The 57,671-nt window shown below is 70.2% G+C and carries 50 protein-coding genes and 4 tRNA genes (2 of these 54 running past the window's edge); 34 read left to right on the forward strand and 20 right to left on the reverse strand.

Translation table 11 applies throughout. From position 1 onward, the window contains the following. Nucleotides 1–291: the 5' portion of a hypothetical protein gene (locus RUR_RS11075; RefSeq protein ID WP_283134881.1), read on the reverse strand. It extends 681 nt beyond the left edge of the window; the window shows 291 of its 972 coding nt (coding positions 1–291); the start codon lies at nt 289–291; its stop codon lies beyond the left edge, outside the window. Nucleotides 292–817: 526 nt separating this feature from the next. Between RUR_RS11075 and RUR_RS11080 the strand changes: the two genes are divergently transcribed. Together RUR_RS11080 and RUR_RS11085 are read left to right on the forward strand one after the other, a co-directional pair. After that, nucleotides 818–891: transfer RNA gene (locus RUR_RS11080), tRNA-Ile, on the forward strand. Nucleotides 892–1,096: 205 nt separating this feature from the next. Then, entirely contained in the window at nt 1,097–2,776 is a 1,680-nt protein-coding gene (locus tag RUR_RS11085) for a sialidase family protein (RefSeq protein ID WP_283134882.1), read from the forward strand. Here the strand turns inward: RUR_RS11085 and RUR_RS11090 are convergent, their stop codons facing one another. From RUR_RS11090 to RUR_RS11150, 13 genes are read right to left on the reverse strand one after another with little or no spacing between them, the layout of a single operon-like run. Next, nucleotides 2,777–3,865 carry an alanine racemase gene (locus RUR_RS11090; RefSeq protein ID WP_283134883.1) on the reverse strand — a complete coding sequence of 363 codons (1,089 nt, stop codon included), beginning with the start codon at nt 3,863–3,865 and terminating at the stop codon, nt 2,777–2,779. Next, nucleotides 3,862–4,689: an amidohydrolase family protein gene (locus tag RUR_RS11095; RefSeq protein WP_283134884.1), complete on the reverse strand. Its 828-nt coding sequence runs from the start codon at nt 4,687–4,689 to the stop codon at nt 3,862–3,864. Before RUR_RS11095 ends, RUR_RS11090 begins: the two co-directional genes overlap by 4 nt. Beyond that, entirely contained in the window at nt 4,689–5,534 is an 846-nt protein-coding gene (locus tag RUR_RS11100) for an IclR family transcriptional regulator (RefSeq protein WP_283134885.1), read from the reverse strand. Before RUR_RS11100 ends, RUR_RS11095 begins: the two co-directional genes overlap by 1 nt. Beyond that, on the reverse strand, nt 5,531–7,060 hold the full coding sequence (locus RUR_RS11105; RefSeq protein WP_283134886.1) for an N-acyl-D-amino-acid deacylase family protein: 1,530 nt from the start codon (nt 7,058–7,060) through the stop codon (nt 5,531–5,533). Before RUR_RS11105 ends, RUR_RS11100 begins: the two co-directional genes overlap by 4 nt. Beyond that, nucleotides 7,053–7,502 carry a RidA family protein gene (locus RUR_RS11110; protein ID WP_283134887.1) on the reverse strand — a complete coding sequence of 150 codons (450 nt, stop codon included), beginning with the start codon at nt 7,500–7,502 and terminating at the stop codon, nt 7,053–7,055. The genes RUR_RS11105 and RUR_RS11110 overlap by 8 nt, the downstream gene beginning before the upstream one ends. Next, the gene (locus tag RUR_RS11115; RefSeq protein WP_283134888.1) at nt 7,462–8,478 is read right to left on the reverse strand and encodes an ABC transporter ATP-binding protein; all 1,017 of its coding nucleotides are present in this window, start codon (nt 8,476–8,478) and stop codon (nt 7,462–7,464) included. The genes RUR_RS11110 and RUR_RS11115 overlap by 41 nt, the downstream gene beginning before the upstream one ends. Next, entirely contained in the window at nt 8,475–9,458 is a 984-nt protein-coding gene (locus tag RUR_RS11120) for an ABC transporter ATP-binding protein (RefSeq protein WP_283134889.1), read from the reverse strand. Before RUR_RS11120 ends, RUR_RS11115 begins: the two co-directional genes overlap by 4 nt. After that, complete coding sequence (opp4C, locus tag RUR_RS11125; protein ID WP_283134890.1) at nt 9,458–10,336, reverse strand: oligopeptide ABC transporter permease; 879 nt, start codon at nt 10,334–10,336, stop codon at nt 9,458–9,460. The genes RUR_RS11120 and opp4C overlap by 1 nt, the downstream gene beginning before the upstream one ends. Further along, nucleotides 10,333–11,292, reverse strand: coding sequence for an ABC transporter permease (locus RUR_RS11130; RefSeq protein WP_283134891.1), 960 nt, complete (start codon nt 11,290–11,292; stop codon nt 10,333–10,335). The genes opp4C and RUR_RS11130 overlap by 4 nt, the downstream gene beginning before the upstream one ends. Nucleotides 11,293–11,320: 28 nt before the next feature. Then, nucleotides 11,321–12,886: an ABC transporter substrate-binding protein gene (locus RUR_RS11135; protein ID WP_283134892.1), complete on the reverse strand. Its 1,566-nt coding sequence runs from the start codon at nt 12,884–12,886 to the stop codon at nt 11,321–11,323. Then, nucleotides 12,883–13,743 carry a fumarylacetoacetate hydrolase family protein gene (locus tag RUR_RS11140; protein ID WP_283134893.1) on the reverse strand — a complete coding sequence of 287 codons (861 nt, stop codon included), beginning with the start codon at nt 13,741–13,743 and terminating at the stop codon, nt 12,883–12,885. Before RUR_RS11140 ends, RUR_RS11135 begins: the two co-directional genes overlap by 4 nt. Beyond that, nucleotides 13,740–14,675, reverse strand: coding sequence for a Gfo/Idh/MocA family protein (locus RUR_RS11145; RefSeq protein WP_283134894.1), 936 nt, complete (start codon nt 14,673–14,675; stop codon nt 13,740–13,742). Before RUR_RS11145 ends, RUR_RS11140 begins: the two co-directional genes overlap by 4 nt. Further along, a complete protein-coding gene (locus RUR_RS11150; protein ID WP_283134895.1) occupies nt 14,672–15,688 on the reverse strand; it encodes a Gfo/Idh/MocA family protein in 1,017 nt (338 codons plus the stop codon). Before RUR_RS11150 ends, RUR_RS11145 begins: the two co-directional genes overlap by 4 nt. Before the next feature lie 128 nt (nt 15,689–15,816). Here RUR_RS11150 and RUR_RS11155 point away from each other — a divergent pair, with 128 nt between their 5' ends. Continuing rightward, nucleotides 15,817–17,118: an aspartate aminotransferase family protein gene (locus RUR_RS11155; protein WP_283134972.1), complete on the forward strand. Its 1,302-nt coding sequence runs from the start codon at nt 15,817–15,819 to the stop codon at nt 17,116–17,118. 17 nt (nt 17,119–17,135) lie between these two features. Here RUR_RS11155 and RUR_RS11160 read toward each other — a convergent pair whose 3' ends face one another. Then, entirely contained in the window at nt 17,136–17,537 is a 402-nt protein-coding gene (locus RUR_RS11160) for a hypothetical protein (RefSeq protein ID WP_283134896.1), read from the reverse strand. Between the two features lie 164 nt (nt 17,538–17,701). Here RUR_RS11160 and RUR_RS11165 point away from each other — a divergent pair, with 164 nt between their 5' ends. Further along, on the forward strand, nt 17,702–18,046 hold the full coding sequence (locus RUR_RS11165; RefSeq protein ID WP_283134897.1) for an ADP-ribosylation/crystallin J1: 345 nt from the start codon (nt 17,702–17,704) through the stop codon (nt 18,044–18,046). Between the two features lie 158 nt (nt 18,047–18,204). Here RUR_RS11165 and RUR_RS11170 read toward each other — a convergent pair whose 3' ends face one another. Then, the gene (locus tag RUR_RS11170; RefSeq protein ID WP_283134898.1) at nt 18,205–18,606 is read right to left on the reverse strand and encodes a hypothetical protein; all 402 of its coding nucleotides are present in this window, start codon (nt 18,604–18,606) and stop codon (nt 18,205–18,207) included. A gap of 324 nt (nt 18,607–18,930) precedes the next feature. Here RUR_RS11170 and RUR_RS11175 point away from each other — a divergent pair, with 324 nt between their 5' ends. From RUR_RS11175 to RUR_RS11185, 3 genes are read left to right on the forward strand one after another with little or no spacing between them, the layout of a single operon-like run. Continuing rightward, on the forward strand, nt 18,931–19,167 hold the full coding sequence (locus RUR_RS11175) for a ferredoxin (protein WP_283134899.1): 237 nt from the start codon (nt 18,931–18,933) through the stop codon (nt 19,165–19,167). Beyond that, nucleotides 19,157–20,551, forward strand: a complete 1,395-nt coding sequence (locus RUR_RS11180) for an NAD(P)/FAD-dependent oxidoreductase (protein WP_283134900.1) — start codon at nt 19,157–19,159, stop codon at nt 20,549–20,551. The genes RUR_RS11175 and RUR_RS11180 overlap by 11 nt, the downstream gene beginning before the upstream one ends. A gap of 17 nt (nt 20,552–20,568) precedes the next feature. Continuing rightward, nucleotides 20,569–21,801 (forward strand): cytochrome P450, encoded by a 1,233-nt coding sequence (locus RUR_RS11185; RefSeq protein ID WP_283134901.1) that lies wholly within the window; start codon nt 20,569–20,571, stop codon nt 21,799–21,801. A gap of 69 nt (nt 21,802–21,870) precedes the next feature. Here RUR_RS11185 and RUR_RS11190 read toward each other — a convergent pair whose 3' ends face one another. Then, entirely contained in the window at nt 21,871–23,013 is a 1,143-nt protein-coding gene (locus RUR_RS11190; protein ID WP_283134902.1) for an FAD-dependent monooxygenase, read from the reverse strand. 73 nt (nt 23,014–23,086) lie between these two features. On the opposite strand from RUR_RS11190, the gene RUR_RS11195 reads away from it, so the two are divergent. The 7 genes from RUR_RS11195 to RUR_RS11225 all read left to right on the forward strand — a co-directional run bounded on the left by RUR_RS11195 (nt 23,087) and on the right by RUR_RS11225 (nt 29,119). After that, complete coding sequence (locus tag RUR_RS11195; protein ID WP_283134903.1) at nt 23,087–23,680, forward strand: TetR/AcrR family transcriptional regulator; 594 nt, start codon at nt 23,087–23,089, stop codon at nt 23,678–23,680. Nucleotides 23,681–23,768: 88 nt separating this feature from the next. Beyond that, nucleotides 23,769–24,536, forward strand: a complete 768-nt coding sequence (locus tag RUR_RS11200) for a hypothetical protein (RefSeq protein WP_283134904.1) — start codon at nt 23,769–23,771, stop codon at nt 24,534–24,536. Then, nucleotides 24,533–25,645 carry a hypothetical protein gene (locus tag RUR_RS11205; protein ID WP_283134905.1) on the forward strand — a complete coding sequence of 371 codons (1,113 nt, stop codon included), beginning with the start codon at nt 24,533–24,535 and terminating at the stop codon, nt 25,643–25,645. Before RUR_RS11200 ends, RUR_RS11205 begins: the two co-directional genes overlap by 4 nt. Nucleotides 25,646–25,676: 31 nt before the next feature. Beyond that, nucleotides 25,677–27,119, forward strand: a complete 1,443-nt coding sequence (locus tag RUR_RS11210; protein WP_283134906.1) for a hypothetical protein — start codon at nt 25,677–25,679, stop codon at nt 27,117–27,119. Beyond that, a complete protein-coding gene (locus tag RUR_RS11215; RefSeq protein WP_283134907.1) occupies nt 27,116–28,417 on the forward strand; it encodes an AAA domain-containing protein in 1,302 nt (433 codons plus the stop codon). Before RUR_RS11210 ends, RUR_RS11215 begins: the two co-directional genes overlap by 4 nt. 58 nt (nt 28,418–28,475) lie before the next feature. Continuing rightward, nucleotides 28,476–28,730 (forward strand): type II toxin-antitoxin system Phd/YefM family antitoxin, encoded by a 255-nt coding sequence (locus tag RUR_RS11220; protein WP_283134908.1) that lies wholly within the window; start codon nt 28,476–28,478, stop codon nt 28,728–28,730. Beyond that, nucleotides 28,724–29,119: a type II toxin-antitoxin system VapC family toxin gene (locus tag RUR_RS11225; protein ID WP_283134909.1), complete on the forward strand. Its 396-nt coding sequence runs from the start codon at nt 28,724–28,726 to the stop codon at nt 29,117–29,119. Before RUR_RS11220 ends, RUR_RS11225 begins: the two co-directional genes overlap by 7 nt. Nucleotides 29,120–29,123: 4 nt before the next feature. Here RUR_RS11225 and RUR_RS11230 read toward each other — a convergent pair whose 3' ends face one another. Then, nucleotides 29,124–29,741 carry a response regulator gene (locus RUR_RS11230; RefSeq protein WP_283134910.1) on the reverse strand — a complete coding sequence of 206 codons (618 nt, stop codon included), beginning with the start codon at nt 29,739–29,741 and terminating at the stop codon, nt 29,124–29,126. A 257-nt stretch (nt 29,742–29,998) separates the two neighbouring features. On the opposite strand from RUR_RS11230, the gene RUR_RS11235 reads away from it, so the two are divergent. From RUR_RS11235 to RUR_RS11280, 10 genes are all read left to right on the forward strand, one after another. Continuing rightward, nucleotides 29,999–30,184 (forward strand): DUF6229 family protein, encoded by a 186-nt coding sequence (locus RUR_RS11235; protein WP_283134911.1) that lies wholly within the window; start codon nt 29,999–30,001, stop codon nt 30,182–30,184. A 102-nt stretch (nt 30,185–30,286) separates the two neighbouring features. Then, nucleotides 30,287–30,469 (forward strand): DUF6229 family protein, encoded by a 183-nt coding sequence (locus tag RUR_RS11240; protein ID WP_283134912.1) that lies wholly within the window; start codon nt 30,287–30,289, stop codon nt 30,467–30,469. A gap of 65 nt (nt 30,470–30,534) precedes the next feature. Continuing rightward, a complete protein-coding gene (locus RUR_RS11245; protein ID WP_283134913.1) occupies nt 30,535–30,717 on the forward strand; it encodes a DUF6229 family protein in 183 nt (60 codons plus the stop codon). 135 nt (nt 30,718–30,852) lie between these two features. Then, nucleotides 30,853–31,038, forward strand: coding sequence for a DUF6229 family protein (locus tag RUR_RS11250; RefSeq protein ID WP_283134914.1), 186 nt, complete (start codon nt 30,853–30,855; stop codon nt 31,036–31,038). A gap of 49 nt (nt 31,039–31,087) precedes the next feature. Further along, nucleotides 31,088–31,270 carry a DUF6229 family protein gene (locus RUR_RS11255; protein ID WP_283134915.1) on the forward strand — a complete coding sequence of 61 codons (183 nt, stop codon included), beginning with the start codon at nt 31,088–31,090 and terminating at the stop codon, nt 31,268–31,270. 70 nt (nt 31,271–31,340) lie between these two features. Then, nucleotides 31,341–31,526 (forward strand): DUF6229 family protein, encoded by a 186-nt coding sequence (locus RUR_RS11260; RefSeq protein ID WP_283134916.1) that lies wholly within the window; start codon nt 31,341–31,343, stop codon nt 31,524–31,526. Between the two features lie 34 nt (nt 31,527–31,560). Then, the gene (locus tag RUR_RS11265) at nt 31,561–31,743 is read left to right on the forward strand and encodes a DUF6229 family protein (protein ID WP_283134917.1); all 183 of its coding nucleotides are present in this window, start codon (nt 31,561–31,563) and stop codon (nt 31,741–31,743) included. Between the two features lie 101 nt (nt 31,744–31,844). Continuing rightward, nucleotides 31,845–34,715, forward strand: a complete 2,871-nt coding sequence (locus RUR_RS11270; RefSeq protein ID WP_283134918.1) for a type 2 lanthipeptide synthetase LanM family protein — start codon at nt 31,845–31,847, stop codon at nt 34,713–34,715. Beyond that, nucleotides 34,661–36,775: an ABC transporter ATP-binding protein gene (locus RUR_RS11275; protein ID WP_283134919.1), complete on the forward strand. Its 2,115-nt coding sequence runs from the start codon at nt 34,661–34,663 to the stop codon at nt 36,773–36,775. The genes RUR_RS11270 and RUR_RS11275 overlap by 55 nt, the downstream gene beginning before the upstream one ends. Beyond that, nucleotides 36,718–38,145 (forward strand): FAD-binding oxidoreductase, encoded by a 1,428-nt coding sequence (locus RUR_RS11280; protein WP_283134920.1) that lies wholly within the window; start codon nt 36,718–36,720, stop codon nt 38,143–38,145. Before RUR_RS11275 ends, RUR_RS11280 begins: the two co-directional genes overlap by 58 nt. Before the next feature lie 53 nt (nt 38,146–38,198). On the opposite strand, the gene RUR_RS11285 is transcribed toward RUR_RS11280, so the two are convergent. Further along, nucleotides 38,199–38,735: a hypothetical protein gene (locus RUR_RS11285; RefSeq protein ID WP_283134921.1), complete on the reverse strand. Its 537-nt coding sequence runs from the start codon at nt 38,733–38,735 to the stop codon at nt 38,199–38,201. A gap of 677 nt (nt 38,736–39,412) precedes the next feature. On the opposite strand from RUR_RS11285, the gene RUR_RS11290 reads away from it, so the two are divergent. The 9 genes from RUR_RS11290 (at nt 39,413) to RUR_RS11330 (ending at nt 55,980) form a co-directional block, all read left to right on the forward strand. Further along, nucleotides 39,413–50,767, forward strand: a complete 11,355-nt coding sequence (locus tag RUR_RS11290; protein ID WP_283134922.1) for an RHS repeat-associated core domain-containing protein — start codon at nt 39,413–39,415, stop codon at nt 50,765–50,767. Nucleotides 50,768–50,776: 9 nt separating this feature from the next. After that, the gene (locus RUR_RS11295; protein ID WP_283134923.1) at nt 50,777–51,079 is read left to right on the forward strand and encodes a hypothetical protein; all 303 of its coding nucleotides are present in this window, start codon (nt 50,777–50,779) and stop codon (nt 51,077–51,079) included. A gap of 448 nt (nt 51,080–51,527) precedes the next feature. Further along, complete coding sequence (locus RUR_RS11300; protein WP_283134924.1) at nt 51,528–52,139, forward strand: DUF5819 family protein; 612 nt, start codon at nt 51,528–51,530, stop codon at nt 52,137–52,139. Continuing rightward, nucleotides 52,136–53,299: an HTTM domain-containing protein gene (locus tag RUR_RS11305; RefSeq protein ID WP_283134925.1), complete on the forward strand. Its 1,164-nt coding sequence runs from the start codon at nt 52,136–52,138 to the stop codon at nt 53,297–53,299. The genes RUR_RS11300 and RUR_RS11305 overlap by 4 nt, the downstream gene beginning before the upstream one ends. Before the next feature lie 50 nt (nt 53,300–53,349). Further along, nucleotides 53,350–53,422 (forward strand) — tRNA-Cys (locus RUR_RS11310). A 14-nt stretch (nt 53,423–53,436) separates the two neighbouring features. After that, nucleotides 53,437–53,509, forward strand: a tRNA-Asp gene (locus RUR_RS11315). Nucleotides 53,510–53,521: 12 nt separating this feature from the next. Continuing rightward, nucleotides 53,522–53,594 (forward strand) — tRNA-Ala (locus RUR_RS11320). 14 nt (nt 53,595–53,608) lie between these two features. Continuing rightward, a complete protein-coding gene (locus RUR_RS11325) occupies nt 53,609–54,895 on the forward strand; it encodes an SDR family oxidoreductase (protein ID WP_283134926.1) in 1,287 nt (428 codons plus the stop codon). Next, nucleotides 54,889–55,980, forward strand: coding sequence for a leucine-rich repeat domain-containing protein (locus RUR_RS11330; protein WP_283134927.1), 1,092 nt, complete (start codon nt 54,889–54,891; stop codon nt 55,978–55,980). The genes RUR_RS11325 and RUR_RS11330 overlap by 7 nt, the downstream gene beginning before the upstream one ends. A gap of 391 nt (nt 55,981–56,371) precedes the next feature. Here the strand turns inward: RUR_RS11330 and RUR_RS11335 are convergent, their stop codons facing one another. Continuing rightward, complete coding sequence (locus tag RUR_RS11335; RefSeq protein WP_283134928.1) at nt 56,372–57,040, reverse strand: PASTA domain-containing protein; 669 nt, start codon at nt 57,038–57,040, stop codon at nt 56,372–56,374. Between the two features lie 459 nt (nt 57,041–57,499). Between RUR_RS11335 and RUR_RS11340 the strand changes: the two genes are divergently transcribed. Then, nucleotides 57,500–57,671 carry the 5' portion of an ATP-binding protein gene (locus RUR_RS11340; RefSeq protein ID WP_283134929.1) on the forward strand. It continues 311 nt past the right edge of the window, so 172 of the gene's 483 nt are visible here — the first part of the coding sequence; it begins with the start codon at nt 57,500–57,502; the stop codon falls past the right edge of the window.

The raw sequence follows: 57,671 nt of genomic DNA on the forward strand, positions 1-57,671 counted from the left end.
CAGCACGATGATCGCCACTTCGAGCACGATGACCACGGTGAAGGAGGTGCCGAGCCACCAGCACAGACGCCGGGCCCGGCGCTGCATCGAGAAGAGCCAGGCCCAGGTGAAGGCGTAGAGCCCGAAGGAGATCGCGAACTTCAGCGGTTTCGCCCAGACGGACTGGCCGTCGATCGTGCGACCGTCGACCACGAGGCCGATCAGGGTCGCCACGGTGAGCACCGCCATCGTGCCGGTGAGGAGCATGAGCGGGCGATGCCACTGCCAAGCCCGCGAGATCGTTCCATGCATCAGGGGTCCCGAGATCAGGAGGAGTGAGGGGTGATCCCGCGGTACGGCCAAGGCGCGTCCACCCGGCCGCGGTCGCGGGTACGGCTTCAGCGTGCTCGCTCGCCCGGGTGCCGCACATCGGGCGACTCCCGTAGGTTCCCCGTAGCACTTTGGTCGCACCCAAGGGCGGTGTGGGTTTCGCCCCGGGGATCCCCCTGGCTCCCCTAGGGGATGAGCGGGGCCGAAACACGATGCCGTGACGGACTCGGTCTCCGGGGAAACCCCCAGTTCAGCTCACCTGGTTCGGATGGCCGGGCCCTTGGGGCACTGCTCAACGCAGATCTGTCGAAACATAGGGATTCGGCGGGCCGAAACGGATACAGGCGCCGTACCCTGAAAACCTACGGGTGTGCCTTCCGACAGGGTTACGATGATCGATGGGCGGGCAGACCGGGACCGTCGGCGGGTCTTCGGCCCCCGATGTGCGAAGTCGCCCGACCTTTGGTTGAATTCGTCGGTACACCTTTCGTCGGTACACCTTGTGCACGGGGCGGTAGCTCAGCAGGTCAGAGCAGGGGACTCATAATCCCTGGGTCGCGGGTTCGAACCCCGCCCGCCCTACCTCGTCATACTTCTCGCGCCTCGACGGGCCGGCATCGGCCGTGGCCCGGCGGCGAGGATCTTCCCCGCGGCGTCGACGTCCCGGTCATTCCGCACGCCGCGTGCGCGGTCATTTCGACGGTAGGTGCCCTCCGACGGGCCGCCTGCATCGATCATTGACATGGAACGACATTCCGCATTCGATCTCAGCAAGCAGGAGGTGGACATGCGGAAGAATTCGCGATGGGTGATCGCGGTGGCCCTGGGTGTGGCCGTCGTGTTCGGGCCCGCCGGGCCGGCGAGCGCGAACGGGCCCTCGATCGGTAATCCCAGTGTTCCGGACGTGCTGATCGAGGAGCCGGGGGCCGGCGGGTGCCAGCCGTGGGACCCGACTCTCGGCACGACCCACAGCACGAACCGGCAGCTCAACGAGACCGTACCCTGTGCCTGGTTCCCATCGATCGCCAAGCTGGCCAACGGCGACCTCTACGTCGCCTACTCGTACGGCACCAGCCACTCCAACTTCAGCAAGATCGCTGCCCGGAGGAGCACCGACGGCGGCCGCACCTGGTCGGCCCGCCAGATCATCGTGGACGACCCCGCGATCCCGGATGAGAAGGAGCCGAGCCTCACCGCCCTGCGTGACGGCCGGCTGCTGATGACCTACTACGACTACTTCCCGGGCCGCCCCAACAAGCACCGTCGTCAGGTGTATCTGCGCAGCTCCTCCGACAACGGTGTCACCTGGTCGGCTCCGACGACGCTCGACTCGCTCGTGTGGGACTTTCCCACCAGTCAGATGGCCTCCAACGGGGAGCTCGTCGAACTCGACAACGGCACTCTCGTGCTGCCCGTCTACACGATGCGCGCGCTCGACGGGTCGATCGGCTGGTGGGGTGTGCACGTGCTGCGCAGCACCGACGGCGGCGCGACGTGGAACCGATCGGACGAGCGCGTGGTGATGTGGGACGGGCCCACCGGCACGATCTCGTACAGCGAGCCCGCCCTCGCCGATCTGGGCGGCGGGCACATCGTGATGCTGGCCCGGACGTCGAGCAACCCGGCGGGGACGGTACGGCAGAGCGAGTCCTTCGACTACGGCGCGACGTGGAGCGCACCCGTCGACGTCCCGGGGCTTCACGGGCACGCGCCGCACTTCCTCAAGTTGCGGGACGGCTCGTTCTTCCTCACCTACGGTGATGTGTCCGGTGGCTTCGCCAGCTCACGGCCGGTGGTCGGCAGGTTCTACGACCCGCGCAGGGGATGGGCGGCCACCCAGGGAAAGATGATCTACAAGACGCCGCGGACGAATCAGTCGGGCTGGGTCTACTTCCCCTCGTCCGACATGTCCTACCCGGGCAGCGTGGAACTCGACGACGGCACGATCCTCACCGTCTACTACGACCGGCTCGAAGGCATCCTCGGCGGCACCTTCACGCGCCCGGTGGAGAACCGGCTCGACCTGTGGGGGATGTACCAGGCGGGTCAGGCGACCATCCAGACCGATCTGACCCACACCGCGTCGAGCAGGCCCTCGCTCCAGCCGTACGGGCCGATCGACGGGAGCATCGACTACTGGCACTCGGCCGCCGCCGACGGCCCGGCCCCACCCGTACGGCAGTGGACGCTCACCCTTGACGACACCTATCCGATCGGTGACGTGGGTGTGGTCCTCAAGCCCGGGTACGCCGAGTCCGCCACCGTCGAGACGGCCGTCACGACGGATTGGCGGACGGTCAAGACGTACACGATGCGCCGTACGGACGACTACGACTGGACCTCGGCCGGCGGCGTGCCCGCCCGTCACGTGCGGGTCTCGATCACCGACACGAGCCGCAACGGCGACGCCCTCCTCACGGAGGTGGCGCTGCGCACCTGGCCCACGACCTTCGACCGGGCGCCTTGATCAGTGCCGGCCGCTGATCCGCCAGCGGGCCACGGCTGTGTCGCCCTCGACCAGATAGGCGGAGCTCCACATGTTGACGACGCCGCAGCCGTGGTTGGGCAGGACGTGTAGCGGATCGCCCACACGCAGCGCCTTCGCGTCCCGCCCGGTCAGGTAGCCGTGCTCCTCGTTGGCCTTGGCGAAGGCCAGCGAGGGCCGGCCCACCACGAGGCCGAAGCCGGAGCCGGTCACGGAGGCGTCGGAACTCATCGCCTTGAGACCCGCGTCCACGATGGCGGTCCCGTCACGCTTGGTGCTCACCACCCGGGTGAGCACCGTCAGCGCCGTACGGGACTCATCGGCGGTGCCGAGCGCGACCTGATTGCCGTCGTAGAAGACATACGTGCCCGCCCGCGCCTCCGTGACGCCGGGGACGAAGGGCGCGGTGGCCGCGCCCGGCGTCGATCCGACGGACACGATCTCGCACGGATGGCCGGCGGCGCGCAGCTCCCCGGCCACGCCGGCGAGGACCTCACCGACCAGCCTGCCTGCGTTGTCCATGCCCGTCCGGTCGCCCAGGTACGTCATCAGGTGGCCCTCGTGGGTCAGCACTCCGCGCAACTCCAGCGACGGGTACGCCGCCAGTTCGCCGGCGAGGGCGACCGCGTCCTCCGGCGCCACCCCCGCCCTGCCGAGCCCGGTGTCCACCTCGATCAGGTACGGCACCCGCCGCCCCGCCGTCTGCGCCGCCTCGGCGAGCGGGCGGGCGACCTCGACCGAGTCGATCGCCACGGTCACCCCGGTCCGTACGGCGAAGGCCACCTTCGCGGGCCCGACCGGCTGGTGCGCCCAGACCAGGTCGGTGATCCCCGCGTCGAGCAGCACCGCGACCTCGGCCATGGTCGCGCAGGTGAACCCGATCGCGCCGTGGGCGAGCTGGAGCCTGGCCACGTCAAGGCACTTGGACGCCTTGAAGTGCGGGCGCAGCCGTACCCCTGCCGACGCCGCCATCGCCGACATGTCGGCGATGTTGCGAACAAGCCGGGTGCGATCGATCAGCAGCGCCGGAGTAGGCAGCTCGCTTAGCCGTACCGGCTCGAAGGGGCTCATCGCACCCCCAGCAGGGCACGCGGGTCCTGTTCCAGCAGACATTCGATCGTGTCCGGCCGGACGCCTTCCAGCCCGGGGACACGGATCTCGGTGAGCGCCCGCAGCCCCCGCACCGCCTCGTCCGGAGTCCAGAGCGGGAAGTCGGAGCCGAAGAGCAGCTTGTTCGCCACCCCCCACTCCTGCGCGCGGACCAGGGAGAGAAACCCGTCCAGTGGCCTGGCCCAGGTCGCGGACACGTCGGAGAAGACCCGCGCGTTCTTTCTGAGCACCACCATCGTCTCGCGCTGCCACGGATGCCCGAGATGGGCGATGATCTGGCTCAGGCCCGGATGCCGCCTGGCCACCTCGTCCACGACCAGGGGATTGGTCACCCCGAGGTCACCGCGCGGGCTAGGCGTCGCGCCCATGTGCCAGAGCAGCACGAGCCCCGCCGCCGCGGCCGCGGCGTAGAACGGATCGTGAACGGCGTCGCGCGGGTCGAAGTGGGCCAGCACCGGATAGAGCTTGACGCCGCGCAGCCCCTTCGCCACCCCGTCCGCCATCTGCTCGAGAACGTCGGGGTCGGTGGGGTCGAGCGCCATGAAGCCCACGGTCTCCGCGCGGGTGTCGGCGCAGAAGCGCGCGACGAACTCGTTCGACGTGGCCACGCCCGCCGACGTGGCCCGGATGCCGAAGACGAACGCCGCCGTCACCCCCTTCATGGCCGCGTCGTAGTCGGCGGGCGTCACGTCGGCCCAGTCCCTGCCGTAGACGGGCCGCCAGTTCGCCTCCCACTCGCAGCCCCAATGCTCGGCCAGCATGCAGTGGGTGTGCACATCGATCATCAGGAGTGGCCCCCTTCCACGGGCGACAGCGAACGGTGGACCATGCGCAGCGCGGCGACGAGGTCGGGGTCCGCGGCCATCTCGACGGCGGTCGCGCGCAGCTCGGCCAGGTAGTCGCCGTGCCGGTCCGGGTCGAGTTCGCCGGACGGGCCGGAGACGCTGACCGAGGCGACCCAGCGTCCGTCGATCTCCAGCGGGACGGCCAGGCAGCGCAGGCCGACGTTCGACTCGTTGTCGTCGAACGCGTATCCACGTTCCCGGGTCAGCTCAAGGTCCGCGCGGAGCCGGGCGAGCCCGGTCAGGGTGTTGCCCGTTTTCGGCGCGTACGGCTCCGCGGGCAGATGGCGCGCCAGTTCGCCGGCGCCGAGCCCGGCCAGGAGCAGCTTGCCCAGGCCGGTCGCGTACGCCTCCGCCCGCGACCCGCTCATGGCCGTGTAGCGGATGGGCCGGTCCGGCTCCTCGACGCGCAGGTGCAGCACCTGCTCCCCGTCGAGGACGCCGAGGTTGGCCGTCTGCCCGGTGGACGCGGCGAGGCGGGCCAGGTAGCCGCTGGCGGCGGCCGAGGCGTCCAATGTGGCGATGTACGCGGTGGACAGTTCGAGCACCTTGTGGCCGAGCCGGAACGACGGCCGCTCGTCCACCCGTACCACGTACCCGGTCTCGGTGAGCACGGCGAGTAGCCGTACCAGCGTGCTCTTGGGCAGGCCGGTGTCGTCGTTCAGCTCGCCGAGGGTGACCGGCTGCTTGGCCTTGGCCAGCCTTTCGAGCAGCGCGAGCCCTCGGGCGAGGGCGTGGGCGTGATAGTTGGCCGCGGCCGGCTTGTCGTCGTCAATGGTCCGTCTCATGTCGTCACTTCCGTCGGCACGCGCAGGTCCCGGCCCGGCCGTGCGCCCGTGTGGACGCCGTCGTGGATCACGACGGTTCCGTTCACGACGACGAGGTCGATGCCCGCCGGGTAGCGGTGGGGATGAGTGAAGGTGCTCAGATCCTCGATCTTCTCCAGGTCGAGCAGCAGCAGGTCCGCCGCGGCGCCCGGCCGGATCAAGCCGCGACCCGCGAGCCCGAACAGCTCGGCGGGCCCCGCGGTGCACTTGCGCACAGCCTGCTCCAGCGTGAGCCGTCCAGGGCCGACATAACGATGCAGGAGGCGAGGGTAGCAGCCGTAGGACCGGGGATGTGGTGTTCCGCGACCGGTCGGCCCCGCCGGGTCGAGCGCGAGTCCGTCGGAGCCGATCACGGTCGCGGGATGGGTGAGCGCGGCGAGCAGGTCGTCCTCGGAACGGCCGGAGGCCACCATGGCGACGGAGTTGCCGTGTTCGGCGACCAGGTCCATGGCGTGGTCGTCGCTCGCGAGCGGGCTCCCGTCGACGACCACGTCCGCCCACTCCCACCAGCGGCCCGCCCATTCGGCCCTGATCCGGTCGCGGACCAGCGGGTCGCGCAGCCGAAGGCGCATGGCGGCCTCACCGCCGTCGTGCGCCCAGCCGGGCAGGAGCTGGGAGAGGTTGGCGCTGCCGGCCAGGTAGGGATAGACGTCGGCGTGCACGTCCGCGTCCGCCGCCTCGATCAACCGCAGCGCCTCGGCGACCCCACCCCAGTTGCGGCGGCCGACCGCCGCCAGGTGGGAGATCTGGGTCCGGCACCCGCTCGCCTCCGCGACCCGTACGGCCTGCCCCACCGATTCGAGCAGCCGGTCGGTGTAGTCGCGCAGGTGCCACGAGAAGACCCGGCCGTACGCCGCCACGACCCCGGCCAGCGCGATCAACTCGGCCTCGTCGGCATAGCAGGCGGGTGCGTAGATCAGCCCGGTGCTCAGCCCCGCGGCGCCTTCGTCGAGAGCCTCGGCGAGCAACCCGCACATGCGGGTCACCTCGGCGGGCGTGGCCGGCCGGTCGGCGAATCCCACCACGGCGGCCCGCAGCGGCAGGTGCCCGACGAGTGAGGCGGTGTTCACCGAGGGCCTCGCGCCGGCGAGCACCGCCCGGTAGTCCGCCAGGCTCCGCCATGACCACTCCACCGCGGGGTCGGCGTCGATGAAGGCGACGGCGGCGCGCAGGGCGGCGGTGTCCGTCTCCGGCGTGAGGGGGAGGACACCGAGTCCGCAGTTGCCGAGCACCTCGGTCGTGACACCCTGGCGGATCTTGCTGTGCGCCGGTGGGTTGCTGAGCAGGGCCAGGTCGGAGTGGCTGTGCACGTCGACGAAGCCGGGGCACACCACGCGCCCGCGCGCCTCGACCACGCGCGCCGCCGCGCGCCCCGTCAAGTCCCCCACGGCCTCGACCCGCCCGCCGGAGACCGCGACGTCCGCGGTACGGGCGGGGGATCCCGTCCCGTCGACCAACAGGCCGCCTCTGATCAGAAGGTCAGTCATCGTCGATCCTGAACGTGCCCTCGACCTCGACGGGGCTGCCGAGCGGGAGCGCGGCCACGCCGATCGCGGCCCTCGCGTGCGCGCCGGACTCCGGGCCGAGCACGGTCAGCAGTAGTTCCGTCGCGGCGTCGGCCACCAGGTGCTGTTCGGCGAAGCCCGGCACGCACGCGACGTACACCGTCAGTTTGAGCGCGGTGACCCGGTCGAGAGAGCCGGCCTCCGCACGTACGGCCGCCAGCACGTTGCGGGCGCACCGCCAGGCGCAGGTGCGGGCGGTCGCGAGGTCCACGTTCACGCCGACCGTGCCCGTCGCGATCAGCCCGCCATCTGGGGTGGCCGCGACCTGCCCCGATGCGATGATCAGCGCGCCGTCGCGCCGTACCGGGGCGACAGGCGGGCGGTCAGGACGGGCCGGCGGTGTGTCGGGAAGGGTGTCGAGCACGGATGGACTCCTCTGGGAAGTGACAGGCGCTCGGATGCCCGGCGCCGAGACGGTCTTCAAGGGTCGGCTCCTCGACGGCGCACAGCTCCCGCGCCTTCCAGCAGCGGGTCCGGAAGCGGCAGCCCGACGGGGGGTCGGCCGGGCTTGGCACGTCCCCCGAGAGCAGGATGCGCTCGGCCGCGCCGCGCAGCGAGGGATGGGGGATCGGCACCGCGGAGATCAACGCCTTGGTGTACGGATGGCTCGGCCGCTCGAAGATGTCGGCGACCCCGCCGATTTCAACGATCTTGCCGAGGTACATGACGGCGACCCGGTGGCAGATGTGCCTGACCACCGACAGGTCGTGGGAGATGAACAGATACGCGAGGCCGAGCCTGCGCTGCAGGTCCACCAGCATGTTGATCACCTGCGCCTGGATGGAGACGTCCAGCGCGGACACCGGCTCGTCGAGCACGAGCATCCGCGGCCGCAGGGCGAGCGCGCGGGCGATGCCGACCCGCTGACGCTGCCCACCGGAGAACTCGTGCGGATACCTGTTGGCGTGCTCGGGCGCGAGGCCGACGAGTTCGAGCAGCTTCTCGACCTCGCCCTCCTCGTACACGCCCTGCACCCGCAACGGCTCGGCGACGATCTCATGCACGGTGAGCCGCGGCGAGAGGGACGCGTACGGGTCCTGGAAGACGATCTGGACGTCCCGCCTGAGGGCGCCGAGCTCGGCGGGGGAGAGCGCGGTCCGGTCGCGCCCGCCGTACAGGATGCGGCCCGCCGTCGGCTCCATGAGCCGGACGAGCAGCCGGCCCATGGTGGTCTTGCCGCAGCCCGACTCGCCGACGAGCCCGAGCGTCTCGCCCGCCGCCAGGGTCAGGTCCACTCCGTCCACCGCGTGGACCGCCCCGACCTGCCGCCTGAGCAGACCCGCCTTGATCGGATAGTGCTTGACCAGCCCCTCGACGCGGAGCACCTCCGTGGTCGTCATGCGAGCTCCTCGTGGAAGTGGCAGGCCGTGGTGTGCCCGGCGCCGACGCTCGCCGGTTCGGGCCGCGAGGTGCGGCACGGCTCCCTGTCCCCGGCGATCGGGCACCGCGGATGGAACGGGCAGCCGGAAGGCGGCGCGAGCAGGCTCGGCGGGCTGCCCGGGATCGCGACGAGCTCGCCGGGCGAGGACTCCAGGCGGGGCCTGCTCGCCATCAGGCCCCGGGTGTACGGGTGCCTGGGCGCGTCGAAGACGGCGTGCACGTCGCCTGTCTCGACCACCCGGCCCGCGTACATCACGGCCACCCTGTCGGCCAGCTCGGCGATCACCCCGAGGTCGTGGGTGATCAGGATCGCGGCGGCCCCGCTTCGCTCTCTCGCGCTCCTGAGCAGGTCGAGGACCTGGGCCTGGATGGTCACGTCCAGCGCGGTGGTGGGCTCGTCGGCGATGAGCAGAGCGGGTTCGTTGGCCATGGCCATCGCGATCATCGCCCGCTGCCGCATACCGCCGGAGTACTCGTGCGGAAACTGCCGGTATCGCGCCTCCGGGTTGGGCACGCCGACGGAGGCGAGCAGCGCGAGGACACGGTCCCGTACGGCCCCGCGCCCGAGCCCCCGCCGGTGCAGCCGTACCGCCTCGGCGATCTGCCTGCCCACGGGGACGACCGGGTTGAGGGCCGTCATCGGGTCCTGGAACACCATGGCGATCTCGCTCCCGCGTACCGCGCGGAGCGCCCGGGGAGACAGCTCCAAAAGGTTCCTGCCGCGAAAGGCGATCCGCCCGCGGGTGATCCGCCCCGGCCGCTTGATCAGGCCGAGTACGGACATCGCCGTGACGCTCTTGCCGGAACCCGACTCGCCGACCACCCCGACGACCTCACCCGGCCGGACGTCGAGGAAGACGCCGTCCACCGCCTTGACGAGGCCGTCCTCGGTGGGGAACCGGACGGCCAGGTCCTCGATGGTCAGCAGCGGCTCGTCCATCAGCGAGCTCCTCTCGGGTCCACGGCGTCGCGCAGCCCGTCGCCGACGAAGTTGACGGCGAGGACCGTGAGCGCGATGGCGAGGCCGGGGGGAAGCCAGAGCCACGGCATGCTTCTGATCAGTGTCAGGTTCTGCGCGTCGGTGAGCATGTTGCCCCAGCTCGCCTGTGGCGCCTGGACGCCGAGGCCGAGGAAGGACAGCACGGCCTCGAGCAGGATGGTCTGCGCCACGAGCAGCGTTCCGACCACCGCGACCTGGGCGAGTACGGCGGGCACGATGTGCCGTGCGATGATCGACGCGCGGCTCGCGCCGAACGCCCGCGACGCCTGCACATACTCCTGTTCGCGCAGGCCCAGCGCGAGCCCGCGGACCACCCGGCAGGCGGTCGGCCAGTTGCAGGCCGCGAAGACCACCACCAGCATCGGTGCGCTCGGACCGAGGATTCCGGCCAGGACGACGACCACGACCAGCGCGGGGAACGACAGCACCACGTCGGCGGCACGCATGATCAGGGTGTCTGTGACACCGCCGACGACCCCGGCGACCGCGCCGAGAAGCGTGCCGATGATCACGGCCGCGAGTGCTGAGGCGAGGCCGACGAGCAGCGAGACCCGCCCGGCGTACACCAACCTCGCGAACACGTCCCGGCCCGAGGAGTCGGTGCCGAGCAGGTGCTCACCCGACGGCGGGCGGCGGAACGCGGCCAGGTCCACGGCGTTGGGATCGTGGCTCGCGATGAGCGGCGCGCACGCGGCCAGCAGGACGACGAGAACGAGGAACACCGCGCCGGCGACGGCCATCCGGTTGCGCAGGAACCGGCGAAGTGCCAGCCGTGCGGGCGACCGGCGCGAAACCCGTGGGGAGTGGACGGTGGTCATCGCAGGCTGATCCTCGGGTCGGCCAGGGCGTACAGGACGTCGGCGGCGAGATTGCACAGCAGCACGAGCACCGCGATGAACAGCGCGAAGCCGATCACCACCGGGTAGTCGAGCTGCCCGATCGAGCTGATCGCGAGCTGGCCCATGCCCGGCCAGGCGAAGACCTGCTCAAGGGCCACGGCTCCGGCCAGAAGCTGCGGCACATAGATCATGATGATCGTGATGAGCGGGATCAGCGCGTTGCGCAGGGCGTGGCGCAGCAGCACGCGCGGCGGCCCCGCCCCCTTGGCCTCGGCGGTGCGGATGTAGTCGGCGCCCAGTTCGGCGATGAGCCCGCCCCGCACGTACCGCATGAAGGGACCGGCGATGGACAGGGCCAGGATGGCCGCGGGCAGCACCAGGTGCGCCAGCACGTCGGCGCCGCCGCCGTCCCCCGGAGTCGTCATGCCGGACGACGGGAACCAGCCGAGGGTCAGCGAGAACACGTAGATCGCCGCGATGCCGAGGAAGAAGCTCGGCACGGAGATCACCGCGAGACCGACGACGGCTGAGACGTAGTCGGCCGCCGAGTTCCGCCGGACCGCCGCCAGCGTGCCCGCCGGAACCGCGACGAGCAGGCCGAGCAGCAGCGCGGTGCCCATCAGCAGGACGGTCGGCCCGATACGCTCGCCGAGCACCGCGACCACGGGCCGGCGACTCACGAAGGAGTAGCCGAGGTCACCGGTGAGGGCGTCGCGCAGCCAGATGAAGTACCGCACGACGACGGGGTCGTCGAGACCGAGTTCGGCCCGCTTGCGCGCGATGAAGTCCGGGCCGCCCGCCGCGAGTTGCTCGGGGTTCACCATCATCCGGACGGGATCCCCGGGGGCGGCTCTGACCAGGAGGAACACACCGATGCTGATGAGGAGCAGGACGGCCACGTTGACCCCTAGCCTGCGAGCGACGTAGGTCAGCACGGCGGTTCCTCCTTTCTCGTGGTCAGGGTCAACCCGCCAGGCTCCACTCGTCGGCGTTCCAGAACCCGACGGTGAAGTCGCCGCTCGGCTTGAAGCCGCGGAGCCTGGAGCCGTACGCCCAGATGGCCTCGGGGTTGTAGATCCAGACGTAGGCGGCCTGCTCGTTCTCCCTCTTGGCGGCCTGCCGGTAGAGGGTGGACCGCTCGGCCGGGTCGGTGGCGGCGTCCGCGGCGCCGGTCAGCCGGTCGATCTCCTTGTCGCAGAAGTGCGGGATGTTGCCGCCCTTGGGGTAGAACGCGTCGCACCTGAGGATCGGGTTGCTGCTCGACGGATCGACGGAGTACGTCCCGCCGCCGAAGAGGGCGAGGTCGAAGGTCCGCTTCTCGTACGATTCCAGCAGTTCGGCGGCCTGCACCTGCTTCAACGTGACGTTCATGCCCGCGGCCGCGAGGGCGCCCTGGATGACGGTGGCCGCGGCGTCGCGGTCGCGCTGCCCGGGGATCCAGGACAGCGTCACCGGCTTGCTCGCGTCCCATCCGGCGTCGGCGAGCAGTTTCTTCGCCGCGGCGACGTCGTAGGCGTACGGATTCAGGTCGGGCGGGAGCGCCGCGGCGGCGACGAACGAGGAGTTCTGCACGCTCCCCTTGCCGGCGAGCAGCTTGTCCACCAGCGACTGCCGGTCGATGGCGTGCAGCATGGCCTGCCGGACCCGTGGGTCGGCGAACCGCTTCTCGGTCTGGTTGACGGCGATCCGCAGGAACCCGGGGCTCGGCTTGCCGGCCACGGTGACGCCGGGGAGCGACCGGACGGACTGCAGGTCGGTGGGGGAGATCTGGGCCAGATCCATCTCGCCGGTGCCGAGCTGGGCGGTCGCCACGTCGGAGGTGACCGGCTTGAGGAAGATCTTCGGGATGCCCACGGGCTTGCGGTAGTTCGGGTTGGCGGCCAGTTCGACGTACTGGTCGGTCTTGTAGTCCACGAACGTGTACGGCCCGAGCCCGGCGGTCGGCTTGTTGAAGAAGGCGTTGCCCGCGATCGCGTCCACCGGGACCGCACCGAGGACGTGCTCGGGCAGGATGAACGCGAACGGGCCCGCGATCAGGGAGAGGAACCCGATGTTGGGCTTGGCCAATGTGATCACGAAGGTCGATTCGTCGGGCGCGGCGAAGGACGCGCCCGCGAACTTGCCCGCCATGGCGCTCCCGCTTTTGGGGTCGGCGAGCAGCTTGTAGGTGAACAGCACGTCCTTGGCGCCGAACGGCTTGCCGTCGCTCCACTTCAGCCCGGTGCGGAGGCGGAAGGTGAAGGACTTGGCGTCTTTCGAGATCTCCCAGCTCTCCGCCAGGCGCGGCTCGTATTCGGATTGGTCATTGACGGTCAGGAGATTGTCGAAGATGAGCTGCATGACCTGCTGGTCGGGGCCGGTCGGCGGGTCGAGCGGGTTGAACCGCTTGGGCTTCTGGTAGAGGTAGACGTTGAGCGCGTTCTTCGCGCCACCGTCCCCGCCGCCGCCGGTGTTGGTCGGATCGGCGCAGCCGGCCGCCGCGAGGAGCAGGGCTCCCGCGACGATCAGCGAGAGCGGTCGTACCGTCATGGGGTCTCCCTCGGTGAGACGGAGTTGATCAAGGAACCGAGACCGGCGATCGAGACGTGGATCTCGTCGCCGGCCGAGAGAAACTCCCCCGAGCTCGCGCCGACACCCGCGGGCGTGCCGGTCATCAGCACGTCCCCCGGGTGCAGCGTCATGAGGTTCGCGGCGAAGGCGACGAGCTCCGCCACGGTGAAGATCATGTCCTTGGTCGAGCCGCGCTGTTTCACCGCGCCGTTGACGCGCAGCTCGATGTCGAGCGCCTGCGGGTCGGGCACTTCATCGGCGGTGACGAGATACGGGCCGAACGGGGCGAAGCCGTCGAGCCACTTGCCCGCGAGCCAGTCGAAGAAGCCGACCGCGGGGTCGCCGGTGTCCCGCTCGTAGCCGTACGCCATGGATCTGGCCGACACGTCGTTGGCCACGGTGTACCCGGCGACGGCCGACAGCGCGTCGTCCACTTTCAGGCCCTTGGCGGTCCTACCGATGACCACACCCAGCTCCGCCTCCCAGTCCACCTGGTCGCTCACCGAAGGCAGCCGGATCGCGTCGCCGGGCGCGAGGACGGCGGTCGGCGGCATCAGGAACAGGCGTGGCGCGAGCCTGCTTCTGTCCAGAGGGGCCGCTCCGGCCTCGGTGACGTGCTCCTGGTAGTTCGCCGCCACCCCGATCAGCTTCCCCGGACGCGGGATCGGCGCGAGCACCCGGACGCCCGCCAGGTCGTGTGCCGCCCCTCCCGGCTTCGTGGCCGGATCGGCCAGCCAGACGGTGAGGTCGCCGTCCCCGAACTCCTCAACCCGATCGTCGCCGAGCAGGCGACCGTGCCGTACGGCGCCGTCGCGCAGGTAGGTCAGCAGTTTCACGACACCCTCGCCTGTTCGTTGTCGAGTCGTACGACCCGGCCGGTCGCGACGGACTCTCCGGCCGCCTCCACCAGGAGGAGCGCGGCCAGAGCGTCGGCGGGGCCGAGTTCGGCGGGCCTGCCACCCGTGACGGCGGCGTGCAGCTCGGTGAGCATGCGGTGCACGGTGCCGTGGCCGGCCCAGGCCGTCCTGGTCCCCTTCTCACCTCGGACGGTGACCCCGGGCCGGGTGGCGTCGGCGAGCAGCGTGCCGTGCGAGCCGCTGATCCGGTAGCGGTGCAGGGACAGACCCTGTACGCCTGCGATCGGCGGGGTCCGGCCCGCGACGACGGTGCTCGTCATTCCGCGCTCGTGGGTGAGGCAGAGGGTCACCAGATCCTCGGGACCCTCGACGGGTCTGGCGAGGGCGTAGACGGCGGTCACGGGCAGCCCGGTCACGGCGTGGATCGCGTCGGTCGCGTAGGGGGCGAAGTTGAGCAGCTCGCCGTACGGCCAGACCGGCCCGCCGCCCGCCACGAGAAAGTCCGCCTGCACGTTCCACGGCAGCCCGACCCTGCCCGCCGCCACCGCCTCGCGTGCGGCGCGGATCGCCGGATGGAACCGCTGGTGGTAGGCGGGCAGGCAGACCAGGCCCGTCTCCGCGGCGACGGCGGCGATCTGCGCGCACTCGGCGGAGGTCAGCGCGACGGGCTTGTCCACCAGCACGTGCTTGCCCGCCCGCAGCGCGGCGGTGACGACCTCGACCCGGTGCTCGAACGGCACGCAGACGCTCACCACGTCCACGTCCGCCCGGTCGAACCCGCTTCGGTCCTCCGTGGCGCCGACGATCCGGAAGCCGGGATGCGCGGCGAAGCCGGGCGCGTACATCTCCGCCTGATGGTTCTGGTGACCTGCTCCCGCCGAGCCGGCCAGCAGCACGCCGAGCGTTCTCACAGCACCTCCACCGGTACGCCGAGGGCCATCGAGCGCTCGGCCGCGACCCCGAGGGCGACGGCCGTGGCCGCCTCCTCGCCTGACACGGACGTCCCCGCGCCTTCGGCCGTGACCGCGTCCAGCCAGGCGCCGAGCTGGGCCGCGAAGCCGTACGCCACGCCGGGGTCGAGCGTGTGCGCGCCCTTCTCATCCCACAGGAGCGGGCCCTCGCCGTCCCACGTCAGCGTGAGCAGGCCGCCGGTGCCCTGCACCACGACGTCCCGCTGGGCCAGCGCGGCGGGACGATGGGCGCGGCTCATCTCGCAGATCGCCACCGCGCCGTCCTCGTACCGCACCACCATCTCCAGGTAGTCGTGGACGTCCAGCTCGGTGGCGGTCCTGCGCTGTCCCCTGGCGTACACCGAGACGGGACGGCTGCCGATCCACCAGGTGACCAGGTCGAGCAGGTGCACGCCGTTGTGCAAGGCGTGCCCGCCGGACTTGGCCGGGTCGATCACCCAGGAGCGCCAGTCCGGCCAGATCCAGCCGCCGAGCAGCGCGAGCCGGACGAGGGTGGGACGCCCGACCGCGCCGGAGGCGATCTCGTCTCGGACGGTGCGGGCGTAGTCGTAGAACCGGTGGGAGTGGGCCGCGGCGAGGACGAGGCCGCGTCGCGTGAACGCCTCGACGATCGCCTCCGCACCTTCGACGGTCGTCGCGAGGGGTTTCTCGAGCAGCAGGTGCTTACCTGCGGCCGCCACGCGCAGGGCCAGGTTCTCGTGGGTGTCGTTGGGGGTGCAGACGATGCAGGCGTCGACGTCGGGGCGGGCCAGCGCCCCGGCGAGGTCGGCGGTCCACGGGACGCCGCCGTTGCGGTACGCGGCGGTTCGCGCCCGATCGGCGTTCATGTCGGCGAAGCCCGCCAGCACGCACCTGGGGTCGGCGGTGATGGCCGCGACATGCAGGTCCGCGATCGCACCGGCTCCCACCACCAGGATGCCGAGCGGGCGACTCGACATGGAATCTCTTTCCATGCCTGCATCCTTGAGGGCCCCTCTTCGCGCTGTCAAGGGGGGCCGGACATTGACGTGGCACAGTGTTCCACGTACGGTTCGCTGCGACGTGAAATGACTTTCCATGTAAAGGATGCAAGGTGGACTCGATGAAGCCGGCCGGCCGGGCCCTCCACGACGCCGCCCGCGCGGTGATCCCCGGGGGCGTGAACTCCGCGACGCGGTACGTCGGCGCGCCGTACGCCTTCACGGCCGCGGAGGGTGCGCACGTCACCGACGCGGACGGCACGCGCTACCTCGACTACCACGCGGCGTTCGGAGCCGTGCTGCTCGGCCACAACGCGCCCGTCGTGAACGAGGCGGTCGCCCGCGCGTTGAACGGTGTCGGCCTCATCGGGATGGGGGTGACACCACCGGAGATCGAGATGGCCGAACTGGTCGCCGAGCTCATCCCCTCAGCCGAGATGATGATCGCGACGATGAGCGGCTCCGAGGCGACGGCCCAGGCCGTACGCCTGGCCCGCGCGGTCACCGGGCGCCCCCTGCTGGTCAAGTTCCAGGGCTGCTACCACGGCTGGCACGACTCCGTCGCCAGGAACGTGATCTCTCCGGCGGATCGCGCGTACGGGAGGGACCCGCTCTCCGCCGGGCTGCTCGACGAGGCGGTGGACTCCACGCTCATCGCGGAGTTCAACGACCTCGACTCGGTCCGCGCCCTGTACGAACGGCACCCCGAACGGATCGCCGCGGTCATCCTCGAACCCATCCCGCACAACGTCGGCGCGCTCCTCCCCACCCAGGAGTTCCTCCAGGGCCTCAGGACGCTGACCTCCGAGCACGGGTCCCTGCTCGTCTTCGACGAAGTGATCACCGGGTTCCGGCACGCGCCCGGCGGCTACCAGCAGATCTGCGGCATCACGCCGGATCTGACCGCCTTCGGCAAGTCCATGGGCAACGGTTTCCCCATGGCCGGGCTCGCGGGCCGACGCGACCTGATGGCCCGCTACGAGTCCGACGTCCTGCTCGCCGGAACCTTCAACGGGCACCCCGTCGCCGTGGCGGCGGCCGTGGCGACCATGACCTACCTGCGCGACAACCCGGACTTCTACCGGCGGACCCACCGGCTCGGCACGCGCATGCGCGCGGGACTGGAGGCCGTCCTCGCCGAGCTCTCCACCCCCGCCACCGTCACCGGGTTCGGCGGCGTCTTCGCGGTCTACTTCACCTCCGGCCCCGTACGCGGCTACCGCGACCTGCTCCGCAACGACGACGAGGCCTACCGGGTCTTCCACCGGCGCATGACCGACGCGGGCTTCCTAATGCTCCCCATGTCCCTCAAACGCAACCACATCTCCGGCGCCCACACCGACGCCGACATCGACCTCACCCTGGAGACCGCCCGCGACGTCCTCAAATCCATGCACACCGACGGCCTGCTGCCCGGCGACTGACCACCGTCACCGAACGATCATGCCTCGCCACTCAATGCTCCATCGGACGCTGTAAGCTCACCGGCCCGGTGAGCCGCCTCATGCAGGGGGATGGAGCCGTCGGGGACCGGCTGGTCCAGGCGGAGCAGCAGGATGTCATTGCGGGCGGCGGCGATCTCCAGGGTGAGGGCTTCACCGCTGTCGATCCGGCACACCTCCGCGATCGTGGTGAGTGCGTCGTTGAGCCGTGCGCTGTAGTCGCGGTATGCGGTGTTGTACGGCAGCATCACGCTGGCGTCGGCCTCGTCCGATTCCCAGATGGAGAACAGCCCCTCCCGGTGTTCGGTGCGCCGCCAGCCGCTGACCATGAGGTAGTCCTCGACGGCAGCAGGCGACAGGTCCTGAAGGATCAGGGCAGGGAAGTCATGCGCAGCGTTCATGATGTGCCTCCGTCGCCCACACCCTGAGGCTGTTTCACCGTTCGTAGATGACGCGGTCGTGTCGGCGACGGCACGGCCACCCTCCTTGATCCTTGATATCGGGTCGCGTGTTGTGGTCCTGCCCGGCATCATCGGTGCCGAACGGTTGAGGAAGGGGATGTGGGATGACTGCGCCGCGGACGTTCTGGCGGCCGACCGGGCCGGAGGAGCTGGAGCTGGTTCGTGAGTCGGGGTGGCGGCGGTGGCCGCCGCGTCTTCCGGAGCAGCCGATCTTCTATCCGGTGCTGAACGAGGACTACGCGGTGATGATCGCCCGGGATTGGAACGTCCCGCACTCCGGGGTCGGTTATGTCACCCGTTTTCAGGTCGACGGTGAATTCGCCGCTCGATACCCTCCTCGACAGGTCGGGGGAAAGGAAATTCTGGAGCTCTGGGTGCCCGCCGAAGAGTTGGCGGAATTCAACGACCACATCATCGGTCTGATCGAAGTGATCCACGAATTCCGCTGATCTTAATCAGGTAGACAAGAGTCGTGTTCTTGGTGGACCGGCTCATTCTATCGTCGATGATAATTCGCTTTGTCGTCTAGGTGAAGCTATCTAATACTCAGATGGGTTTCTATTCATCGAGTGGGCGGTGGGAGGGGGGTCCACCGCCCGGAGTGCACCTACGTGTTCGTGTCCTTGGCGGGTTTCTCGAGAGACTCGGTGCGGGCGAGCAGGACGGCGAGCATGTCACGCATCTCCATCTGCCCGGCCTTGAGCTTGTCGACGTCTGCTGCTACTTGTTCGAGCCGTAGTTCCACTCGTTCGAGCTTGTACTCAACCACCTCAAGTCGCTGCTCGACGCGGTCGAGTCGCTGTTCAACACGGTCGAGTCTCTGCTCAACGCGGTCGAGCCTTTGTTCAACCACGTCGAGCCTTTTCTCTACTCGGTTGAGTCGTAGTTCTACTCGGTCGAGTCTTACTTCCAGGACCTTCTGGCCGTGCACGACTTCCTTGATATCGTCTCTGGTTTCGGCGATACCGGTTTCTGTTGCGGTACCCCTGTCCGCAATGGTTGCTGCCATGCGTAAAGAATAGGCACATGGCGAGTCTGGACGTTGCCAATTCGCTCATTTGTTGGGTTGGGGCTGGACGGTTTATCTGGGTCTGCTGGAAGACATCCAGATTTGTAATTTCACCAGAAATCGGACACGGTTGAACTGGTGTACGAATATTCGCCTGCTAGTCCATGGAAAAGGCGGCGGCTTCCAACGGCTCCGGGATGGGGAGAAGGTCGAAAAGTCGCAAAGGGAGTGTCAAAAGGTGCAACACGGCGATTCCGGATGACGTTTTCCCTGTTCGGCGACTTACCCTGGCGATGATCGAACTCATCGAAGGGACGGGGCTTCATGAGGATCGTCGTCGATCTCAACCGGTGCCAGGGATACGCGCAGTGCGCCTTCCTCGCCCCGGACGTGTTCGTCCTGCACGGCCAGGAGGCGCTGATGTACGACCCCGGCGCCGACGAGGCGCTCGCCGAGCAGGTGGCGCGGGCCGCGGCGGCCTGTCCGGTCCAGGCGATTCTGGTGGAGCGGGGCGAGGGAGCCCGGGAGCCGGTGGGGGCGGTCGGCGGCCATGGTCACTGAAGGATCCGTCGCGGAGTTCAACCGGAACGGCCGGGTGGTCGTCGTCGGCGCGTCGCTGGCGGGTCTGCGGGCCGCGGAGGCCCTCCGGGATGAGGGCTTCGCCGGGACATTGATCATGATCGGCGACGAGCGGCTGCAGCCGTACGACCGTCCGCCGCTCTCCAAGCAGGTCCTGCTCGGCAGGACGTCGGCCGACCGTACGCTGCTGCCCCGGCGGCGGGCGATCAACGCGGAGTGGCGGCTCGGGGTTCCGGCCGCGGGTCTGGATCTGAGCCGGCACCGGGTCCGGCTCGCCGACGGCCGGGAGGTCGGCTTCGACCGGCTGCTGATCGCCACGGGCGCGCGTGCCAGGCCGTGGCCGAGGGAGGCCGAGGCCGAACTGGACGGGGTCTTCGTCCTGCGGAGCGTCGGGGACGCGGCGAAGCTGGAGCGGCGCCTGGCGGCCAAGCCACACCGGGTGCTGGTCGTCGGCGCCGGTTTCACCGGATGCGAGGTCGCCTCCGCCTGCCGGGCCCGGGGGATCGAGGTCACGGTCGCCGAACGCGGCCCGGCCCCGCTGGTCGGCGCGCTCGGCGGTGTCGTCGGGGCCGTCGCGGCGGAACTCCAGCGCAAGAACGGGGTGGACCTCCGCTGCAACATCACGGTCACCGAGCTCGAAGGCGATCTGGGCGGCCGGCTCAAGCGCGCCCATCTGTCCGACGGCACCGTGCTCGACGTCGACGTGGCGGTGATCGCGCTGGGCGCGCTCCGCAACACCGAGTGGCTCACCGGATCGGGGCTGGCCGCCGGGCCCCGGGGGATCGCCTGCGACGCGGGGTGCCGGGCTTTCGACGTGCACGGCATCGTCACCGACGACGTCTTCGTGGCGGGGGACGTGGCCCGTGCCCCGCATCCGCTCTTCGGCTATCAGTTTCTCTCCCTGGAGCACTGGGGGAACGCGGTCTCCCAGGCCGAGACCGCGGCGCACAACATGGTGCGTTCCGGACTCGACCGCCGCCCCCACCTGTGGGTGCCGGCGTTCTGGTCCGCGCAGTTCGGCGTGAACATCAAGTCCGTGGGAGTGCCGCCCATGGGGGAGGAGCTCCTGGTCACCCAGGGTGCCCTCGCCGAGCACCGGTTCGCGGCGGTGTACGGGTACCAAGGCCGGGTGATCGCCGCGGTCACCTTCGACCACGGCAGGTGGATCGACTTCTACAGTCGGCAGATAGAGTCGGCGGCCCCGTTCCCGCCCGAGTTCGTCGGCGTCGACCGGCGGGCCGACGGGATGCGGCCGGTGCCGGCGGACTTTCCCGATCCCGCGCTGCCCACGCACGGTCCCACCGTCACGGTGAGCGGCTACGCGCCCAACGAGCGGCGGCTCACCTTCACCCCGGCCCGCACCTGACCTAGGGGGACTGCACCATGATTTCCGGCACCCTGCTCAATCAAGCCACCGAGTATGAGAACCGCGCCGATCCCTATCCGATCTATGCGGAGCTCCGCAAAACGCCTGTGGCGCTCCAGGATGACGGCGTGTACGCGGTGAGCACCTACTGGGAGATCCGCAGCCTGCTCGCCGACCCTCGGATCAGCTCCGACATCCGCAACCGCGACCCGCGGCTGGGCGGCCCGATGATCACAGAGGACGAGGCCAACCTGCCGCCCAGTTTCATCAGGCTGGATCCGCCCGAGCACGACCGGTTGCGGTGCCTGGCGGGCCGGCCGTTCGGGCCGCCGCACACCCCCCGGCGGATCCACGCCATGCACGCCGAGCTGGCCCGGATGATCGCCGAACTCATCGACCGCTTTCACGGCTCGAACCAGGTCGACATCGTGGAGGACTTCGCCTACCCGTTCCCGGTGGCGGTGATCTGCAAGCTCCTCGGCGTCCCCCACCAGGACGAGCACCTCTTCCACGACTGGACCGAGAAGATCGTCAACGCCTTGGACCCCAACCCGGAGGAGGGGCCCCTGGAACGGCAGCGCGTCGCCCAGCAGGCCCGTCTGGACCTGGGCGGATACCTCACCGGGCTGGTTGAGGAGCACCGGCTGGCGCCGGGGGAGGACCTGCTCTCCGCGCTCACCGTGGAACACGGCCCGGACGGCGGGATGTCCCCGGTGGAGGTGATCGTCACGGCGGTGCTGCTCCTCATCGCCGGTCATGAGACCACGGTCAACCTCATCACCAACGGGATGCTCACCCTGCTCCGCAACCCCGAGATCCTGCGGCGGCTGCGGGACGACCCCGATCTGGCGGTCCCGCTCGTGGAGGAGCTGCTCCGCTTCGAACCGCCGGTGCAGCTGCTCCCGCAGCGCACCTGCCTGGCGGACATCGACGTGGCCGGGACGGTCATCCCCAAAGGCGCACCCATCTGGCTGGTCCTGGGCGCCGGCAACCGCGACCCCCGCCGGTTCCAGGACCCCGACCGGTTCGACCCGGATCGCCGGGACAACGAGCATCTCGGCTTCGGCAGCGGCGTCCACTACTGTTTCGGCGCGCCGCTGGCCCGGCTGGAGGCGCAGCTGGCGCTGGCCGCGCTCGCCCGGCGCCTGGCCAACCCCGAGCTCGTGTACGACCCGCCGGTGTATCGGCGGAACCCGGTTCTGCGCGGCCCCCGCCACCTCCACGTCACCTTCGACACCCTCGTCGCCTGACCCGCCTCAACCCAAAACCATCCGGCACCGGTACGGCTGCGCGCCGTACCCTCCCTCGGTTTCCCGGGGTCAGGTGTGCGTGTAGTCCGGGGGGTTCCAGCCGAAGATGTCGTCCATGGCGGCGGCCATCCGGCGCCGGCCGAGGCGCCAGGCGAGGGCCATGCCCTCGTCGCGGAGCCGTACCAGCAGCGGGTTGCGGACCTGGGTGATCCGGCAGCCGACGGCGGATCTGGCCACGATCGCCGAGGTGCGCTTCAGCCTGGCCGCGGTGTAGCCGGCGAGGTCGCCCCCGGCGACGTGGGCGAGGGTCACCGCGTCCTCGATCGCCTGGCAGGCCCCCTGGCCCAGGTTGGGGGTCATGGCGTGGGCGGCGTCCCCGAGCAGGGCGATCTTGCCGCGGTGCATCGCGGGCAGCGGGGTGGCGAGGTGGTAGACGTCGTTCCTGAGGATGGCCTCCGGGGAGACGGCGTCGAGGAGCTCGGGGATGGGCGAATGCCAGCCCCGGAAAAGGCGGCGCAGCAGGGCGCGCTGGTCGCCGTCCCCACCCCCGGCGGGGACGGTGTCGGTGGCGTAGCAGTAGGCGGCCCCGCCGATCAGCGGCATCACGCCGAAGACCCTGCCCGCGCCCCAGGTTTCGAAGGTCTGCCCGGGAACGTGGCCGCCGGGGATGAGCATGCGCCAGCTGGTGACCCCCGCGTAGCTCGGTTCCGGGTGGTCGGGGAAGAGGGCGGATCTGACCGCGGAGCGGATGCCGTCGGCGGCGACGACCAGGTCGGCTTCGATCGGGTCGGGGTCGCCGACGAGCCGGACCCGGCCGCTCGCGGGTTCCGCCTCGGCCACGGCGGTGTTCAGCCGGACGACGCCGGGGGGCAGCTGCGCGGCGAGCGCGTCGACCAGGTCGGCGCGGCGGACGAGCACCACGGAGTCGCCGTGCTTGTCGGAGATCTCCCGTACGGCGGTCTTCATCAGCCAGCGGCCTTTCGCGCTCCGCACCCCTCCTTCGCCTTGGACGGCGGAGAGCTTGCGGATCCCGTCGCCGACGCCGATGACGTCGAGGGCCTTGAGCGCGTTGACGGCGACGGCGAGCCCTGAGCCGACCGGCTCCAAGGACGCGGCCCGCTCGAACACCGTCACCGCCCAGCCGCGTTGCCACAGCGCCACCGCCGCCGTCAGCCCGCCGACCCCGGCTCCGATCACCGTCGCGCGTCTCATGACCTTCTCCTTAACTACGGATGTAGTGCACCTTACTACGCCTGTAGTTTAACTACAAATGTAGTATGAAGGGGTGAGATCCCAGCGTGCCGAACTCGTCGCGGACACCGCCATCGACCTGCTCGCCGACCGGGGGATGCGCGGGCTGACCCATCGGGCGGTGGACGAGGCCGCCGGACTGCCGCCGGGTTCCACCTCCAACCTGGCCCGCACCCGCTCGGCGCTGCTGGAGCTCACGCTGGACCGCCTCACCGAGCTGGAGATCGCCGAGTACGACTCCTTCCTCACCCTGACCGGCGCCGGCCTCGAAGAAGGGGCGGAGACGCTCGCCGACCTCGCCGCCAAGGCCCTGTGGATCCAGCTGACCGCCGGCCGCCGCCGGACGATCGCCCGGTACGAGCTGGCGCTGGAGGCCACCCGGCGGCCGGAGCTGCGCACGGCGTACGACAAGGTGGGCGCCCTCTTCCGGGAACCCGGGGTGGCGATCCTGACCGCCGCCGGGTCGTCGGACCCGCTCCGGCACAGCCGTCAGATCGTCGCCTTCACCGAGGGCCTGGTCTTCGACGCCGTCGTCGGCGCCGGTGCCGAGCCCACCCCGGACGACCTCCGCCGCGGCCTCGCCGAACTCCTCCGCGGCATGCTGATCCGGCCCGACCCCCGGCCGTGACCGCTCGGTGTGGGCGGCGGCGACGGGTGCGCGCCGGAAATCGAGGGAAGCCCGTGGATCGTCGTGGGGCAAAGCTATGCTCCCAGCCGTGGGACCCGATGAGCTGGAGCGGCACATCACCGAACTGCGGGCTCGGGTCTGGCAGGCTAGAGCCCGAGGTGAGGAAAGCGTGGTCCGGGCGTTGCGCGAGGAGATCCACCAGGCCGAACGGACCTGGGAGGCGGCGTTCGAACCCGGGCGCCGGGAGCGGCCGCCTCCGGCGCGGGAGCAGGTCCACCGGGCGCTGACCCTGCTCGGCGTCCCGGCGGCGACCAGGCTGATCGCCGCGGTGGGCGAGTCGTTCTTCGCGGGGGGCGTCGGAACCGGGCGGCTCGCCGGCCTGCGGCGGGACGAGGAACGCGCCTACCGTGCAGCCCCGGGAGCCAGGCCGTACTATCTGTGCGCGGCGCTCACCGCGCAGCCGCTGTCACCGGCCAGAGGCGTCCTGGCCGTCAGCACCTGGCCGATGCCGGTCAGGATCGTGGGGCCGCTGAGTCCCCGGACGGATTTCCTCGTCTCGACCATCCGGATCGCCGAGCACGTCATGGGGCTCGCCGAGGCCGGGACGGACGCCTCCGAGGCGGCGTACCGGCTGCTCACCCGGATGGGCCACAACATTCCCGGCGGCGTCGGCGGCTTCGAACGGGTCGATCCCGTCCGGATCACGGCGGCCGCCGAGGCCGAGCTCGCCGTGCACCGGGACCGGGACCGGCTGCAGCGCGCGGAGGCGGCCGAACGGGCGGTCGCCCGGCTGGACGAGGCGGGCAGGCTGTTCGGCGCCCGCGGGGGAACCGTGAAGAGTGAGGGGACCGCGTGAGCCGTCTCGACCCGGTGCGCGGGTCCGCCGAACCCGTCGAGCACAACGCTAGGACGATCGCGGCGCTCGCCGTGAACCCGGGCTGCGACCGGCGGGCCGTGCTGGACGCCGCCGGGGTGGACAAACGGAAAACCGCACGGCACCTGGGCCGTTCCGGCGCCTTCGGCCGTTCCCCGTTCGCGCAGAGCCGGGAGAACTCCTTCGCCGACCTGGTCAAAGCCGACGGAGCGGCCCATCTGCTCCGCCTGCTCCGCGAGAGGTTCGGCCTGTCCCTTTCCGAGGTGGCCTATGTGGACGTCTCCGATGCGGGGGCCGACCGGCGGGCCGAGGTGCGCCACGCCCGTACCCGGACCGAGCTCGCGCGGGCGGCGGAGGGGCGGGAGACGACGGGGACGCTGTTCGACAACCCGATGCTCAAGCTCGACGTGGCCGGATACGAGGTCTACCTGGAACCCCGCGTGATCGCGTTTCAGGTTCGGGGGCGGTTCCACGTGGTGGAGATCAAATCGTTCCCCATCGTCGACGACCAGGCGGACGCCGCGCAGGTCTCGGCGGCGGCGCGCCAATCGGCGGTGTACGTGCACGCGATGCGGTGCGTGTTCGCCGACCTGGGCCTGGACCCCGGGCGGGTGTCGCACGAGGTGCTGCTGGTGTGCCCCAAGGATTTCGCGAACCACCCCACGGCCGCGCTGATCGACGTGCGGCCGCAGCTGAGCGTGTTGCGGCGTCAGCTCGCCCGGCTCAAGCGGATCGACCACATCCTGGACGGGCTGCCCGCGGGCTTCACCCTCGACCTCCGGCCGGACGCCGCGGGGACCCCCACCCGGCCGGCGGCGGAGCTCCGTACGGCCCTGACGACCGTCGAGGCGCGCTACGCCCCCGAATGCCTGGACAGTTGTGAGATGGCGTTCTTCTGCAGGGACGAGGCACGGGCGGCCGACCGGGTCGAGGCGCTGGGGCGGTCGGTCCGGGAGGAACTCGGCGGCTTGGAGTCCGTCGCGGCGGTGCTCGCCCTCGCCGACGGCACCGCCTCCCCCACAGACGATCAGCAGGAGATCGCGGCCCGGCTGCGCCACGTCCAGCTGCTGTACGCCGAGGCCGTCGCATGAGACCGGGTCGTGCCGGGAAGGCGGTGCCCCGGTGAGCGTGCTCACCTCGCTGATGCGCGCCCGAGCCGTCCGGCGGGGCAGGGCGCTCCCCGTCGCCACGGTACGGCACCTGCACCTGTCGCCACGGCCGCTGGTGTTCGTCCCGCTCAGGCTGGCGGGGGAGGCCGCGGCGCCGCTCGGCGCGATGGTCGGCGCCGATCCGGCCGACCCGCGGCTCCTCGTCGTCCCGCAGCCGCGCAACCGGGAGCTGCGGTTCGCGTTCATGGCCGAGCTGGCCGAGGTCGTCCTGACCTACCTCGACGGGTTCGGCGCGGAGCCGGCCGGCGGGGAGCGGTTCGCCGACGCCCCGCAGATCCTGGTCCCGAACCCGAAGGGGATCGCGTTCATCCGTCTCCTCGGCCGTTCCACCCGGTTCCGCAGGCCCGACGGCCCGTATCCGGTGCCGCCGTCGGTGCCTCGGCTGGGCACGTGGCTGACCTTCCTCGCCGAACGCGGCGAACACGCCGGCTCGTCGCTGCTGGTCGCCCTCACCCAGGCGCTCGGCGCGCATTGGGCGACCGGGCAGAGCGCCGTGGAGGACGGGAACCTCGCCGCGCAGCTCGGCTGGATCGACCCGCCGCCCGGGCTCACCGGACCCGAGGCGGCGGACGCCGCGGAGGACCCGCTGCGCACCCCGCCCGCCGGTCCGGACACCGACCCCGGCTTCGACCGGCTGGTGCTGGAGCGGAGCATCGCGGCGTACGACGAGTCGGGTTCCCCGGGTCAGGTACGGGCCGCGCTGCGAACCCAGCTGGAGCCGACGTGGGCGTCGATGTGGCAGGCGGTGGAGCTGCTCCGCCGGCTGCCCGATGCCGGGAGCGTCGCGGGCCGGTGGGAGCGGGACCGCACGGCGTTCACCCGGGAGTATCGGCGGCTCGCCGAGGGCGGTGCGCCGCAGGGCCGCCGGGACGGCGCGGTCGGCGCGGCCCATCGGCTGGCCAGGCTGGAGGCGGCCCAGCAGGAGTTCGCGGCGCAGTGCGCCTTCGACGATCCGCTGGCCATGGTGGAGCACCTGCTCAGCGGGAAGGCCTTCCGCGGGACGGTGGTGGAGGTGGACGCGGCGCGCAGGATCGTCCCGCCCGGGGGGAAACGGGCGAGCTGCCGTCCGCTGGTGGTGGTCGAGGCCGCCGATCCGGTCCTGATCCCGCCGGGGAAGACCGTCCGCTCGCCCCGGCGTCCCCGGCAGCGGGCCGAGATCCTGCGGATCGAGGGCAACCGGGTGACGCTGCAGCTGCTGGACGGCATGGGCCGCGCGGCCGTACCCGAACCCGGCAGCGTGCCGGAGCACGGGCAGTCGGTCTGCTACGCCGACCTGGACCTCGGCGGCGGCCGCCGGCCCCCGCTGCCCGCGCTGGAGGAGACCCCGTGGACGCACGGCGGGCCGCCCGCGGAGTACGTGCCCACCGACGACGACGCGCTGGAGGCCTGGTCGTGACATCCGCCGCGGAGGAGGCAACGCGGGCCGTCGAGGCGATCCTGGCCGATTTCACCGGAGGCCGGCACCGCGGGCTGATCGTCGATTCGCCGCCGGGGGCCGGGAAGACCACGCTGGTGGTCGCGGCCGCGCTCCGGCTGACCGGCGCCGGCGAGCGGCTTATGATCGTCGCGCAGACCAACGAGCAGGTCGACGATCTGGTGGACCGGCTCGCCCGGCAGGCTCCCGGCCTCGCCGTCGGCCGCCTGCACGCCGCCGGGTTCCGGCCCCCGGAGCGGGTGCTGCGGCACCCGGACGTCTTCACGGCCGCCGAGATCCAGACCCTGGAGCACTGCCCGGTCACGGTCTCAACCGCGGACAAGTGGGCCTGGGTGCGGGACCGGACGTGGCGGTGGGCGATCGTCGACGAGGCCTACCAGATGCGTTCCGACAAGCTGCTGTCCATCGCCCCCCTCTTCGCGGGCGGCCATGTCCTCTTCGTCGGGGACCCCGGCCAGCTCGACCCCTTCTCCGTGGTGGAGAGCGACCGTTGGAGCGGTCTGGCCTGGGATCCGATGCAGAGCGCGGTCGCGGTCACCGGACGGCTGAACGATCTGGTCGTGCATCGGCTGCCGGTCTCCTGGCGGCTTCCCGCCCACGCCGCGCCGATCGTCTCGGCGGCCTTCTACCCGGACGGCGGCTTTCGCGCGGGTACGGCCGCGGGGCAACGGCGGCTGGAGCTCGCCGTCCCGGGGACGGGCGGTCCCTGGGACCCCGCGATCGAGGAGGCCGCGACCTCGGGGTGGGCGCTGCACGAGCTGCCCGACCGGCATACGGTCCGTACCGACGCCGAGGCCGTACGGGCCTGCGCGGGCATCGCCCGCCGGCTGGTGGAGCGGGGGGCGCTCGCCCACGACGAGCACGGCACCCACCCGGTGACGGCCGAGCGGATCGCGATCGGATGCGCGCACAAGGACCAGGTGGCGGCGATCCGGGCCGCGGGGGTCCCGGAGGGCGTCACGGTGGACACCGCCAACCGGCTGCAGGGCCGCGAGTACGACGTCACCGTGGTGCTGCACCCGTTGTCCGGACGCCGGGACGCGACGGCCTTCCACCTGGAGTCCGGGCGGCTCTGCGTGCTCACCTCCCGGCACCGCCACGCCTGTGTCGTGGTCGCGCGGGCCGGGATCGCGGAGCTGCTGGACCGTCACCCGTCCGCGGGCCGCCTCCAGCTCAACGTGCCGGTGAAGTTCCCCGACGGCTGGGAGGCCAACCACGCCGTCCTCGCCCACCTGGCGAACCACCGCGTCCCCGGCTGACCGCCTCGGGCGGCGGTCCAGGCTTGCTACGTGCGTAGCAATGTTCTACAGTTGTTGCATGGTAGCTATTCCCGCACGTGAGCTTCGCAACAACACCGCTGAGGTGCTGCGCCGAGTCGAGGCGGGCGAAGAGATCGATGTTCTTCGGGACAATCGTCCTGTGGCCAGGATCGTGCCATTTCCGCGGCGGCGTCGCTGGATTCCTGCGGCTGAGATCATGGAAGAACTTGCTCGGTTGGGGCCGGACAAAACAGGGCTCGCGGAAGAGCTCCGGGATGTACTGGCCGAGACCACAGACGACCTGCCGTGGTGAAGCTCCGCAAAGCCATAGCCGACACATCGATCTTCGTCGGTGTGGAGGCTAGAAGGTTCGATGTCGAACGGTTCCTTGAGTTCGAATGGGCGGTGTCGGCAGTCACTTTGGGCGAGTTACGGCTGGGTGTGCTGCAAGCAAGAGACCATGAATCCGCGTCGTGGCGATTGTCCACGTACCAGTTGGCCCAGCGTTTCGAACCGTTGCCGATAGATGAAGACGTTTCCGAGACATGGGCGCTCTTGGTCTCGCGCCTTCGCGCGGAGGGGCGCAAGGCTCCGATCAACGATAGCTGGATCGCGGCGACGGCACTTACACATGGGCTTCCGGTGGTGACGCAAGACGCCGACTATGACGGTATGCCCGGACTTGAGATCGTGAAGCTCTGAGTTCTCAGCGGTCGCGGAGGTCGTCTTCGCGGAGGAGGGTGGCGAGGTCGAGTTTGGTGTAGGCGGGGCGGCCGGCTTTGCGGTACTTCTCCTTCACCCGGTCCAGGTAGTTCTTGGCCGTCCCCGGCTTGATGCCGGCTCTTCTGGCCGCGGCGGTCAAGGTCATGCCCGAGGCGTAGGCGAGCAGGACGGCGCGTTCCTGGGGCGAGAGGGCCGGACGGTCGTAGTGCCGGCGGTGTGCCGGTTCGGGGGACGGGCCGGCGGCTTCGGCGGCGATCGCCCGTACCGCGTCGGTGAGGGTGGTGAGGCTGTGGTCTTTGGTCAGGTAGCCCCTGGCCCCGGCTTGGACGACCCGTCCGGCCAGGTCACCGGAGGAGGCCACGCCGACCACGAGAACCCGGCTCCCGGCGGCGGTGAGCCGGGTCACGTTCTCGACCGGGTCGGAGCAGTCGGCCAGGAGCAGGTCGAGGACGACCACCTGGGCCGGTTTCCGGCCGCCGGAGAGGAGCTCGCCGACGGTGCGGGCCGCGGCGATCAGTTCGATGTCGGGGACTCGCGCGAGCCAGGCGGTGAGTCCGTCGATCAGCATCTGGTCGTCGTCGACCAGCGATACCGTGATCATTTGTGTCCCTGCGTCGCCGGCGGGCCGAACGGGTGACTTGACTAGATCTTGACGCCGAAAGGCAGAGAGTGCAATGTGGCAAACCCTCAGATTGACCGGGGGCCTGTAGCAGAAAACCACAGCAAATCCTGAAATCTGTAAGACAACCACCGATTAACAGCATGGTGGATGAAATCTGTCAAGACCCCGGATTTGCCGTCTACTGCGGGGGGATCGCCTCGCCGGATCATGGCGCAAGGCGGAGCGAAGGAGACGTCATGCCCCCGACGGTGGAGCTGTCCGAGAAGATCGTGGCCGGTTGGCGGACGGGTGATGTGGAGGGTCCGGCGGGTCCGGTGCTCGGCGCCTACGTCGAGTCCGAGATCACGATGACCGGGCCCGGGCAGAGCGGGAGATGCGGCACGGAGTGCACGAGATCCCGGCCCACGATCTTCTGCTGCTGATCGCCGGCCCCCACGATTGAACGCGGGACCCTTCCCGTGTCTTGCGACTCCGACTCGATCCGGGCCGTCATAAGCACGATCCGGTCATAGGAAGGAGAGGACATGCCCCCCACGCTTGAGTTGTCCGAGGAGATTGTGGCCGGTTGGCGCAGCGGCGCGGTCGACGGCCCGGCGGGTCCGGTGCTCGGCGCCTACGTCGAAGCCGAGATCACGATGACCTGGCCGCCCCAGTCGGGGCGCTGCGGCACCGACTGCACCAATTCCGGCAGGCGGCTCTGCTGCTGACCCCTCCGATAGAGCCACCCTTGACCTCGGCCGGGTGCCGAGTGTCCTGAGTGAAAGGAAGAGTCATGCCCCCCACGCTTGAGTTGTCCGAGGAGATTGTGGCCGGTTGGCGGAGTGGCGCCGTGGAGGGTCCGGCGGGTCCGGTGCTCGGCGTCTACGCCGAGCACGAGATCACGATGACCTGGCCTCCGATTTCGGGGCGCTGCGGCAGCATCTGTACAGGGTCGCGTACCAACCCCTGCTGCTGATCGCACCCTGGCCCGGCACGCGGCCCGACCCGTTTGAGCCGTGCGTCATCAGGCCCCCGGCCCGTGAGCCTTCCGGCTTGTCGGCCCGACCCACGACCTTGACCGGGGCCGAGCACCCCGGTGGCAGGAGGAGCCATGCCCCCGACGTTGGAAGTGTCCGAGGAGATTGCGGCCGGTTGGCGGAGCGGCGCCGTGGAGAGTCCGGCAGGTCCGGTGCTCGGCGCCTACGTCGAGTCCGAGATCACGATGACCGGGCCCGGGCACAGCGGCAAATGCGGTACGGCGTGCACGGGGTCCCAGCCCACGATCTACTGCTGCTGATCGGCGGACGGCCGCCGAGGATCCGATCCGACCGCGCGAAGGAGGGTGCATGTCCCCCACACCCCGGTTGTCCGAGGAGATTGTGGCCGGTTGGCGGAGCGGCGATGTGGAGGGTCCGGCCGGTCCGGTGCTCGGCGCCTACGCCGAGTCCGAGATCACGATGGACGGATCCGCATTGAGCGGGAGATGCGGCAGCATCTGCACCTGGTCCATGATCCGTGCCTGCTGCTGACGTACGTCCGGGAATTCGGCGATCCGTCCTTTTGGCTGGGCGCCGGGCGTCCTGAGTGAAAGGAGGAGCGATGCCCCCGACGGTGGAGGTGTCCGAGGAGATTGTGGCCGGTTGGCGGAGTGGTGAGGTGGAGGGTCCGGCGGGTCCGGTGTTGCCGGGAACCTACGCCGAGTCCGAGATCACGATGCCCTCGGCGCTGCGCACCAGAACCTGCGGCACGGTCTGCTCGATATCCCCGACCCGGATGTGCTGCTGAGGAACACCGAACGGTGTCACGGGAAGGAGAGTTCATGCCCCCCACGCTTGAGTTGTCCGAGGAGATTGTGGCCGGTTGGCGGAGTGGTGAGGTGGAGGGTCCGGCGGGTCCGGTGCTCGGCGCCTACGCCGAGTCCGAGATCACGATGACCTGGCCGCCCGTCTCGGGGTACTGCGGAAGCGTCTGTACCGGCTCCTCGCGGTACGACTGCTGCTGACAGCCGTTCCCGGCCGCCGGGCCGGTCTCACGGTCCTGAGTGCTCAGCCCCACGATCAGAGAGGCTTGCTTTGCTGCTGACGACAACGGCGTACCACCGCCGTGGCCGGTGAATTCGACCCGCCGCTCGGCCCCCTGGTAGACCCGGCGCTGACCGCGCTCGCGACCGGGCTCGACACGATCGAGGATCTAGGGGTGGCCGAGCGGCGGGCGTTTTTCGACGGCGCGGCCGAGTCGCTGGAGACGACGGTCCGTCTCAAGGTCAACCGGGTGCTGCTGCTTGAGCTCAACGCGGCGCGGATCACCCGTCGCCTCACCGCCGACGACCCGGAGGCGCGGTGGCGGGAGTGGAGCGCGCAGCTGGTCGAGCCCGCGTTCTGGCATTCGCTGACCGAGCACTATCCGACGCTGCTGTCCCGGCTGGACGCCCTCGTCACCGCGCGGTGCGGCGCGGCCGTGACCGCCGCGCGCCGGTTCGCCGAGGATCGGGACGCACTGGAGGTGCTGCTCCCCGGTCCGTGCGGCGGGTTGACCGCGGTCGGCTTCGGCGAGGGCGACACCCATCGCGGTGGGGACTCGGTGGCGATTCTCACGTTCGAGGCGGGCCGGGTGGTCTACAAGCCGCGCTCGCTCGCGGTCGACGCGGAGCTGGCCGCCCTGCTGCCCCGGCTTCTCCCCGGCGAGCCGGCGGCCACCCGGATCCGGGTGCCCGCGGTGGTGGTCCGGGACGGCTACGGCTGGGCGGAGTTCGTCCAGCACCGGTACTGCGCCGACGACGCCGAACTGCGCCGCTTCTACCGCGGGGTGGGCCAGTGGGCGGCGCTGATGCGGCTGCTCGGCGGGAGCGACCTGCACGCCGAGAACCTCATCGCCGTGGGCCCGGTGCCGACCGTGGTCGACTGCGAGACGCTGTTCACCCCGCACGTGGCGTCGCCGCCGTCCGGGTACGGGCTGGCGATCGACCGGGCGGCCGAGCAGGTCGGCGGGTCGGTGATGCGCACCGGGCTGCTTCCCGGACGGGGTGTGGCGCTCGGCTGGCGCGGGGTCGACACCTCCGCGCTGGGCTCGCTCCCGGGTGAGCAGCCGGTGGCCGAGACACCGGTCGTGGTGGGCGCCGGCACCGATGAGGCGAGGATGGGTGTCGAGCACACCGAGGTACGGCTGTCGCAGAACCACCCGAGCCGCGAGCCGGTGCTGCGCGCCTACTGGGATCGGGTGATCGACGGATACACCGAGATGAACGACCGCCTGAACGCGCTGGACGCCGCCGGGGAGCTCGCGGGTGAGTTCAGCGGTTTCACCGACCGCCCGATCCGGGTGGTGCTGCGCGGGACGGAGACGTACGCCGAGCTCGCCCGGATGCTCTGGCATCCGGTCTCCCTGCACGACCAGCCGGCGGCCGTACGGCGTGCCGCGGATCTGCTGGCCAAGCACGCCGGGAACATGGGCGGGGTCCCGGACGACCCGGAGGTGATCGCCGCCGAGATCGGGGATCTGCTCGTCGGCGACATCCCCTTCTTCGCCACCACGCCGCGGCGGGGGCGGATGGACGGGCCGGGCGGGACCGCGTGGGGCGCCGAGCTGAACCTGGTGGAGCACGCCCTGGACCGGTGGCGCGGCCGGGACCAGGACCTCGACCTCCGCGTCATGCGGTCGGCCCTGGTCAGCGCCTACATCAACGAGGGCTGGCTGCCCGACGGGGAGGCGATGATCCCCGCCCGGATCCGGACCGGCGACCTCGATCCGGTGCGGCGGGGGCTGGCGGCGGGCATCCTCCGCAGGCTTCGGGACAGCGCGATCCACGCCGAGGACGGCACGGTCACCTGGATCGCGCCGATGCTCGACCCGACGGGCTGGTCGGTGCAGCCGCTGTCGCAGGACCTGTACAGCGGGGCGTCCGGGGTCGCGGTGCTGCTCGGCGCCTATCTCACCGAAGTGGAGCGGGGCCGGGCCGACGAGGTGCCCGGGCTGGAACCGCTGCTGCACGCGGTCCTGCACTCCATCCGCACCGTGGAGGTGCAGATGGAGAAGGATCGCCGGACGACCTTCAAGATCCGCCCGGAGCCGCCCGGCGGCTACATCGGCCTGGGGTCCCGGATCTGGACGCTGCTGCTGCTCAATCGGTTGGGGATCAAGAACGGCGACGCCTTGGCCCAGGCGGGCGAGCTCGCCGCCCTGATCCCCGAGGCGGTGGCCGAGGACACCGTGCTCGACATCCTCATCGGCGCGGCCGGGGCGATCGTGCCGCTGATCAGGCTCGCCGAGCACTCGGGTGACGATCGGTGGCTCGCCGAGGCGCTGCGGATCGGCGAGCGGCTCGCGGGCGGCGTCACCGCACGGGAGCGGGGCGTGTGCTGGGAGACCCCCAAGTTCCCCGAGGGGCTCGGCGGGGTCGCCCACGGAGCCAGCGGGATCGGGTGGACCCTGGCCCGGCTCGCCGCCGTGACCGGGCGTGCGGACCTGCGGGAGACGGCTTACGCCGCCTTCGACTACGAGGAGTCGCTGTACCATCCGGAGCTGGCCGGCTGGCGGGATCTGCGGGGTTTCATGGACGTCGCCGCCGCCTGGTGCCACGGGTCGGGCGGGATCGGCGCGGTCGCCGCGGGCATGCTCGGCGACGGTCAGGACGCCCGGCACCTCGACGTGCTCGCCCGCGCGGCGGAGTCCTGCTGGACCTACGGGATGGGCTGGAGCCACACCATCTGTCACGGTGACCTCGGCGCCTGGGAGACGATCGACCTCGCGTTGCGCGCCGGGGTCGGACCGCCGGGACTGGATCGGGAGCGGCTGGACGCGCGCGTCCTCAGCGGGATAGAGGAGTTCGGGCCGGTCAGCGGGCTGGCCAGGGAGGCGTTCGTCCCCGGGATGTTCCCCGGACTGGGCGGGGTCGCCTACCAGCTGCTGCGGATGCACCCCGAGTGCACGCTGCCCTCGCTGCTGCTGCCGGATCCCGGAGAGGCGGTCCCGCTCTGAGCTCCGGCCAGGGCGACGACTCCGAGGAGACCGAACTCGAGTCGCCCTACTGGCACGTGGCGGAGGCGGTCCGGTACACCGGGCTGTGGCGGATGCTCCGGCGTCTGCCGGCGACCACCCGGCCGGTCGTGGCACTCCTGCTGTCGGCCGGGCGGTGGCCGGCCGTGACGATCCTGGTGCTTCAGGTCGCCTCGGGTCTGGCCACCGCGCTGGGGCTGCTCGCCACCACCTCGGTCTTCGAGGAGCTGCTCGCCGGGGGACCGACGGGGGAGCGGGTCGTCGCCGCGCTGCCGGCGCTCGCGCTGCTTGTCGGCGTCTACACGTTCCGCGGGAGTGTGGACGCCGGGGTGACCCTGGCCCAGGCCCGGCTGGTTCCGCGGGTCCGCCGTCTCGCCGAGGAACGCCTGATGGTGGCGGCGGTCCGGGTGGAGCTGGCCGCCTTCGACGATCCGGCGTTCTACGACCGGCTGCATCGGGCGCGGGACCGTGCGCTGTATTACCTCGAACGAGCCGTGAACAACATGGTGGAGCTGATCGGCGCGTCGTTCGCGGTGCTCGCGGCGGCGGGGAGCCTGAGCGTGCTGCATCCGGTGCTGCTTCCGGTGCTCGCGGTCGCCGTGCTGCCGGAGGGGTGGGCGGTGCTGCGGGTGGCCCGGCTGGGCTACGACTCGATGGTCCGTACCAGCGCCCTGGACCGCCGGGTCCGCATGATGCTGGACCTGGCCACGGTCCGGGACCCCGCGGCGGAGATCCGGGTCTGCCAGGCGCAGCCGTTCGTGCTGGACGAGTACCGGCAGGTGGCCGACGAGCTCTGCCGCCACGAGGTCCGGGTCGGTGTGGATCAGGCGCGGACCCGGGCGGTGGGGCGCGCGCTCGCCGGCATCGTGACCGGGGCCACCTTCGTCCTGCTCGGGGCGCTGCTGCACGCGGGCTGGATCCCGCTGGCGGTGGCGGGGACCGCGGTGATCGCGATCCGCTCGGCCACCGCCGCGCTCACCCGGCTGGTGATCGCGCTGAACCTCCTCTTCGAGCAGTCCCTCTACGTCGGCGACTACCAGGAGTTCCTGGCCGACGCCGACAGCCGGAGCCGTTCGTCGGGCCGGGTGGGCCGGATGGGCTCGGCCGCGGCGTTCTCCCTGACCACGCCGGAGGGCGGGCCCGCCGACCGGGACGGCGCCCGTACCGGCTCCGAGGAGGCCGGTACGGCGTCAGCGGGGCCTCAGGCGATCAGCCTCAGCGGGGTGGACTTCCGCTATCCGGGCAGCCCGGAGGGGATGTACGCCCTGCGGGAGGTCGAGCTGACCCTGTACGCGGGGCAGACCGTCGCGCTGGTCGGGGAGAACGGATCGGGGAAGAGCACCCTCGCGAAGATCATCGCGGGGCTCTACCGGCCGACCTCGGGGACCGTCGCCTGGGATGGGACGGACCTGCGGGAGATCGACGACGACGGTGTCGCGGACCGGATCGTGCTGGTCTCCCAGCATCCGGTCCGGTGGCCGCACAACGCGCGGATGAACGTCCGGGTCGGACGGTACGACCGCCCCGACCCGGGTGACCTCGCCCTCCGCTCCGCGGCGGATCGGGCCCGGGTCACCGAGGTGGTGGAGACGCTGCCGAAAGGCTGGGACACCCTGCTGTCCAAGTACTTCCGCGGTGGGCACGAGCTGTCCGGGGGGCAGTGGCAGCGGCTCGCGGTGGCCCGTGGTCTCTACCGGGACGCCCCGCTGCTCATCTGGGACGAGCCGACGGCTCCGCTGGACGCCAAGGCGGAGTACGCGGTCTACGAGACGCTGCGCCGGATCGGCGGCGGCCGTACCGTGGTCCTCATCACCCATCGGCTGGCGAGCGTCCGCAATGCGGATCAGATCCACCTTTTACACAAGGGTCGAATCATTGAGTCAGGAACTCATCCGGAATTGGTCGCCAACGGGGGACGATATGCGGAAATGTATGAGTTGCAAGCGCGGATGTATGCCGCGACGCCCGAAGAGACGGAAAAGCTGTGGCAATCGTCGATTCCGGACTGGCCAGACTCGCCCGCCGTATCAACGGATCGCTGATCCTGCCAGGTGATCAGGCATACCAGCGGGTCCGCAAACTGTTCATCGGCAGGATCCACGAGGTGCTGCCCCGCGCGATCGTCCGCTGCGCCGACCCCAGGGACGTGGTGGCGGCCCTCGCCTTCGCCCGCGGGCATCGCCTCCCGTTCGCGATCCGCAGCGGCGGGCACAGCTTCGCCGAATACTCCACCACCGACGGGCTCCTCATCGACCTCGGCGCCATGGACTCCGTGCAGGTCCGCCCCGGCACGGTGACCACCGGGCCGGGCACCCTCCTCGGCCCACTCGCGGCGCGGCTCGCCGAGTACAACCGGCTCGTCCCCTGTGGCTGGTGCCCCGGGGTCGGGGTCGCCGGAGCCGTCCTCGGCGGCGGCTACGGCACACTCAGCAGGCTGTACGGGCTCGGCGCCGACCACCTGCTCGCGGCACAGGTCGTCCTCGCCGACGGCCGGGTCGTCTGGGCCGACGAGATGCGGGAACCCGAGCTGTTCTGGGCGCTGCGGGGAGCCGGGGGCGGGAACTTCGGGGTGGTCACCGCGATGACGCTGATGACCCGGCCGGCGGTGCCCGTCGTCACGGTGCACTGCCGCTGGCCGTACGGGCACGCGGCCCGGGTGATCGAGGAATGGCAGCGCTGGGCGCCGGCGGCCGAAGACGAGATCAACATCGAGCTGGGGGTCTTCGCGAGCGGCTTCCCCGACGAGCCCCTCTCCGTGGCGGCCTTCGGCGTCATGGCCTTGCCCGCGGACACGGCGCGGCGGCGGCTCGCCGAGTTCGTCGAGCGGGTCGGCGCCGCACCGGACCTTCTCGAACTCGGCGAACTCGACGCCCGGGCCGCCGCCCGCCACCACGCCTACGCCGGGGACGCCGGAGACGGGATCGAGCCGGACCCGCTGCCGGCCGGGGAACGGCCCGGCCTGCGGATGTCCAAGTCGGAGTTCTTCGACCGGCCGCTCCCCGCCGCGGCCGTCGGGGAACTCCTCACCGGGTTCGCCGAGGGCCGGGGCACGGGGATCGCGCGGGACCTGGAGTTCGTCCCCTGGCGCGGGGCGATCGGCCGGGTCTCGCCGGACGCCACCGCCTTCGTCCACCGCGAGCCGCTCTTCCTGCTCAAACACGCGGTCCAGACGGGGTGCCGGGCCACCGACGAGCGGAGGCGGGACGCCAGACGGTGGCTGGTCCGGTCATGGAGCACCACCCATCCGTACGGGTCGGGCGGCGTCTACCCCAACTATCCCGATCCCGACCTGAGCGGGTGGGAGCAGGCCTATTACGGGGACAACCTGGCCCGGCTGCGGGCGGCGAAAGCCGAATACGACCCGGCTTCGCTCTTCCGCTTCGAGCAGTCCATCCCCGCCGGCGTCGGCTGACCGCTCCGCGCCCAGGCGGGTCAGCCGGATGCCGGCGGTTGCCCAGGCGGTTCCTACCGCGAGGGGTGGGCGAAGTTGGTGAACTTGGTCGGTCCCCCGCACGGGCTCGCTTCGCGGCCGTAGTTGCCGATGTTGCCCCATCTTTCGAACCGCAGGCCGTTGAAACTCGCGGTCTTGCGGATGGAATGGGTACGGGTGATGTTGTTCCCGGGCGCGATCCGGAGGTGCTCGGTGGTGCCGGCGTTCCAGAGCTGCTGTCCGCCCGCGACCAGCACGCCGCCGCCGAGGGACACCGACTTCCTGGTGTTCGGGGCCCAGTAGCGGACCACGAGTTTGTCGACGTAGACGGTGGTCCGGGTGACGTTGCGGACGTGCCAGGTGACCTGCATCTGAAATGACTTGCCCGGCAGGCAGCTCGGCAGGCCGGTGCCGTCCTTGTACATCGCGTCGCTCTGATGGGTGGTCGAGCCGGTGCCCCGCAGGAGGTAGGTCTCCACCGCTTGCACGGTCGCGGCGGAGGCGGGGGACTGCATCAGGGTCACCCCCATGGCGGCCGCGGCCAGAGTCAGGAGCTTTCCTCTTTTCAACATGTGTTTCCTTCCACCTGAAGGGGAGACGGTGAAGTGCCGTGGGTCCGCGGAGGCTACGCCGTCCATACGGATTCGTGCGGCGTCGTCGGCTTCTTGAACGGGATCCCTGGTTATCGCCGACCTGTGTCGATGAAGATGTCGGGGGATTCCTATATCCCCTCATGTCGCCTGGTCTACCGGTCAGGTGGAACCTTAGGGCTTGCTTAACATTTGGCTGAGTTGTTTTATCCACGCGAATCGTTCCAATTCTTGGTGGATTTCCGGCGTCGTGCCGAGCCGTACGGGCTTAGGGACTCGGTCGGGCCGGCGGCGTCGGGGGTTCCTCCGAGGTCTGGTCACCTTTCGTGTTGGTGTCGCGTGTTGTTGCTCCTGTATGCCCGCTTCCCCGACTGAATCTGTACGGAGCGTGATGGACTTCGGTCGTTCTTCTATTTGTATCTAAAATCCGGACATATATGTTTTGTATAACCGGTGAAATTTGGGGTGAAGAATCTAGACCCGGCTCCTGTAATTAGGCAAGTGTGACATGGATCACATTCTAGATATATGACTTTATGTGTTATTTATGGGTCGGATATTAGAGATCAACTCCATGCGCGGACCAGCCGGCAGGGCAGGCGTGGGAGTCGACGGGGCTCAACACTTTCGGCATTGAGTACGCGGGGGAGCGACCGCTTATGCACGAGGTCGGATCTGGACTGGGATTCTTCGGCGGACGCACCTGGCGGGCCCGCATGGCGGCGGTGGCCGCGATCGCGTGCCTGCCGGGACTTCTGCAACTCACCGGCAACGCGTTCCCCGCGGCCGCGCAGCCCGTACCTCCCAAGAAGCTGGTTCTCCCCGTCCAGCAGTCGGGCTCCGCCAAGGGCCTCCCGAACCTGGTCGACTCCGCGGCCACCAAGGCCAAGGCCGGTCCGGCCTCCCAGAAGAAGGGGAACCGCCCCAAGGGCGCCCTTCCGCTGGAGACCCGGCACGTGCTGACGAACGAACCGGCCGAAGGCGGACTGAAGTCACCGCCCCCGCTGCCCTGGGAGACCAAAGGCTCCACCGCCAAGAGGGACGAGACCAAGAAGGCGGGCAAGGCGCGGCCGGACCGCCCGCACAACCCCGGACTCACCCGGAAGACACCGGCGGTCGCCTCCGGCCGCGAGGTTCCGGCCGTCGGCGGGACGGCCGTCAAGCCGTCGGCACGGACGACCGGGCTCAACTCCCCCGCCACGCTGTCGGGGACGGAGACCGGCCCCGGCCTGGGGACGGGGACGTTCAGGTCGCTGACCCCGTGGTTCAAGGCGACGATCTCCGACCCCGACGACAGCTTCGTCGGCCTGCGCGTCGAAGTGGAACACGACCCCGCGGCCCCGGCGGGTCAGGGGTCCGGGCCGATCTGGTCGGGGCAGCATCCGGAGTACGTGACACCCGATTCGACCCTGACGGTGAACATGCCGGCCGGAACCCTCACCGACGGCTGGCTCGTCCGCTGGCGGATGCGGGGCATCGGCTGGACCTCCGGCACGCCCGCCTACGGCGCGTGGACCGCATGGCGCAGCGCGAACGTGAACCTCAGTCAGCCGGCCACCTCGGATCTGGCCGTCGCCCCCGCGACCCAGGGCCCCGACGGGTGGACCTGGTCGTCGCCGACGCCGACGTTCTCGGCTCGGGTGCACGACATGCAAAGCCGGGACGTCGGTCTGTCGGTGCAGGTGGAGCACGATCCCGCGGCCGCGGGTCAGGGGTCCGGGCTGATCTGGCAGTCCATCGGCGGCGTGTACACCGCGTCGGGTGGCACGGTGTCGTTGCAGACGCCGTCGGGTGAGTTGAGCGACGGGTGGCTGGTGCGCTGGCGGGTGCGCGGTCATGTGATGAACGGTGCCTCCCACCTGTACGGCCCGTGGTCGGGCTGGCAGTCGGCGAAGGTCGACCGGAGCAAGCCTGCGGTGGCGAACATCTACGCGGGACCCGGAACCCAGGGTGACGGCCTGTGGACCCTGTCCTCGGTGACCCCGGTGTTCGCGGCGCGGGTGGACGACCCGGACGGGCGGGACGTCGGTCTGTCGGTGCAGGTGGAGCACGATCCCGCGGCCGCGGGTCAGGGGTCCGGGCTGATCTGGCAGTCCATCGGCGGCGTGTACACCGCGTCGGGGGGAACCGTGTACACGCAGGTGCCCACCGGTGAACTGAGCGACGGGTGGCGGATCCGCTGGCGGGTGCGGGGCCATGTGATGGACGGCTCCTCGAACCTGTACGGTCCGTGGTCGCTCTGGCAGTCGGCCCGGGTGGACCGGAGCAAGCCCGCGGTGTCCAACCTGGGTGTGAGCCCGGCGACCCAAGGCGGCGGTCTGTGGCTGTTCTCCTCGGTGACGCCGTCGTTCTCGGCTCGGGTGCTCGACCCGGAGAGCCGGGACGTCGGTCTGTCGGTGCAGGTGGAGCACGACCCGGCTGTCCCGGCCCAGGGTTCGGGGTTGATCTGGCAGTCCATCGGCGGCGTGTACACCGCGTCGGGTGGCACGGTGTCGTTGCAGACGCCGTCGGGTGAGTTGAGCGACGGGTGGCTGGTGCGCTGGCGGGTGCGGGGCCATGTGATGGACGGCTCCTCGAACCTGTACGGCCCGTGGTCGGGCTGGCAGTCGGCTCGGGTGGACCGGAGCAAGCCCGCGGTGTCCAACCTGGGTGTGAGCCCGGCGACCCAGAGTGCGGAAGGATGGACGATCTCCTCGGTGACGCCGTCGTTCTCGGCTCGGGTGCTCGACCCGGAGGGGCGGAATGTCGGTCTGTCGGTGCAGGTGGAGCACGATCCCGCGGTCGTGGGTCAGGGTTCGGGGTTGATCTGGCAGTCCATCGGCGGGGTGGCCATGTCCTCGGGTGGCACGGTGTCGTTGCAGACGCCGTCGGGTGAACTGAGCGACGGGTGGCTGGTGCGCTGGCGGGTGCGGGGCCATGTGATGAACGGCTCCTCGAACCTGTACGGCCCGTGGTCGCTCTGGCAGTCGGCCCGGGTGGACCGGAGCAAGCCCGCGGTGTCCAACCTGGGTGTGAGCCCGGCGACCCAGGGCTCCGGTCTGGCGACGCTGTCGACGTTGACGCCGTCGTTCTCGGCTCGGGTGCTCGACCCGGAGGGGCGGAATGTCGGTCTGTCGGTGCAGGTGGAGCACGATCCCGCGGTCGTGGGTCAGGGTTCGGGGTTGATCTGGCAGTCCATCGGCGGGGTGGCCATGTCCTCGGGTGGCACGGTGTCGTTGCAGACGCCGTCGGGTGAACTGAGTAACGGGTGGCTGGTGCGCTGGCGGGTGCGGGGCCATGTGATGAACGGCTCCTCGAACCTGTACGGCCCGTGGTCGCTCTGGCAGTCGGCCCGGGTCACGACCGGGGCTCCGGTCGGCACCGCCCTCGGCGTCCTGCCCGGGACACGGGGAACCGGGGAGTGGACGCTGTCCTCGCTGACCCCCTGGTTCCACACCCGGGTGACCGATCCCGGCGGCGCCTCCTCCCGGCTGGCCGCCGAGGTGGAGCACGACCCGGCTGCTCCGGCGGGCCAAGGGTCCGGGTCGATCTGGTCGGGTCAGGACGCGACCGCCTACCCGTCGGGTTCGAACGCCTGGATCCAGGTGCCCACGGCCAAACTGTCCGACGGCTGGCTGATCCGGTGGCGGGTCCGGGGGGTGACCGTCGGCGGGGTGAACGGTGCCTGGACCGACTGGCAACAGGCCCGGGTCGCCCTGGACAAGCCCACGGTGAGCAACGTCTCGACGACCCCCACCACCCATTCGGGGATCACCGGGATCGACCACCTCGCGTCGTTGACCCCGTCGATGGTCGCGGACCTGCACCACGCCGAGGGGCTCCACTCCCGGCTGGCGGTGGAGGTGGAGCACGACCCGGCTGCTCCGGCGGGCCAAGGGTCGGGGCCGATCTGGTCGGGCCAGACCACGACCACGCACGCCCCGGGTACCAAGGCCTGGTTGCAGGTGCCGACGGGCAGGCTGTCGGACGGCTGGTGGGTGCGCTGGCGGGTCCGGGCGGTCACCACAACCGGGGTAGGCGGCCCGTGGACGGAGTGGAAGTCCACACTGGTCGACTTGAAGAAGCCGGCGGTGGAGGAGCTGGGGATGAGCCCGGCCAACCGGGCACAGGGCTCGGGCCTGTGGACCTCGGCCACCCTGACTCCCACGGTGTACGCGAAGGTGACCGACCACCACGAGCGGTCTTCCAGTCTCGCGGTCGAGGTGGAGCACGACCCTTCGATGCCGTCCCAGGGCACCGGGCAGATCCACGCGGGCACCGGGACCACGTCCCACGCCTCGGGCTCCCGGACGTACGCGCAGATCCCGGCGGGCAAGCTCGCCGAGGGCTGGCTGGTCCGCTGGCGGGTCCGGGCGATCACCGTCACGGGGGTTCAAGGCCCGTGGTCCGGCTGGGAGTCCGCGAAGATCAGCGCGCTGCCGTTCACCAAGTTCTCCCCGGAGAACAACTCGCAGGTCGGGACGCTGTTCCCGACCCTGTCGGCACACGCGGAGCCGGTGAACGAGGACCAGGTGACCTACTGGTTCCAGATCTGCGCCGGAACCGCGCCCAACTGGACCTGGTGTGAGAGCTCCCAGACCTGGGAGACCGACGGCAACTGGGAGGTCCCCCGGACGAAGCTGAAGTGGGGGGAGACCTACTGGTGGCACGCGAAGGCCGCCACCAACCTGGCCACGGTGACCTCGGCCTGGCGGACGTTCACCCCCACCCCCGAGCAGGGCACGCTGAACTCGCTGCTCACCTCGGGGACGAACGACCGGGAGTTCAACCACGCCTCAGGGAACTACACGCACACCGACACCGATCTGAGCGTGCCGTCCGCGGGTCTGCCGCTCGCGGTGACCCGGACCTACAACAGCCAGGACCCGCGCACCACCGGAGCCTTCGGAACCGGCTGGTCGACGCGGTGGGACATGCGGATCGACGCCGAGCCGCAGACCTCGACCCTGCTGGTGACCTATCCCGACGGGCAGCAGCTGCGGTTCGCCGCCAAGGGCGACGGCACGTACGCGGCTCCGCCGGGGGCGTTCGCGACGCTGGCGGTCCGGACCGAGGGGGGCTGGCGGCTGATGGACAAGGCCTCCACGTCCTACTGGTTCGACTCCTCCGGGCGGCTGATCCGGGTGAGCGACAACCGGAACCGCACCCATGAGCTGACCTACGGCACCGACGGGAAGCTGTCCAAGGCGACCGCGACCGGTGGCCGGTCCCTCACCTTCACCTGGACCGGGGGACGGGTGACAACTGTGTCCACCGACCCGGTGGACGGGGCGCCGATCACCTGGACCTACCAGTACGACGGCGACAAGCTGGTCAGGGTGTGCCCGCCGGACGCCGGCACCGCCTGCACCGCCTACACCTACGCGGACGCCTCCCGGTACCGGAACCTGGTGCTGGACTCCGGTCCGGTCAGCTACTGGCGGCTGAACGAGACGGGCACCGCGAACGGCACGAAGATCGCCAGTGCCACCGCGTGGAACACGGGGATCGACGACGGCAAGCTCGCCGGCTACTCCGCGAACCTCACCGCAGGGGTGGCCGGGGCGCTCACCGGCTCGCCGGACACCGCCATGCGGTTCGGCGGGACCTCGGACGGCACGTACGTGTCGCTGCCGCGGGCGACGATCAGCGGCCGGGGCGGGCAGCTCGCGGTGGAGGCCTGGTTCAAGACGGCCGGGTCCGGAACCGTGATCGGATACCAGAACACCGACAGCACGCACCCGTCGGCGCACACCCCGGCGGTCTACATCGGGACCGACGGCAGGCTGCGCGGCCAGTTCTACACCGGCACGGCGGCGCCGATCACCTCGGCGGCGGCGGTGAACGACGGGAACTGGCACCATGTGGTGCTGTCCGCCGCCGACGGCACCCAGACGCTCTACCTGGACGGTCAGATCGTCGGCACCTTGGCCGGGACGATCAGCCACTACGACCAGTGGGACACCCGGATCGGCTTCGGCTTCGGCTCCGCGGCCTGGCCCGCGACGACCGGCTCCCTGGCGGCGTTCCCGTTCACCGGGGACATCGACGAGGTCGCGTTGTACGGCAAGCCGCTCGGTCTGCAGGTGGTCCGGGCGCATTACGCGGCCCGGCAGGTGCAGCCGCAGCTCACCCGGATCACCGAACCCTCGGGCAAGGTGTGGGCGCAGAACGTCTACGCCGCCGACGGGGGCCGCCTGACCTCGCACACCGACGACAACGGCGGAACCTGGGGGCTGTCCGCACCTGTCTACGCGAAGGAGTCGAGCACCCAGACGCTGGCCACGGTCACGGTGACCGACCCCAAGGGCGGCACCCTGGTCTACGCCGACGACCCGCTCCGCGGCAACCGTACGGTCACCCAGACCGACCAGCTCGGGAAGACGACCCGGTTCGAGTACGACGCCGGCGGGTTCCTCGCCAAGGTGGTGGATCGGAACGGCAACACCACCGAGCCGTCCTTCAACGTGCGCGGCAACATGATCGCCAGTAAGCGGTGCCGGTCGGCGGGCAGCTGCCAGACCGAGTACTACAGCCACCACCTCAACGTCGACAACCCGTTCGATCCGCGCAACGACGAGGTGGTCGCGGTCCGGGACGGGCGTTCGTCCTCGGCCACCGACGACCGGTACCTCACCACCCTGACCTTCAACGCCTACGGTCAGGAGACCGAGGAACGGACCCCGGCGACCCCCGACTTCCCAGGCGGCCGCACCTCGACCACCGCCTACACCACGGGCACCGAGCCCGCGGTCGGCGGCGGGACCGTCCCGGCCGGTTTGATCGCCTCCGAACGGGATCCCAAGAACAACGAGACCACGTACGCCTACACCGCCTCCGGCGACCTGGCGCGGGTCACCGGCCCCGGCGGCCTGGTCATCAGGTACACCCACGACGAGATCGGCCGAGTGGTGACGAAGTCGGAGGTCTCCGCCGCGGTCCCGGCCGGGGTGACCACCACGTTCGCCTACGACAAGCAGTCCAGGCTGGTGTCCTACACCGGTCCGGGCGTCCGCAACGAGGTCACGAACGCCACACACACCACGAAGGTGACCTACACGCGGGACGCGGACGGCAACCTGCTGACCGAGACGGCCACCGACCTGACCGGCGGCGATCCCGCCCGGACCACGGCCTACACCTACGACCCCTACGGCAGGGTGGCGACGACGACCGGCGCCGAAGGCGGTGTGGTGAGCTACACCTGGGACGGCACCGGAGCCAGGACCGGCGTGACGGACGAGCTCGGCACCCGGTTCGAGTTCGGCTACACCCCGCGCGGGGAGCTGGCCACCCGGACGATCAAGGGGTGGACGGGCAGCCCGGTCGCCCCGCAGGCGCCCGAGGACAAGGTGCTGGACGCCTATGCCTACGACCCGGGCGGACGGCTCGCCGCCGAGGTGGACGCCATGGGCCGCAGGACCTCCTACACCTACTTCGGCGACGACCTGCTCGCCCAGGTCATCGCCGACGACGTCCGGCTGAACGGCTCCCAGACCCCGCGGGACGTGGTGCTGGAGTCCAACACCTACGACGCCGCCGGGAACCTGATCGGTGTGGTCGGCGGGGGCGGAATCGAGCGCATGGACTATGTGATCGACGCCGCGGACCGGGTGACGTCACAGACGTTCGACCCGCAGGGCATGGCCCGCAAGGCCGAGTACGACTACGACGCCAACGACAACACCACCCGGGTCCGCATCTCCGCGGCGGGGACCTCCCGTACCGAGTCGATCGAATACGCCTACAACGCCGACGACGCCATGACCGGGAAGTCGGTCGAGAACGGCGCCGACGACCTGGTGACCACCTGGACCGTGGACGACCGCGGGCTGATCACGGCGATGACCGACGCCCGGGGGAACACCCCCGGCGCCGACCGCACGGTCTACACGACGGACATCCGCTACGACCTCGCGGGTCGTCCGGTGGAGATGCGGGCACCGCAGGTCCGCGTGGAGAAGGCCGGGACGGCGGCGGTGAACGCCCGTCCCACGACGAGGTTCGGCTACGACGGCGCCGGCCGCCGGACCCACACCACGGACCCGGAAGGCGACGTCACCGTCTCGGCGTACGACCGGCTGGGCCGGGTGACCTCGGTCACCGCGCCGCAGTACACCCAGCCGGGCGGTGGCGTGCTCACCCCGCAGCAGAGCTACACCTACAACGCGGCCGGTCAGGTGGTGAGCCACACCGACGCGCGCGGTTCGACCTGGACGACCGAGTACGACCGGCTGGGCAACCGGGTGCGGGTCACCGAGCCCGCGGCCACCGGTCAGACCGCCGGGCAGTGGGTGTACGAGTACGACCTGCTGGGTGAGCAACTGGCCGGGACGGACCCGACGGGTGCCCGGGCACAGACGACCTACGACGACCTGGGTCGGCCTATCACCAGCACCTTGATCGAACGCAGTCCCACACCGCAGGCGCTCGTCACCACGATCGAGTACGACGACGCGGGCGCCCGGGTCAAGGAGATCGGGCCGCAGAGCCGTACCACGACCTGGGCGGTGAACGCGGCCGGGGAGGTGGTCTCGGAGACCGACCCGGCGGGTCAGGCCACCGGCTACTTCTACGACCTGGCGGGACGGACGGTGAAGACCGTCAATCCGCTGGGCAACTCCACGATCACGGAGTACGACCTGGCCGGGCGCCCGACGAAGGCTAAGGAGACCAACGCCGCGGGAACCGAGCTGAGGGCCGTCACCTACGGCCACGACCTGGTCGGCAACCCGATCTCGGAGACCTCCGCCGAGGGCAGCACCGTCCGGCGGGTGTTCGACGCGGCCAACTCACTCACCGAGCTGATCGAGCCGGTCACCGCCACTCAGTCGATCAGCACGACGTTCGGCTACGACGCGAGCGGGGAGCAGACCAGGTCCACCGACGGGCGCGGCAACACGGTCTGGACCACGTACAACAGCCTGGGCCTGATCGAGTCGATCGTCGAGCCGGTGACCACGGCGCACCCGAACGCGGCCGATCGCACCTGGACGAACGTGTACGACGCGGGCGGCAACATGCTGGCCACCCTCCAGCCGGGCGGGGTCCGGATCGACAACGAGTTCGACCGGCTCGGCCGGATGGTCCGGCAGGTCGGCTCGAACGCCCAGGTCGTCACCCCGCAGTGGACCTACGGCTTCGACAAGGCCGGGCGCACCACCGCGATCGGCGACTACGGCCTGGAGTACAACGACCGGGGGCTGCTCACCCGGGTGACCAAGGCCGGGACGCAGACCGCGGCGTTCGCCTACGACGCCTACGGCAACCCGACCCAGCGGGTGGACTCGGGCGGCACCGCGACCTACGGGTGGGACGTGGTGGATCGGCTGCAGAGCGCGGCCGATCCGGTGAGCGGGCGGACCTTCACCTACGCCTACGACGCGAACGACCGGCCCGTCTCGCAGACGTCGGTCAATCCGGCGGGTTCGCAGGTGTACGGCTACGACGCGATGGACCGGATCGTCGAGCACACCCTGAAGAACGACGCGGGCACCCAGCTGGCCAAGATCACCTACGGTTGGGACAAGGACGACAACCTCGTCTCGAAGACGACCTCCGGTACGGCCGGCTCCGGGACCAACACCTACGGATACGACAGGTCCGGACGGCTGACCTCGTGGACCGACCCCTCGGGGACGAACACCGTCTACGAGTGGGACGCCGCCGGCAACCGGACCAGGGCCGGGAACAAGGCCTTCGTCTACGACGAGCGGAACCGGCTGCTGTCCGGCGGCGGCAGCACCTACACCTACACCCCGCGCGGGACCCTGGCCGGCGAGACGACCGGCGGGGTCACCAAGAACCTGGTGTTCGACGCCTTCGACCAGCTGGTCTCCGACGGGGACGCCACCTACGCCTACGACAACCTGGGGCGCCTGGTCTCCCGCACCAAGGGGGGTGACCAGGAGCGGTTCTCCTACTCCGGGATCGAGAACGACATCACCACGGTCACCGACGCGGCCGGGACGGTCAAGGCGCGGTTCGGCCGGGGGCCGGACGGGCAGCTCCTCGGCCTCGCCGAAGGCGGCGTGACGCTGGGGACGATGAGCGACCAGCACGACGACGTGGTGGCCACCTACTCGGGCAACGCCCTGGTGGACTCCACCGCGTACAGCCCGTTCGGCGAGGTCGGAGCCAGGACCGGGGTGAGCAGGCGGCTCGGCTTCCAGGGTGAGTACACCGACCCCGACACCGGGAAGGTGAACATGCACTCCCGGTGGTACACGCCGGGGACCGGCGGGTTCGCCTCCCGGGACGACTTCACCATCAGCCCCTATCCGTCGGGCAACCTCAACCGGTACGCCTACGCGAACGGCGCCCCGCTCAACTACACCGACCCCTCCGGCAACTGCCCGTTCTGCATTCCGCTCCTCTGGGCGGTGGGCCGGGTCGTCGTCCAAGCCGCGGTACGGACCGCGGCCGTACGGGCCGTACAGCATGTCGGCAGGGCGGTTCAGCGGGCGGTGCCCCAGGCGGCACGGCAGGTACCGCGGGCGGCCCGGCCGGTGGGCAAGCCGGTCGGGAAGCCGGTCGGCAAGCCGGCGGGAGGTCCGAGGGTCGGTAAACCGGCCGGGAAACCCGCGGGCAAACCCAAGGTCGGCAAGCCGGCGGGCAAGCCGAAGGTCGGCAAGCCCGCCGGGAAACCGAGGGTCGGCAAGCCCGCGGGCAAGCCGAGGGTCGGGAGACCGGGAGGCAAGCCGGCCGGCAAGCCGAAGATCGGTAAGCCGAAGGCCGGGAAACCGAAGGCGGGCAAGCCGGGTGGTAAGCCCAAGGCGGGCAAGCCGAAGGCCGGGAAACCCAAGGCGGGCAAGCCCAAGGCCGGGAAGCCGAAGGCAGGTAAGCCCAAGGCTGGGAAGCCGAAGGCGGGCAAGGGCGGCAAGGGCAAGGGCGGTAACAACAACAACATCAAGGACATGGTCATCGAGGCGAACTTCGATGACTTCGGGATCGCGACGGGGTTGCCCGGGCTGCCCGACGGCATTCAGTGCCGGAGTGTCCGGAGCTGCATCGTCGACGTGGTCGAGGACGTGGTCGAAGACGTCGTGGACGACGTGGTGGACCAGATCGTCGACGAGATCGTCCCCGAACTCCCGGCAGACGCGCCGGGCGTGGGGGGTGGCGGTGATTCGTGCGACAGGCGGCGCAGCAGCTTCGTCCCCGGGACGCTCGTCCTCATGGGCGACGGCTCAAGCCGCCGCATCGAGGACGTCAAGGTGGGCGAGGAGGTGCTCGCCTCCGACCCGGCCACCGGCAGGACCGAGGCGAGGCCCGTACTCGCTCGGATCGACAGTGTCGGGGACAAGCGGCTGGTCGACCTCACCGTCGATCTGGACGGCGACCGCGGCGACGCCACCGACGTGATCACTGCGACCGACACCCATCCGTTCTGGGTTCCGGCCCTCCGCGACTGGGTGGAGGCGGGCCGACTCGAGCCCGGAACGTGGTTGCGGACCTCGGCCGGCACCTACGTCCAACTGACCGCCGTCGATCGGTGGACCGCGAGCCGACGGGTCCACAACCTCACCGTCGCCGACTTCCACACCTTCTACGTCGTCGCCGGGGACAAGGCCCTCCTCGTCCACAACGACGGTGACGACTTCATCGACCTCTACCATGGCACCAACAGGGACGGTGAATCCGCGATCCGACGTTATGGGGTGAATCCGGATATCAGTGATCGTGGAATGGATTTCGGGTCCGGGTTCTATACGACCACCGATCGCTCCCAGGCTGAACAGTGGGCCAATAGGCCGAGAAACAGGGGACAGGGCAGGGTCTTGCACTACCGGATTCCGCAGAGCGCCCTGGAGTCGCTGAACCGCAAGGACTTCACCGAGAACAGTGATGATCTGGCAGACTTCCTGCGCATGAATCGGACCAAGAGTGGTACGCATTCCTACGAGCTGGTCACAGGGCCGATGCTGATCAACGTCAAGAAATTCCTGAACGGAGCCGATCCGGTTTACTCCGGAAATCAGACGACGTTCTGTGGCCCGCGGGTCGGCGAGATCCTCGACCGATACCTTCAGTAGGAGAAGTCGATGTCGGAGTTCGTTTTTCGAGTGACGGAGGAGACTCGCGAACAGCTTGAGTGGATCGCCGAGGAACTGCAGCGTTTCGGAATGTCCCGGGCCGAGGCCGTGGCGCGGATCAACCACCAGTGGCACGGGAGCGGCTTCGCGGAAGGTGCGGATTCTCTGCTCGGCCACGAGCTGCCCGAGTACTGGGCCACGTTGATCTACTACGTTGACGTGCCCGATTGGAGCGATGGCGTGGATCGATCGTCCTGGCCGGTGCTGGACCCGCCTCCACGGGGGTCCATGTACTGGACCCTCGATGAGTAGCCGGCGGAGGACGCCTCTGTTCGAACTCGGCTGAACCGTCGAGTGACCCCCGGGCTCGGCCCGGGGGTCACACTGTTCGCCGATAGCCGGCCCTTATGAGATCTGTATCTACAAAGTCTGATATTTCGCCAATAGGTGGATGAAGTATGAATAGTTGCGAGACCCGCCGTGGGTTTGCTAGCTTTTCAACGATTTAATTGAGTCGCTCATGCCACGGTGAATCCGAGATGAGCGGCAGATGAATCGCACGTCCTGCTCGGCGACGGGGTTGGTGTGTTTCTTGTCTGACAAGCTTGAGAGGCGAGTACCGGGCGGAAAAGAGCCCGCTTCGGCCAGGGGAACGTTCAAGGCTCAGTCCGAACAGGGGAAATCGCTGACCGGATGGCGGTTACGGGTTCTCGCCCTCGCATGCTCGGCGGTGGTCCTGGCGCTGGCCTTTCACTTCGGGATGACGTTTCTGTATGTGGCGCCGTGGAACCCGGCGTATGAGAAGAGCGCGTCCGTGGTCGAGGGCTATATGAACCCCTACTTCGGGCAGAACTGGGAGTTGTTCGCCCCCGATCCGATCGACTACGACGCCCGGGTGCTGGTCCGGGCCAAGGTGAAGGACGCCTCGGGGTGGGAGCGGCACACCGGGTGGCTGGATGTGACCGGCCCGGAACGGGAGCTGACCCGGGGCTCCCTGTTCCCCGGCCGGCTGGCACGGGTGGTGGGCGGCGCCCGGCAGATGGTGACCGACGCCGATGTGCCGCCGTCGGCCGCGTCGCTCCCCGAAGAAGAAGAGGAGACCGAAGCGGAAACCGAGGAGGAGCCGCCCGACCCGGTCTTTCAGGATCAGGCGGTCCGGCATATCCGGGCGGTCGCCACACTGGCCGCGCGGGCCGAGTGGGGGGACGGGGTGACCGAGATCCAGCTGCGCGTCTCCGACCACATGTTCCCCCGTTTCGAGGACGGGGACCGGGACGGGGCGGGCACCAAGACCTACAGCGACTTCGACTGGTGGCCGGCGGTGGCGATGAGCGCGGACGCGGTCCGGATGTGGAAGGAGTCACACCGGTGAGCACGGGGAACGAGCCGCTGCTGCCCGCACCCGGGCGGCTGCTCGGCCTGGCCGGAGCCCGGCTGGCCGCGACGGTGGAGCGGGTGAGCGGGATCCGGTACGGCGTGTACGGGCTCGCGGTGCTGCGCGTCGGCTACGGCCTGGTGCTGCTCGCCCTGCTGCTCACCGGGTACACCGACCGCCGGCTGATCTGGGGTCCTGAGTCGGCTTGGACGCCGGACCTGTTCAAGGAGAGCCTGGCGGAGGACGGGACGTTCTCCCTGTTCGCGATCTCGGACTCAGGCGTCTGGTTCGAGGTCCTGTTCCACGTCTTCCTGCTGGTCGTGGTGCTGTTCATCCTGGGCTGGCGGACCCGGTGGATCACCCCGGTGCTGGCGGTCCTGGTGTGGTCGTGGCATCAGCGACAGCCGTGGGTGCTGGACGGCGGCGACAACCTGATGCAGCTGGTGCTCTTCTATCTGATCTTCGCCGACCTGTCGGCCCGCTGGTCCCTGGACGACCGCAGGAGGGTACGGCGTGCCGCCGCCCGCGCCGCGAAGGCGTCGGCGGAGCCCGCTCCCGCCAAGCGCGACCGGAGCCTCGGCGAGGCTGAGAACGCCGTGCCGGGAGTGGCACCGGGTCTGCCCGCGTTCGAGGGTGGGCTGCGGTGGCGGCTGGCCACGATCGGCCACAACGCGGCGCTGGTGGCGACGCTCCTCCAGGTGAGCATCGTCTACTTCAACGCCGGCCTCCTCAAGGTCCAGGGCGAGATGTGGCAGCAGGGCACCGCCCTCTACTACACCCTGCGCACCGACGAGTTCGCGCCGTTCCCCCGGCTGAGCCGCCTGATCTGGGAGAACGACCTGGCGGTGGCCTCGGGCTCCTACTTTGCGGTCTTCATCCAGCTGGCCTTCCCGCTGCTCATGCTCAACCGGATCACCCGCAGGCTCGGCCTGGTCGCGGTGACGAGCATGCATCTGGGCATCGGGGTCCTCATGGGCCTCGGCTCGTTCTCCCTCATCATGGTCTTCTCAGACCTGCTGTTCGTCCGCAGCGGCACCTACCGCCGCGTCGGAGCCTTCGCCCAAGCCGTGTGGCACCGTACCCGAACACGAACCCGGCTATCCGCCACACCATCCCTCCCCAAACCAGCAAAACACCGAACTCTCACCGGATCCTGATAAATCAGGTTCCTTCGAGTTGGTGAACCCGGTAGGTTGCGGTTCGCGTGGGGCCTGTAGCGCAGCGGTCGTCGCACCTTCCCGCACAGGAGGGGGACGCCGGTTCGAATCCGGCCAGGCTCCACCGGCACGTGCTGGGGCTCGTGGCGCAGTGGTCGTCGTGCCGCCCTGTCAAGGCGGAGGACGCCGGTTCGAATCCGGCCGGGCCCGCCGCAGGTACCTGGGTCTGTAGCGCAGTGGTCGTCGCACCTCTTTGGCAAAGAGGAGGACGCCGGTTCGAATCCGGCCGGGCCCCACGAGGAGGGACGGATGGACGAGGAGAGCGTCACGACGCTGCTGCGGCTCCTCGGCGAGGCCCGGGAGCTCTCGCTCGACGACCCGGCGCGGCTCCGAATCGAGAGTACGGCGCACGCTCTGGTCCGGGACGGGCGGCGCCACCGTCGCCGGGAACGCAAGCAGGCGATCGCTCGGGCCGACGCGGCGGTGCTCGCCGCCACGGCGATGGGCGCACCCGACCGGGTGATCGACGCCCCGGTTGAGGTGACGGGTGAGCCTGCGGGCAGGTTACGCAGATCGCGGATCTGCTATGTGTGCAAAGGCTCCTTCGACCGGGTCGACGGTTTCTATCATCTGCTCTGCCCGGCGTGTGCCGCCGACAACGCGAGTCGTCGTACGGCTCGCGCGGACCTCTCCGGACGGAGAGCATTGATCACCGGCGGCCGTACGAAGATCGGACATCGGCTCGCGCTGATGATGCTCCGCGACGGGGCGCAGGTCACGGTGACCACGAGGTTTCCCGCCGACGCGGCGCGCCGGTTCGCCGAAGCCGGGGACTGGCCGGGACGGCTGGAGATCGTCGCCATCGACCTGCGCGACCCACGGCAGGTGATCGCGTTCGCCGACGGACTGCTCGCCGCCGGTGAGCCGCTGGACATCCTGGTCAACAACGCCGCTCAGACTTTGCGTCGTCCCCCGTCGGCCTACGCCGCGCTGCTCGAAGCGGAGCGGCGGGAGCTCCCGCCCGGCAGCGCGGTGTCGGTGGTGCCGGGATTCGAACTCGAGGTCGATGAGAACGCGCTCGACGCGGTCGTGGACATGTCCGGCCTGCTCCCCGATCTTTCGCCGCGGAACTCCTGGTCGGCCCGGATCGGCGAGATTGACCCCGTGGAGCTACTGGAGGTCCATCTGATCAACGCGGTCGCGCCGTTTCTGCTGATCGACCGGTTGCTTCCCCTGCTGCTCGCCGCACCCGCCCCCCGCCGCTACATCGTCAACGTCTCGGCCGTGGAGGGCCAGTTCACCGTGGCCAACAAGACCAGCCGCCACCCCCACACCAACATGGCCAAAGCCGGACTGAACATGCTGACCCACACCTCCGCCGCCGATCTCGCCCGCCAGGGCGTATATCTCTGCAGCGTCGACACCGGCTGGATCACCGACGAGAACCCGGTGCCGATCCGCGACCGGCTCGACCGCAGAACCCCGCTGGACGTGATCGACGGCGCGGCCCGTGTCTACGACCCGATCGTGCGCGGCGAAGCCGGCCACCCGGTCCACGGCGTCCTGCTCAAGGATTACGCGACGGCACCGTGGTAGACGACCTGGTCGCCTGGCTGCGCACCGGCCGCCCGGTCACCGAGCGCACCGACTTCACCGTGGGCACCGCGATGCCCGACGGCCGTCTGGACCTGTGCAAACAAGCGCTCGGACCACAGGGCGTACGGCTCATCGCGCAGGCGTTGCCCCGAGGCGGTCCGATCCGCCACCTGCTGCTCGGCACCGACGACCTCGGCGACGAAGGCGCCGTCGCGGCGGTCGGGGGAGCGGTCGACTCCGGAGCCGCCACCCTCTACCTGGGTTGCAACGGCATCGGTACGGCCGGGGCGTGCCACATCGCCGACCGGTTGATCGCCTCGCCCGGCCTCGTCCGCGGACTCTGGCTCAAACGCAACCCGCTCGGACCCGACGGCGGCCGAATCGTCGGCGGTGCCGTCGGCAGCGGCCTGCGCACCGTCGACCTGGTCCAGACGCGCCTCGACCCCGCAGGGCTCGCCGTTCTCGTCGATCATGTGCTCTCCGTCGGCGGGATCGGGCGGCTTTTCGTCAGCGGCAACCCGCTTGGGCCCGCAGGTGCGGAAGAGCTGGCCCGGTTGATCGCCGGTGGCGGCATCGAGGAGCTGTACGCCTCCGCGGCGGGTCTCGGGGATGACGGCGCCCGGGTACTCGCGGAGGCCCTACGCCGGAGTGCGTCCGACGAAGGGCTCACCCGGCTCTCGGTGGCGAGCAACGGAATCGGCCCGGTCGCGGCCGAACTGGTCACCGCCGCCGTCGCCACGGGAGTGGAGGTCCTTGACCTCGGCCGGGTACGGGCCGCGCGGGCTCTCGGCGCCCCCGACAACCACCTCGGCGAACATGGCGCAGCAGCCGTCGCCCAGGCGCTCACCCGGGTGCCGCACCGCCTGGCCCACCTGGACCTCGGCCACACCGGGATCGGCAGCAGAGGAGCCCTCCACCTCCTCGCCGGAGCACAGACGGCCCCGACCCCCACCAGGTTCACCCTGGGCCACGGCATCGCCTCCAGGGTCAAGGCCGAGCTGAAGGCCCTGGCGTCGCCCGTACCGGATCTGCGTCCACACCCGGATACGGCCGCCGTCCACAGCGTGCACCGAACCCGGCCCTGACCCGCATGCGACGGTCGACTGTGGTGAGACGCCCCCATCCGACCGGTCGCGCTCCCGACACCGAGCCGGTTCGCTACCGTGGCCCCTACGGGAGCTGAACCGGCCTCGGAGCCGGTACGGACGGAATCTTGCTCGCCGCAGGAGCCGGAAACGAACGGGGTCACGGCACTCGGCGATGGGGCATCCCCCGCTCACTCGGCAATCGGAACCCCCGTCAAACCGCCGGCGTGCGGAGTTGATCGCGAGTGGTCGTCTCGAACCTCGTCGCCGTGATGACTTCCAGACGTGGTCGCCCGCTTCGGCCGTACCGGGCGAGCCGACACTCGGCGAGATCCTTCTCGCTTTCCGGCAACGGGAACGCACGTGATTCGAGATCAAGGCGTTCGGCGGGTCAGCACCAGCGGCTGCGGCGGCAGATGCCTCCGCCTCCGCCTCCGCCTCCGCCTCCGCCGCGGTCGCGGTCGCGGTCGCGCAGGTCGGGGTTGCGGGGGCCGTCGAGTGAGCCGAGGTTGTAGCCGACGGTGAGCTTGATCTTCTGTCCGATTTGGAGCCGGGCGCCCGGCTTGGGGAACTGGGCGATGACCCGGTAGGTCCCGGCGGGGACGGACTTGCTCTCTTTGAGGGTGTCGGACACCATGCCGAAGACACCGGCGAAGTAGGTGGTGGCCCGGGATTGCGACCAGCCGACCACGTTGGGCATCGTCCGGTTCTTCCGGTAGAACGCCGATTCCTTGTCGGTCAGGATCTTCACGATGAGGGTCGAACCGGGCTGTACGGCGGTGCCGGGGGCCGGCTTCATCGCGTAGACGACGCACTTGGCGCTTTCCAGGCAGTAGCTGCCGGGGAGCGCTTCGCTGGTGAGGAGGAGGCCGAGCGCCGTGGACTCGGTCTCGGCCTGGTTCAGCCGCTTGCCGATCAGCGCGGGTGCCTGGAGTGGCTCGGCCGCCGCCGGGGTCTTCTCGTCGCCGTCCCCGATACCGACGAGCCGCATGCATCCACCGACGACCAGCGCGAACACGAACAGTGTCGCGCATCCGGTCTTGATGTTCTTATGCGCCATGCATGCCGTTCCTCTCGAAGGAAACTCCAAACACAAGCCAGATGGCTCGCATGGCAATGAATTATAGAATAGATTGTGAAGTCAGTCCACAATATCCTCGCCTGCGAGGTGCCACATCAGCCGTTCGGTGCGCTTACGCGGGGCCCGCCGCTGCTTGGACGGGATGAGCCCGATGTCGACGACGCTCGGGGAGGCCGGCGGGAAGTCTGTCGGGGCGGGGTGATGTCAAGGAGGAAATCAGCAGGGTCGGCTATCCCGGTCTCCCCGGGACAAGGTCCTCTGGTTGGGGCGTGAGCGGGTCGGCGCCGGCGTGCTCCGTCGGGCTCGGGATCGCAGCACCGCTGGACAAGTTGGAGCTCCAGCTCTAATCTGGTGCTCCAACTTTACTTTCGGTGATTGATCCTAGGGCATGAGGTGACAATGGACACGTGGACTGTGGTATTTCCCGCCACCATAGCCATGGTTCCGGTCGCGAGGTCCTTCGCACGACAGTTCCTGGGTGACCATCCCGCCACAGCCGACACCGAACTCGTCATCTCCGAACTGGTGACCCTCGCGGTCACCCGCGGCACCGGTTCGGACATCACCCTCCGCCTCGACCGCGACGCGCGCCGAATCCGCGTGGAGGTGA

Source organism: Rhizohabitans arisaemae, from assembly GCF_025996515.1.
Classification (GTDB): domain Bacteria; phylum Actinomycetota; class Actinomycetes; order Streptosporangiales; family Streptosporangiaceae; genus Rhizohabitans; species Rhizohabitans arisaemae.

Coding starts and splice junctions, on each gene's coding strand:
- RUR_RS11085 (WP_283134882.1), top strand. CDS start 1,097: ATGCGGAAGAATTCGCGATGGGTGATCGCGGTGGCCCTGGGTGTGGCC.
- RUR_RS11090 (WP_283134883.1), bottom strand. CDS start 3,865: ATGAGCCCCTTCGAGCCGGTACGGCTAAGCGAGCTGCCTACTCCGGCG.
- RUR_RS11095 (WP_283134884.1), bottom strand. CDS start 4,689: ATGATCGATGTGCACACCCACTGCATGCTGGCCGAGCATTGGGGCTGC.
- RUR_RS11100 (WP_283134885.1), bottom strand. CDS start 5,534: ATGAGACGGACCATTGACGACGACAAGCCGGCCGCGGCCAACTATCAC.
- RUR_RS11105 (WP_283134886.1), bottom strand. CDS start 7,060: ATGACTGACCTTCTGATCAGAGGCGGCCTGTTGGTCGACGGGACGGGA.
- RUR_RS11115 (WP_283134888.1), bottom strand. CDS start 8,478: ATGACGACCACGGAGGTGCTCCGCGTCGAGGGGCTGGTCAAGCACTAT.
- RUR_RS11120 (WP_283134889.1), bottom strand. CDS start 9,458: ATGGACGAGCCGCTGCTGACCATCGAGGACCTGGCCGTCCGGTTCCCC.
- opp4C (WP_283134890.1), bottom strand. CDS start 10,336: ATGACCACCGTCCACTCCCCACGGGTTTCGCGCCGGTCGCCCGCACGG.
- RUR_RS11135 (WP_283134892.1), bottom strand. CDS start 12,886: ATGACGGTACGACCGCTCTCGCTGATCGTCGCGGGAGCCCTGCTCCTC.
- RUR_RS11150 (WP_283134895.1), bottom strand. CDS start 15,688: ATGGAAAGAGATTCCATGTCGAGTCGCCCGCTCGGCATCCTGGTGGTG.
- RUR_RS11155 (WP_283134972.1), top strand. CDS start 15,817: ATGAAGCCGGCCGGCCGGGCCCTCCACGACGCCGCCCGCGCGGTGATC.
- RUR_RS11160 (WP_283134896.1), bottom strand. CDS start 17,537: ATGAACGCTGCGCATGACTTCCCTGCCCTGATCCTTCAGGACCTGTCG.
- RUR_RS11165 (WP_283134897.1), top strand. CDS start 17,702: ATGACTGCGCCGCGGACGTTCTGGCGGCCGACCGGGCCGGAGGAGCTG.
- RUR_RS11170 (WP_283134898.1), bottom strand. CDS start 18,606: ATGGCAGCAACCATTGCGGACAGGGGTACCGCAACAGAAACCGGTATC.
- RUR_RS11175 (WP_283134899.1), top strand. CDS start 18,931: ATGAGGATCGTCGTCGATCTCAACCGGTGCCAGGGATACGCGCAGTGC.
- RUR_RS11180 (WP_283134900.1), top strand. CDS start 19,157: ATGGTCACTGAAGGATCCGTCGCGGAGTTCAACCGGAACGGCCGGGTG.
- RUR_RS11185 (WP_283134901.1), top strand. CDS start 20,569: ATGATTTCCGGCACCCTGCTCAATCAAGCCACCGAGTATGAGAACCGC.
- RUR_RS11190 (WP_283134902.1), bottom strand. CDS start 23,013: ATGAGACGCGCGACGGTGATCGGAGCCGGGGTCGGCGGGCTGACGGCG.
- RUR_RS11220 (WP_283134908.1), top strand. CDS start 28,476: ATGGTAGCTATTCCCGCACGTGAGCTTCGCAACAACACCGCTGAGGTG.
- RUR_RS11230 (WP_283134910.1), bottom strand. CDS start 29,741: ATGATCACGGTATCGCTGGTCGACGACGACCAGATGCTGATCGACGGA.
- RUR_RS11235 (WP_283134911.1), top strand. CDS start 29,999: ATGCCCCCGACGGTGGAGCTGTCCGAGAAGATCGTGGCCGGTTGGCGG.
- RUR_RS11240 (WP_283134912.1), top strand. CDS start 30,287: ATGCCCCCCACGCTTGAGTTGTCCGAGGAGATTGTGGCCGGTTGGCGC.
- RUR_RS11245 (WP_283134913.1), top strand. CDS start 30,535: ATGCCCCCCACGCTTGAGTTGTCCGAGGAGATTGTGGCCGGTTGGCGG.
- RUR_RS11250 (WP_283134914.1), top strand. CDS start 30,853: ATGCCCCCGACGTTGGAAGTGTCCGAGGAGATTGCGGCCGGTTGGCGG.
- RUR_RS11255 (WP_283134915.1), top strand. CDS start 31,088: ATGTCCCCCACACCCCGGTTGTCCGAGGAGATTGTGGCCGGTTGGCGG.
- RUR_RS11260 (WP_283134916.1), top strand. CDS start 31,341: ATGCCCCCGACGGTGGAGGTGTCCGAGGAGATTGTGGCCGGTTGGCGG.
- RUR_RS11265 (WP_283134917.1), top strand. CDS start 31,561: ATGCCCCCCACGCTTGAGTTGTCCGAGGAGATTGTGGCCGGTTGGCGG.
- RUR_RS11285 (WP_283134921.1), bottom strand. CDS start 38,735: ATGTTGAAAAGAGGAAAGCTCCTGACTCTGGCCGCGGCCGCCATGGGG.
- RUR_RS11290 (WP_283134922.1), top strand. CDS start 39,413: ATGCACGAGGTCGGATCTGGACTGGGATTCTTCGGCGGACGCACCTGG.
- RUR_RS11295 (WP_283134923.1), top strand. CDS start 50,777: ATGTCGGAGTTCGTTTTTCGAGTGACGGAGGAGACTCGCGAACAGCTT.
- RUR_RS11300 (WP_283134924.1), top strand. CDS start 51,528: ATGACGTTTCTGTATGTGGCGCCGTGGAACCCGGCGTATGAGAAGAGC.
- RUR_RS11325 (WP_283134926.1), top strand. CDS start 53,609: ATGGACGAGGAGAGCGTCACGACGCTGCTGCGGCTCCTCGGCGAGGCC.
- RUR_RS11335 (WP_283134928.1), bottom strand. CDS start 57,040: ATGGCGCATAAGAACATCAAGACCGGATGCGCGACACTGTTCGTGTTC.